Source organism: Campylobacter sp. JMF_11 EL3, from assembly GCF_027736965.1.
Lineage (GTDB): Bacteria > Campylobacterota > Campylobacteria > Campylobacterales > Campylobacteraceae > Campylobacter_B.
Genome location: NZ_JAOVTJ010000001.1, coordinates 632,037 through 689,707 on the forward strand (window position 1 = coordinate 632,037; position 57,671 = coordinate 689,707).

The 57,671-nt window shown below is 41.1% G+C and carries 57 protein-coding genes (2 of these 57 cut by a window edge); 21 read left to right on the forward strand and 36 right to left on the reverse strand.

Annotated elements, in window-relative coordinates; genetic code table 11:
* The 5 genes in view from leuS to yajC are tightly spaced (at most 9 nt apart) and all read right to left on the reverse strand, a layout consistent with a single transcriptional unit that may run on beyond the window.
* On the reverse strand, positions 1-1,734 hold the 5' portion of the coding sequence (leuS, locus tag OFN67_RS03215) for a leucine--tRNA ligase (protein ID WP_270868134.1). 699 nt of this gene lie to the left of the window's left edge; only the first 1,734 of its 2,433 coding nucleotides appear in the window; its start codon is at positions 1,732-1,734; its stop codon lies off the left edge, out of view.
* A gap of 8 nt (positions 1,735-1,742) precedes the next feature.
* A complete protein-coding gene (locus OFN67_RS03220; protein WP_270859281.1) occupies positions 1,743-2,084 on the reverse strand; it encodes a DUF6394 family protein in 342 nt (113 codons plus the stop codon).
* A gap of 9 nt (positions 2,085-2,093) precedes the next feature.
* A complete protein-coding gene (gene secF / locus OFN67_RS03225) occupies positions 2,094-3,062 on the reverse strand; it encodes a protein translocase subunit SecF (RefSeq protein WP_270868135.1) in 969 nt (322 codons plus the stop codon).
* Complete coding sequence (secD, locus tag OFN67_RS03230; RefSeq protein WP_270868136.1) at positions 3,049-4,650, reverse strand: protein translocase subunit SecD; 1,602 nt, start codon at positions 4,648-4,650, stop codon at positions 3,049-3,051. The genes secF and secD overlap by 14 nt, the downstream gene beginning before the upstream one ends.
* Positions 4,643-4,912, reverse strand: coding sequence for a preprotein translocase subunit YajC (gene yajC, locus OFN67_RS03235; RefSeq protein ID WP_270862572.1), 270 nt, complete (start codon positions 4,910-4,912; stop codon positions 4,643-4,645). Before yajC ends, secD begins: the two co-directional genes overlap by 8 nt.
* Here yajC and OFN67_RS03240 point away from each other — a divergent pair.
* Genes OFN67_RS03240 through OFN67_RS03280 form a run of 9 tightly spaced genes read left to right on the forward strand, consistent with a single transcriptional unit; the run spans position 4,885 to position 15,491 of the window.
* Complete coding sequence (locus OFN67_RS03240; RefSeq protein WP_270868137.1) at positions 4,885-6,222, forward strand: apolipoprotein N-acyltransferase; 1,338 nt, start codon at positions 4,885-4,887, stop codon at positions 6,220-6,222. The two genes, yajC and OFN67_RS03240, sit on opposite strands and share 28 nt — an antisense overlap.
* Positions 6,223-6,281: 59 nt before the next feature.
* Positions 6,282-7,001: a UMP kinase gene (gene pyrH / locus OFN67_RS03245; RefSeq protein ID WP_270859276.1), complete on the forward strand. Its 720-nt coding sequence runs from the start codon at positions 6,282-6,284 to the stop codon at positions 6,999-7,001.
* Positions 7,002-7,014: 13 nt separating this feature from the next.
* A complete protein-coding gene (locus tag OFN67_RS03250) occupies positions 7,015-7,233 on the forward strand; it encodes a DNA-directed RNA polymerase subunit omega (protein ID WP_270859275.1) in 219 nt (72 codons plus the stop codon).
* Positions 7,211-9,403, forward strand: a complete 2,193-nt coding sequence (locus OFN67_RS03255; protein WP_270868138.1) for a RelA/SpoT family protein — start codon at positions 7,211-7,213, stop codon at positions 9,401-9,403. The genes OFN67_RS03250 and OFN67_RS03255 overlap by 23 nt, the downstream gene beginning before the upstream one ends.
* Positions 9,404-9,418: 15 nt before the next feature.
* Positions 9,419-10,624, forward strand: coding sequence for a tyrosine--tRNA ligase (gene tyrS, locus OFN67_RS03260; RefSeq protein ID WP_270859273.1), 1,206 nt, complete (start codon positions 9,419-9,421; stop codon positions 10,622-10,624).
* Positions 10,624-11,712, forward strand: coding sequence for a nitronate monooxygenase (locus OFN67_RS03265; RefSeq protein ID WP_270868139.1), 1,089 nt, complete (start codon positions 10,624-10,626; stop codon positions 11,710-11,712). Before tyrS ends, OFN67_RS03265 begins: the two co-directional genes overlap by 1 nt.
* Positions 11,696-13,174, forward strand: a complete 1,479-nt coding sequence (locus OFN67_RS03270; protein WP_270868140.1) for an N-acetylmuramoyl-L-alanine amidase — start codon at positions 11,696-11,698, stop codon at positions 13,172-13,174. Before OFN67_RS03265 ends, OFN67_RS03270 begins: the two co-directional genes overlap by 17 nt.
* Positions 13,174-15,135 (forward strand): FAD-dependent 5-carboxymethylaminomethyl-2-thiouridine(34) oxidoreductase MnmC, encoded by a 1,962-nt coding sequence (gene mnmC / locus OFN67_RS03275; RefSeq protein WP_270868141.1) that lies wholly within the window; start codon positions 13,174-13,176, stop codon positions 15,133-15,135. The genes OFN67_RS03270 and mnmC overlap by 1 nt, the downstream gene beginning before the upstream one ends.
* Complete coding sequence (locus tag OFN67_RS03280) at positions 15,132-15,491, forward strand: hypothetical protein (RefSeq protein WP_270868142.1); 360 nt, start codon at positions 15,132-15,134, stop codon at positions 15,489-15,491. The genes mnmC and OFN67_RS03280 overlap by 4 nt, the downstream gene beginning before the upstream one ends.
* A gap of 286 nt (positions 15,492-15,777) precedes the next feature.
* On the opposite strand, the gene OFN67_RS03285 is transcribed toward OFN67_RS03280, so the two are convergent.
* The 5 genes from OFN67_RS03285 to OFN67_RS03305 form a co-directional block, all read right to left on the reverse strand.
* Positions 15,778-16,503 (reverse strand): hypothetical protein, encoded by a 726-nt coding sequence (locus tag OFN67_RS03285; RefSeq protein WP_270868143.1) that lies wholly within the window; start codon positions 16,501-16,503, stop codon positions 15,778-15,780.
* A gap of 17 nt (positions 16,504-16,520) precedes the next feature.
* Positions 16,521-17,249 carry a hypothetical protein gene (locus OFN67_RS03290; protein ID WP_270868144.1) on the reverse strand — a complete coding sequence of 243 codons (729 nt, stop codon included), beginning with the start codon at positions 17,247-17,249 and terminating at the stop codon, positions 16,521-16,523.
* An 11-nt stretch (positions 17,250-17,260) separates the two neighbouring features.
* Positions 17,261-17,395: a hypothetical protein gene (locus OFN67_RS03295; protein WP_270868145.1), complete on the reverse strand. Its 135-nt coding sequence runs from the start codon at positions 17,393-17,395 to the stop codon at positions 17,261-17,263.
* A 221-nt stretch (positions 17,396-17,616) separates the two neighbouring features.
* A complete protein-coding gene (locus OFN67_RS03300) occupies positions 17,617-19,284 on the reverse strand; it encodes a formate--tetrahydrofolate ligase (protein ID WP_270868146.1) in 1,668 nt (555 codons plus the stop codon).
* Positions 19,285-19,306: 22 nt separating this feature from the next.
* The gene (locus tag OFN67_RS03305; RefSeq protein WP_270868147.1) at positions 19,307-20,065 is read right to left on the reverse strand and encodes an exodeoxyribonuclease III; all 759 of its coding nucleotides are present in this window, start codon (positions 20,063-20,065) and stop codon (positions 19,307-19,309) included.
* A gap of 70 nt (positions 20,066-20,135) precedes the next feature.
* Here OFN67_RS03305 and OFN67_RS03310 point away from each other — a divergent pair, with 70 nt between their 5' ends.
* Positions 20,136-20,501 (forward strand): diacylglycerol kinase, encoded by a 366-nt coding sequence (locus OFN67_RS03310; RefSeq protein WP_270873955.1) that lies wholly within the window; start codon positions 20,136-20,138, stop codon positions 20,499-20,501.
* 386 nt (positions 20,502-20,887) lie between these two features.
* On the opposite strand, the gene OFN67_RS03315 is transcribed toward OFN67_RS03310, so the two are convergent.
* The 3 genes from OFN67_RS03315 to OFN67_RS03325 form a co-directional block, all read right to left on the reverse strand.
* Positions 20,888-21,730, reverse strand: a complete 843-nt coding sequence (locus OFN67_RS03315) for a hypothetical protein (RefSeq protein ID WP_270873956.1) — start codon at positions 21,728-21,730, stop codon at positions 20,888-20,890.
* Positions 21,731-21,842: 112 nt separating this feature from the next.
* Positions 21,843-22,010 (reverse strand): hypothetical protein, encoded by a 168-nt coding sequence (locus OFN67_RS03320; RefSeq protein WP_270873957.1) that lies wholly within the window; start codon positions 22,008-22,010, stop codon positions 21,843-21,845.
* The gene (locus OFN67_RS03325) at positions 22,010-22,627 is read right to left on the reverse strand and encodes an MBL fold metallo-hydrolase (RefSeq protein WP_270873958.1); all 618 of its coding nucleotides are present in this window, start codon (positions 22,625-22,627) and stop codon (positions 22,010-22,012) included. Before OFN67_RS03325 ends, OFN67_RS03320 begins: the two co-directional genes overlap by 1 nt.
* 133 nt (positions 22,628-22,760) lie before the next feature.
* On the opposite strand from OFN67_RS03325, the gene aqpZ reads away from it, so the two are divergent.
* Entirely contained in the window at positions 22,761-23,435 is a 675-nt protein-coding gene (gene aqpZ / locus OFN67_RS03330) for an aquaporin Z (RefSeq protein WP_270873959.1), read from the forward strand.
* Between the two features lie 607 nt (positions 23,436-24,042).
* Here the strand turns inward: aqpZ and OFN67_RS03335 are convergent.
* The 5 genes from OFN67_RS03335 to OFN67_RS03355 all read right to left on the reverse strand — a co-directional run bounded on the left by OFN67_RS03335 (position 24,043) and on the right by OFN67_RS03355 (position 28,869).
* Positions 24,043-24,756, reverse strand: a complete 714-nt coding sequence (locus OFN67_RS03335) for a metallophosphoesterase (protein WP_270868152.1) — start codon at positions 24,754-24,756, stop codon at positions 24,043-24,045.
* A 100-nt stretch (positions 24,757-24,856) separates the two neighbouring features.
* Positions 24,857-26,137, reverse strand: coding sequence for a dihydroorotase (locus tag OFN67_RS03340; protein WP_270868153.1), 1,281 nt, complete (start codon positions 26,135-26,137; stop codon positions 24,857-24,859).
* Entirely contained in the window at positions 26,137-27,063 is a 927-nt protein-coding gene (locus OFN67_RS03345; protein WP_270862557.1) for an aspartate carbamoyltransferase catalytic subunit, read from the reverse strand. The genes OFN67_RS03340 and OFN67_RS03345 overlap by 1 nt, the downstream gene beginning before the upstream one ends.
* A gap of 51 nt (positions 27,064-27,114) precedes the next feature.
* Positions 27,115-27,762 (reverse strand): hypothetical protein, encoded by a 648-nt coding sequence (locus OFN67_RS03350; RefSeq protein WP_270868154.1) that lies wholly within the window; start codon positions 27,760-27,762, stop codon positions 27,115-27,117.
* Positions 27,763-27,771: 9 nt separating this feature from the next.
* A complete protein-coding gene (locus tag OFN67_RS03355) occupies positions 27,772-28,869 on the reverse strand; it encodes a CinA family protein (protein ID WP_270868155.1) in 1,098 nt (365 codons plus the stop codon).
* Positions 28,870-28,988: 119 nt separating this feature from the next.
* Between OFN67_RS03355 and ileS the strand changes: the two genes are divergently transcribed.
* The 8 genes from ileS to OFN67_RS03395 all read left to right on the forward strand — a co-directional run bounded on the left by ileS (position 28,989) and on the right by OFN67_RS03395 (position 37,946).
* Positions 28,989-31,751 carry an isoleucine--tRNA ligase gene (ileS, locus tag OFN67_RS03360; protein WP_270873960.1) on the forward strand — a complete coding sequence of 921 codons (2,763 nt, stop codon included), beginning with the start codon at positions 28,989-28,991 and terminating at the stop codon, positions 31,749-31,751.
* A 99-nt stretch (positions 31,752-31,850) separates the two neighbouring features.
* Entirely contained in the window at positions 31,851-33,209 is a 1,359-nt protein-coding gene (gatA, locus tag OFN67_RS03365) for an Asp-tRNA(Asn)/Glu-tRNA(Gln) amidotransferase subunit GatA (protein WP_270873961.1), read from the forward strand.
* A 1-nt stretch (position 33,210) separates the two neighbouring features.
* The gene (gene guaB / locus OFN67_RS03370; RefSeq protein ID WP_270868158.1) at positions 33,211-34,662 is read left to right on the forward strand and encodes an IMP dehydrogenase; all 1,452 of its coding nucleotides are present in this window, start codon (positions 33,211-33,213) and stop codon (positions 34,660-34,662) included.
* Positions 34,659-35,765: a homoserine O-acetyltransferase MetX gene (metX, locus tag OFN67_RS03375; protein WP_270862552.1), complete on the forward strand. Its 1,107-nt coding sequence runs from the start codon at positions 34,659-34,661 to the stop codon at positions 35,763-35,765. Before guaB ends, metX begins: the two co-directional genes overlap by 4 nt.
* Positions 35,755-35,949, forward strand: a complete 195-nt coding sequence (gene xseB / locus OFN67_RS03380; RefSeq protein ID WP_270868159.1) for an exodeoxyribonuclease VII small subunit — start codon at positions 35,755-35,757, stop codon at positions 35,947-35,949. The genes metX and xseB overlap by 11 nt, the downstream gene beginning before the upstream one ends.
* Positions 35,942-36,766: a carbon-nitrogen hydrolase family protein gene (locus tag OFN67_RS03385; RefSeq protein WP_270868160.1), complete on the forward strand. Its 825-nt coding sequence runs from the start codon at positions 35,942-35,944 to the stop codon at positions 36,764-36,766. Before xseB ends, OFN67_RS03385 begins: the two co-directional genes overlap by 8 nt.
* Entirely contained in the window at positions 36,763-37,422 is a 660-nt protein-coding gene (locus tag OFN67_RS03390; protein WP_270868161.1) for a HesA/MoeB/ThiF family protein, read from the forward strand. Before OFN67_RS03385 ends, OFN67_RS03390 begins: the two co-directional genes overlap by 4 nt.
* A gap of 8 nt (positions 37,423-37,430) precedes the next feature.
* Positions 37,431-37,946: a phosphotransferase-like protein gene (locus tag OFN67_RS03395; RefSeq protein ID WP_270868162.1), complete on the forward strand. Its 516-nt coding sequence runs from the start codon at positions 37,431-37,433 to the stop codon at positions 37,944-37,946.
* A gap of 33 nt (positions 37,947-37,979) precedes the next feature.
* Here OFN67_RS03395 and ribD read toward each other — a convergent pair whose 3' ends face one another.
* From ribD to bamA, 10 genes are all read right to left on the reverse strand, one after another.
* Positions 37,980-39,140 carry a bifunctional diaminohydroxyphosphoribosylaminopyrimidine deaminase/5-amino-6-(5-phosphoribosylamino)uracil reductase RibD gene (gene ribD / locus OFN67_RS03400; protein WP_270868163.1) on the reverse strand — a complete coding sequence of 387 codons (1,161 nt, stop codon included), beginning with the start codon at positions 39,138-39,140 and terminating at the stop codon, positions 37,980-37,982.
* A gap of 8 nt (positions 39,141-39,148) precedes the next feature.
* Entirely contained in the window at positions 39,149-40,444 is a 1,296-nt protein-coding gene (locus tag OFN67_RS03405; protein WP_270860163.1) for an MATE family Na+-driven efflux transporter, read from the reverse strand.
* A 22-nt stretch (positions 40,445-40,466) separates the two neighbouring features.
* Positions 40,467-40,886 (reverse strand): ribosome maturation factor RimP, encoded by a 420-nt coding sequence (gene rimP / locus OFN67_RS03410; RefSeq protein ID WP_270859240.1) that lies wholly within the window; start codon positions 40,884-40,886, stop codon positions 40,467-40,469.
* The gene (rbfA, locus tag OFN67_RS03415; protein ID WP_270859239.1) at positions 40,879-41,244 is read right to left on the reverse strand and encodes a 30S ribosome-binding factor RbfA; all 366 of its coding nucleotides are present in this window, start codon (positions 41,242-41,244) and stop codon (positions 40,879-40,881) included. The genes rimP and rbfA overlap by 8 nt, the downstream gene beginning before the upstream one ends.
* A gap of 9 nt (positions 41,245-41,253) precedes the next feature.
* Positions 41,254-43,926: a translation initiation factor IF-2 gene (infB, locus tag OFN67_RS03420; protein ID WP_270868164.1), complete on the reverse strand. Its 2,673-nt coding sequence runs from the start codon at positions 43,924-43,926 to the stop codon at positions 41,254-41,256.
* Positions 43,927-44,158: 232 nt separating this feature from the next.
* Complete coding sequence (thrB, locus tag OFN67_RS03425) at positions 44,159-45,040, reverse strand: homoserine kinase (RefSeq protein ID WP_270862543.1); 882 nt, start codon at positions 45,038-45,040, stop codon at positions 44,159-44,161.
* A gap of 8 nt (positions 45,041-45,048) precedes the next feature.
* Positions 45,049-45,459, reverse strand: coding sequence for a glycoprotease (locus tag OFN67_RS03430; protein ID WP_270866613.1), 411 nt, complete (start codon positions 45,457-45,459; stop codon positions 45,049-45,051).
* 51 nt (positions 45,460-45,510) lie between these two features.
* On the reverse strand, positions 45,511-46,395 hold the full coding sequence (gene lpxC, locus OFN67_RS03435) for a UDP-3-O-acyl-N-acetylglucosamine deacetylase (RefSeq protein ID WP_270868166.1): 885 nt from the start codon (positions 46,393-46,395) through the stop codon (positions 45,511-45,513).
* Between the two features lie 48 nt (positions 46,396-46,443).
* Positions 46,444-47,823 (reverse strand): M23 family metallopeptidase, encoded by a 1,380-nt coding sequence (locus tag OFN67_RS03440; protein WP_270868167.1) that lies wholly within the window; start codon positions 47,821-47,823, stop codon positions 46,444-46,446.
* Positions 47,824-47,954: 131 nt separating this feature from the next.
* On the reverse strand, positions 47,955-50,204 hold the full coding sequence (gene bamA, locus OFN67_RS03445; protein ID WP_270868168.1) for an outer membrane protein assembly factor BamA: 2,250 nt from the start codon (positions 50,202-50,204) through the stop codon (positions 47,955-47,957).
* Between the two features lie 79 nt (positions 50,205-50,283).
* Between bamA and OFN67_RS03450 the strand changes: the two genes are divergently transcribed.
* On the forward strand, positions 50,284-51,114 hold the full coding sequence (locus OFN67_RS03450) for a prephenate dehydrogenase (protein ID WP_270865337.1): 831 nt from the start codon (positions 50,284-50,286) through the stop codon (positions 51,112-51,114).
* A gap of 214 nt (positions 51,115-51,328) precedes the next feature.
* On the opposite strand, the gene OFN67_RS03455 is transcribed toward OFN67_RS03450, so the two are convergent.
* The 6 genes from OFN67_RS03455 to accD form a co-directional block, all read right to left on the reverse strand.
* Positions 51,329-52,048 carry a hypothetical protein gene (locus tag OFN67_RS03455; protein WP_270868169.1) on the reverse strand — a complete coding sequence of 240 codons (720 nt, stop codon included), beginning with the start codon at positions 52,046-52,048 and terminating at the stop codon, positions 51,329-51,331.
* A gap of 85 nt (positions 52,049-52,133) precedes the next feature.
* On the reverse strand, positions 52,134-53,060 hold the full coding sequence (locus OFN67_RS03460; protein ID WP_270868170.1) for a tRNA dihydrouridine synthase: 927 nt from the start codon (positions 53,058-53,060) through the stop codon (positions 52,134-52,136).
* 63 nt (positions 53,061-53,123) lie between these two features.
* Complete coding sequence (locus tag OFN67_RS03465; RefSeq protein ID WP_270866610.1) at positions 53,124-54,125, reverse strand: LapA family protein; 1,002 nt, start codon at positions 54,123-54,125, stop codon at positions 53,124-53,126.
* 2 nt (positions 54,126-54,127) lie between these two features.
* On the reverse strand, positions 54,128-54,484 hold the full coding sequence (gene dksA, locus OFN67_RS03470) for an RNA polymerase-binding protein DksA (RefSeq protein WP_270859227.1): 357 nt from the start codon (positions 54,482-54,484) through the stop codon (positions 54,128-54,130).
* Positions 54,485-54,491: 7 nt separating this feature from the next.
* Positions 54,492-54,944: a 23S rRNA (pseudouridine(1915)-N(3))-methyltransferase RlmH gene (locus OFN67_RS03475; protein ID WP_270862535.1), complete on the reverse strand. Its 453-nt coding sequence runs from the start codon at positions 54,942-54,944 to the stop codon at positions 54,492-54,494.
* Positions 54,944-55,849 carry an acetyl-CoA carboxylase, carboxyltransferase subunit beta gene (accD, locus tag OFN67_RS03480; protein ID WP_270866609.1) on the reverse strand — a complete coding sequence of 302 codons (906 nt, stop codon included), beginning with the start codon at positions 55,847-55,849 and terminating at the stop codon, positions 54,944-54,946. Before accD ends, OFN67_RS03475 begins: the two co-directional genes overlap by 1 nt.
* An 87-nt stretch (positions 55,850-55,936) precedes the next feature.
* Here accD and recO point away from each other — a divergent pair, with 87 nt between their 5' ends.
* Complete coding sequence (gene recO, locus OFN67_RS03485; protein ID WP_270868171.1) at positions 55,937-56,551, forward strand: recombination protein RecO; 615 nt, start codon at positions 55,937-55,939, stop codon at positions 56,549-56,551.
* 7 nt (positions 56,552-56,558) lie between these two features.
* Here recO and OFN67_RS03490 read toward each other — a convergent pair whose 3' ends face one another.
* The gene (locus tag OFN67_RS03490) at positions 56,559-57,287 is read right to left on the reverse strand and encodes a tetratricopeptide repeat protein (protein WP_270868172.1); all 729 of its coding nucleotides are present in this window, start codon (positions 57,285-57,287) and stop codon (positions 56,559-56,561) included.
* A gap of 47 nt (positions 57,288-57,334) precedes the next feature.
* Positions 57,335-57,671, reverse strand: partial view of an OmpA family protein gene (locus OFN67_RS03495; RefSeq protein ID WP_270859222.1) — the 3' end only. The gene runs 443 nt beyond the window's last position; only the last 337 of its 780 coding nucleotides appear in the window; its start codon lies off the right edge, out of view; it ends in the stop codon at positions 57,335-57,337.

Below are 57,671 nucleotides of genomic sequence, written 5' to 3' on the forward strand. Positions count from 1 at the left end.
TGCGCCATCTTTTAGCACCATGCCTTGTGTCAAAAGTCTAGCAAACGGCTCGCTATCGCGCAAATAACCCAAATCGCGCAATGCTTTTTGGAAAAATCTAGCGTAAAGCAGGTGTAAAATCGCATGCTCGATACCACCGATGTATTGATCTACTCTCATCCAGTAATTCACGCTCTGCTCGTCAAATGCCTTGCTTGTCCAAGTTTTCTCATCGCTTGCATATCGCGCGAAATACCAGCTACTCTCGAAAAATGTATCAAGCGTATCGGTCTCGCGAACGGCCTTTCCGCCACATTTCGGGCATATACAGTGCTTCCAAGTAGGGTGTTTATCAAGCGGATTGCCAAGTCCTGTGATTTGCACATCATCAGGCAACGCAACTGGCAAATTTTCGATTTTTTCGCCAACTAAACCGCATTTTTCGCAGTGAATCATCGGAATCGGCGCGCCCCAGTAGCGCTGGCGTGAAACGCCCCAGTCGCGAAGTTTGAAATTTACCACGCGAGAGCCTAAATTTCGCTCTTCAAAAATTTGCAGAATTTTCTCATTTGCCTCTTTGTATTTTAGGCCATTTAAAATTTCAGAATTTGCGTAAATTCCTGTTTTTTCGACATGTGGCAGGGTTTCGTTTTCGAAAATATTTATAATTTCAAGTCCAAATTTACTCGCAAACTCAAAATCCCTCTCATCGCCTGCTGGCACAGCCATAACCGCGCCATCGCCGTAATCAGCCAAGACAAAATTTGCTATCCACACTGGGATTTTTTTGCCAGTTAGCGGGTGTAGGACATTTACGCCTAGATACGCTCCGTCTTTATCGGCGATTTGTCGCTCTCTTGGGCTTTGATTTAGGATCGCGCGGACCTTTTGCTCTACATCTTTTGGAAGTAAATTTTTCTCCAAAAGCTTCGCAATAACCGCGTGTTCAGGCGCAAGAGCCGAGTAGCTCATACCATAAATCGTATCAGGGCGAGTCGTAAATACATCAAATCCGTCGATTCCGTCTAGCATCTCACGGCTTTCATCGTCAAATTTAAAGCGAAATTTCAAACCCTCACTTCGCCCAATCCAGTTTTCTTGCATGGTTAGGACTTGATTTGGCCATTTTCCCTCCAAATCCTTCAAGCAATCAAGCAGTTCCTGTGCATAATCTGTGATTTTTAGGTAGTAGCCTTGCATTTGTTTTTGCACTACTTCATTGCCACAGCGCCAGCATTTGCCGTCTTCGACCTGCTCGTTTGCAAGCACGGTGCCGTCGTGTTCGCACCAGTTTAGTAGTGAGCTTTTGCGATAAATCAGCCCCTTTTCATACATTTTGATGAAAAATTCCTGCTCCCATTTTGTATAAAGTGGATCAGAAGTGGCTAGCAATCTGCGCTTTGAAAAGCTAAAACCAAGCCTGTCTAGCTCGTTTTTCATATAATCAATATTTTCGTAAGTCCATTTTTTGGGGTGAATTTTATGCTTAATCGCTGCATTTTCTGCTGGCATACCAAAGCTATCAAAGCCGATTGGTTGGAGCACATTGTATCCTTGCAAGCGGTAGTAGCGTGAGAGCGCGTCGCCGATAGCGTAGTTTCGCACATGACCCATGTGGATACGGCCACTTGGGTATGGAAACATCGAAAGAATATATTTTTTAGGTAAGCTATAATCGTCCTTTGGCTCTGCTTCGCCCTCATCGTTCCAAATTTTTTGCCATTTTAACTCTATCTCTTTGCTATTATAAGCCATTATTACTCCTAAAATTCATCTTTTGATTTGGCTGATTCTACGGTGATTAGCACTAATGAGAAAATCACAGCAATCAGCGCGCCGATACAAAGCGCGGTTATGACAGAGAGATCGCCTGGATGAACTATCATAAGCACAAACGCTGGAATTAGGTGCAAATCAGCCACAAGCGAGCTTGCGAAAAGCTCGGCTGAGAGCATATTGCGCACACCGACTTTAAGTAGCGTTGAGACTGCATTAATACTAGCAGCGATAAAGAGCAAAAGCTCGTGTCTTTCGTAGATAAATCCAGCGATTGTAGTCGCACTCATCAAAGCAAAAAATATGTATGTTACTCTTCCCCAGTTCATTTTCTATCCTTATACAGTGCCTTTTTCATACATTGCGCGCATTTTTTCTTTTTCTTTGGCGCGTCGTTGTTTATCAGCCAAAAACGCGCGGTATTTTTCCACATCGAATCCGAATAAAATCAAAAGCGGTGCAGCGATGAAAACCGAGCTAAATGTTCCAGCCACGACGCCAACAAGCATAACAAGGCTAAATCCATGTATCATAGCTCCACCCCAAACGAACAAAATCACAATTACAAGCAAGGTCGTAAATGATGTCAAAAATGTCCTTGAAAGCGTAGCTGAGATTGATTCGTTGATAACCTCGGTTAGCTTAATGGATTTGCTAGTGCGCACACCCTCTCTAATCCTATCGAAAACGACGATAGTATCGTTTAGTGAATAACCCATAATCGTAAGAAGTGCGGCTAAAATTTCAAGGTTAAAATCGATTTTAAATAGTATCAGCGCACCACATGCGATGATGACATCGTGCAGATCCGAAATCACCGCCGCAATCGCAAATCTCCACTCAAAGCGGATTGTGATATAAACCAAAATCAGCGCAAACGATACGCAAAGCGCCATAATTCCCTTTGTGCGTAGCTCGCTACCGACCTTTGGACCCACCACATCGACCTTGCGAACCTCGAAATTCCCACTTCCTTTTAAAATTTCTTGCGCTGCTAAGGCTGGATTATCGCCCAGCGAATCGCTACTGCCAGAGTATCTAATAGTAACTTCTTCTTCGCTTCCAAACTCAGTTACATTTATATTTCCCAAATTTGCCGCTTCAAAGCGAGTTCGAATTTCATCAAGCGGGGCTTTTGTATCGTATTTGACCTGAATTAGCGTTCCACCGCTAAAATCTATACCATAGTTAAAGCCCTTAATCAAAAATAGCCCAATCGAGCCAATTATCAAAATCGCAGATATCACAAATGCGATATGTCTAAATTTCATAAAATCATAAATTTTATCACTATCAAATACCTGCATTTTGCGCCTTTCTGACTTTGTAACCTAGCCAAAATTTCGTATTTTTGCTCTTTTCCATTTTGCCCATTACCACCTCAAACATACCATGAGTGCCCAAAATCGCAGTAATCATCGACGCGATGATACCTATACTCATAGTTACCGCAAAACCCTTAACAGGGCCTGTGCCATACGCATACAAGGCAGCCGAAGTAATCAGCGTAGTGATATTTGCATCTACAATCGCACTCATAGCGTTTTCGTAGCCTTTGGTGATACTTTGGCTAATGGAGCCACCAGCTTTTAGCACTTCCCTTATGCGCTCATTTATGATGACATTAGCATCGACTGCCATACCCACGGTAAGCACAATTCCAGCCATACCAGGCAAGGTCAGTGTCGCTCCAAACAGCGCCATAAACGCTATCAAAAATAAAATATTTACAACTAACGCGATATCTGCAAACACACCCGCCATACCATAATATAAAACCATAAAAATCAAAATTACAATCGCCGCGAAAGTTAGGGCTTTCACGCTTTGATCTATGCTATCTTGACCTAGGCTTGGTCCGATACTGCGTGATTCGCTCACGCTAACAGGAGCCAAAAGCGCACCAGAGCGCAGTGCAATCGCCACATCGTGTGCTTCTTGCACGCTAAATCCGCCACTGATTTGTCCGCTTCCGCCACCGATTCGCTCGTTAATGCGTGGAGCTGAATAGACCTTGCCGTCAAGCACAATCGCAAGGCGTCTGCCGACATTTTCGCCTGTAAAATCGCCGAAAATTTGCGCGCCTTGTGAATTAAGCGTGAAATTTATGATTGGCTGATTTGTATTTTGATCAAAAGCCACCCTAGCATCGACTAGCATTGCTCCGTCTAAAACCGGAATTTCGTTGATTAGGTATTTATACTCTGGATTTTTCGCATCAGGGTAAATTACATCGCCGTAGCTTTTGGCCTCATCTTCGCTCATTGTTAAGGCTCTGTCTTGGCGAATCTCATCAAGTGCCATGAGCTGTAAATGCGCTGCTTTGGCAATCAAATCTTTGGCTCGTTGCTCCTCTTCTGAGCTCTTAATTCCAGGAAGCTCGACTAGGATATAGCTCTCGCCCTGTTTGGCGACTGTTGGCTCAGCAAGGCCGAATTGATCCAAGCGGTTGCGTATGGTATCCACAGCCTGAGCAATCGCGTATTCTTTGGTGCTAGCGATCTCCTCTGGTGTCAGGCTTACGCGGTATTTCTCGCCAGTTTTGGCGATTTCAAGCCCACTAGCAGCAGAGTGAAGCAAAGCGTCAAATTTAGGCGCTTCATCGGGGTCTAAAATTTCAAATTCGAAAAAATCGCTATCAAGCTTCAAGCCGTCCATTAGCAAATCATCGCGCTTAGCAGCGTAATTTACGCTAGCTGCGATTGATTTGATTTTCGAAGTTATCGCCTCGTCGCTTTGGACTTCGAGCAGCATGTGAAGACCGCCCTGCAAATCAAGTCCGAGGTTGATTTTATCGCCCTTTTCGCTCTGCAAAATCGAAGGCATAGCAAAAATCAAACTAAAAATTGCCGCTACTAAAAAGGCAATCAAACGATATGTAATCTTACTACGCATCTAACCTTCTTGCGATATAAAGTTTGTCTAGTTCGACGATAACATCATCATTAAGCTTAACTGTGATAAAATCCTCACTTGTTTTTACGACTGTGCATTTTAGTCCGCCACTTGTGACGATTTTATCGCCCTTAGCGAGCGCATCAACCATAGCTTTATGCTCTTTTGCTTGTTTTTGTTGCGGTCTGATTAGCAAAAAGTAAAAAATCCCAACAAAGACAATTAGAGGTAATAATGTTCCAAAAAGACTTCCTTGTTCCATCGTTTTCCTTTGTAAAAAATTTAAAAAGAGAGTATTTTACATTAAATAAAATAAATAACGGCTTTTTTCTTGCGCTTGGAGTTTCAAATTTTATATTTGTTGAAATTTTAAGCCAAAATTTAAGTGGAATTTTACCACTTTTGGCTGAATTTTTATCGCCACTAATCGCGATTTTTGCGCTATTTGTCCTTTTAAAAAGCAAAAGGCAAATTTGGTTTTGGTTTGGGTTTTTTATCGGCGCGATTTGGTTTTATTGGATTAGTTTTAGCCTGATTTATTTTGGACTTTCGTTTTTAATCCCAGTTGAAATTTTAGGAATTTGCCTGATTGCGGGGGCGATTTTTCGTATTTTTGCCATTTTTGATGAGCCGATACTGCGCGCGCTCTGTTTGGTGGGGCTGAAATTTATCCACCCATTTGGCTTTGATTGGCTAAATTTCGAGCTTTTGTTTTCACACGGAATTTTCAGAGCCGAAATTTTCGCATTTTGCGCGATTTTGGCTGGAATTTGCATTTTAATAAAATTTAGGCACAAAGCCAAAATTTTGCTTTTTTGCGCTTGCTTGATTTGCGCGTTAGAATTTAAAGAAAAACAAGCCGAATTTTTGCCCCTTAAAATCAAGCTTGAAAATTCGCAAATTTCGCAGTTTGACATCTGGGACGAGGAGAAAATTTTAGACGCGGTTAGAGAAAATTTAGCCAAAATCGACGAGGCGATAGAAAGTGGTTACGAGGCGATAGTATTGCCAGAGAGCGCATTTGCTCTGTATCTAAACCGCGAGGAAGCCTTAAAGGAAATTTTGCTAGAAAAATCGCATAAAATTTCGATTGTAGCCGGTGCCGAGGCGTATGAAGAGTCTAAATTTTACAACAGCGCGTATGTTTTTGAAAACGGAAATTTGCGCAGATTTGACAAACACATTTTGGTGCCTTTTGGCGAGCAAGTGCCCCTGCCTGCGCCAATTAGAGATTTTATAAATAACACATTTTTAGGCGGGGCTAGCGATTTTTCGATTGCGCCAAATTTTAGCTTTTATAAAATCAAAGAAATCCCCGTAAAAAGCGCGATTTGCTACGAGGCGACAAGGGGCGAGTTTTACAGCGATGACCCAAAATTTGTCGTGGCGATTTCAAACAACGGCTGGTTTATCCCTAGCTACGAACCGCACCTGCAACGCCTGATAATCCGCTATTACGCCACGCTAAGCGGGGCAAGTGTGTATCACGCCATAAACGGTAGCCCTAGCGAGATAATCACGCCTAAAAAACTATGGGTGAATAAATTTTTGGCATTATTTAAAACGGCGTAAAAAGCTATTTTTAAACGAGTTTTAGATAACATAATCAAATTTTTTCAAGGAGCATTAAAATGGCAAAATTTAATCGTGTGCTCGTTAAATTTTCAGGCGAGGCACTGGCTGGAAAAGATGGTTTTGGAATAGATAGCGAAATTTTAAAATTTATAGCCAGAGAGATTAAACAGCTCGTCGATAACGGTATCGAGGTAGGTATCGTAATCGGTGGCGGAAACATAATCCGTGGCGTAAGCGCGGCAGCTGGCGGTATCATCAAACGCACAAGTGGCGATCACATGGGCATGCTAGCAACCGTAATCAACGCAATCGCTATGCGCGAGGCACTCGAATACAACGGCATAGATGTGCGCGTGCAAAGCGCGATAAAAATGGAAGCAATCTGCGAAACCTTCATCATCGGCAGAGCTAAAAGACATTTGGAGAAAAAACGGGTCGTAATCTTTGCAGCAGGCACTGGAAATCCGTTTTTTACCACTGATACTGCTGGTACTTTGCGCGCGGTCGAAATCAGCGCAGACGCGATTATCAAAGCGACAAAGGTAAATGGAATTTATGACAAAGATCCGCATAAATTCGATGACGCAGTGCTTTTAAATACCATTACCTACGATCAAGCCTTGCACGATAATATCAAGGTCATGGACGATACCGCAATCGCCCTAGCCAAGGACAACAAGCTTCCAATCATCGTATGCAATATGTTTGAGAGCGGAAATTTACACAAAATCATCAATAACGGCGATTTAAGCCAATGTTCAATCGTAAAAAACTAAAAAAGGAGAATTAATGAGAACAGAACAAATCATAGCAAAAGCGTTAAAAGTCACAGGAGGCGATCGCTACAAGCTATCACTAATGACTACTAAACGCACAGAAGAGCTTGCCGCTGGGGCAACTCCACTTGTAGAAAATATAGATACTCGCAATATGAAATTTGCAGATATTGCGATTTTAGAATTAGCAGAAGGTAAGATTACCCTAGATGGAATCATTGACAAGGATTAGTGACGGCTATTTAGAAAGCCTTATCGAAGATATTGTCGAAACAAAAGAGATTGAGGACGCCAAACGGCTACTTTATAGCCTAAAAGAGCCGACCCCAGTGCTTGTAGATGCGATAAATTTATGCGTTACGCAGCATGAGGGTCAGTTTCGCAAAAGTGGCGAACCATACGCAATCCACCCGATTTTGGTAGCGTGTTTCGTCGCATTTATGGGCGGTGATGACGCTATGGTCATTTCTGCACTTTTGCACGATGTGGTCGAGGATACGGATTTTAGCACCGAGCAAGTCGGGGATAGATTTGGCGAAGATGTCGCAAAAATCGTAGAGGGCATGACAAAAATCGTAAATATCCGCGAGGATAAACTAGCCCCTTCTGGCGATAAAAACGCTAAACTTCGCACCACAGCTCTGACATTTCGCAAAATGCTGATGATCTCTATCGAAGATCAGCGCGTTTTGGTGGTCAAACTCTGCGATAGGCTCCATAACATGCTAACCCTAGAAGCATTGCGCCCAGATAAGCAAAAACGCATAGGCGAAGAGACACTTCTAGTTTATGCGCCAATCGCGCACAGGCTTGGAATTTCATCGATTAAAAATATCTTAGAAGATCTAAGCTTTAAATATGTAATGCCAAAAGAATACGCCACAATCGCAAACTATGTCGAAGAGCATAAACAACAGCTCCAAATAAATTTAAGCAAATTTAGCGAAACGATTAGCGAGTATCTACTTACAAACGGATTTAGCGAAAATAGCTTTGAAATTCAAAAGCGTATGAAGCATTACTATTCAATCTACCTAAAAATGCAAAGAAAGGGCATTTCGATTGAGGAAGTTTTGGATTTGCTAGCTATCCGCATAATCGTGCAAAAGCCGATGGATTGCTACCTAGCACTTGGCGTAATCCATACCAAATTTAACCCCTTGATTTCGCGCTTTAAAGACTATATCGCCCTACCTAAACAAAACGGCTACCAGACGATTCACACTACTGTTTTTAACGACAGCATGATAGTCGAGGTCCAAATCCGCACCACAGAGATGCACAATACAGCCGAGCTTGGCGTGGCTGCGCACTGGAAATACAAATACTCCGGCTCACTAAATCCTAAGCTTGATTGGATTAGCGATATTGGCTTGCAAGAAGCCGATGATTCAAACGCCGATGATTTATACGAATATGCCAAAGATAGCCTATATATCGAGGATATCGCAGTGTATTCGCCAAAGGGCGGAATTTTCACGCTCCCACGAGGTGCGACTGCGCTTGATTACGCTTATGAAATACACTCACAAGTCGGTCTTAAAGCCGTCGAAGCCTTTGTCAATCGCATAAAAGTCCCGCTTCTAACCGAGCTTCAAAACGGCGATATCGTCCATATCATCACAGGAAACAACCCACACTATCGTTGTAGCTGGCTAAATTCTGTCAAAACAGGCAAGGCAAGAGCCACAATCAAGGCATTTTGCAAACAAAAAATTCGCGATGTAAATCAAGAAGTAGCGATTAAAATTTTAAGTGCGATTTTCGCCACGACCGAAGAGAGCGTGATAAACTGGGTAGAAAAAGAAAATTTAATTAAAAAAGTCGGCAAAGCAAGCTATGATTCGGTATTTTTGAAAGATGTCGTAAATGCGCTGAAAAAATACCCGCTCAAAGAGAAGCTTTTTAATATGAAATTCCGCGATAAATACAGCGTCGAAAAGCAAAAATTCGACAATATCGTGGTGTATTCAAACTACAAAATCAACGAAGTAGAGTTTGATTACTGCTGTAATCCTAAGCGCGGGGACGATATCATCGGATTTCGCAACGGACACAATGTCACGGTTCATCACAAGCTTTGCGAAAGAGCGGCAAATTTAATGAAAAGCGATGAAATGATTTTCGTCAAATGGACGCGAAACGCTCCACACAGGTATAAAATCATACTAAATATCGAAAACAAACGGGGCTCACTGGCTGAGTTTTTAACATATTTGGCTAAACTAAGCGTCGATTTAGTTTCAATAAATTTGAACGAAAACAACGAAGCTGTGTCTGATTTTTTCGAAATCATTATAGAATTAAACGAAAATTTAGACCACACTTATATCAAAGACAGATTAAAAAATAGATATAAAATCGCTGATTTTATATCATTAGATGATGTGTATAAAAACTAATAAAAGGGAGAATAAATGGCTGACATTAAAGATATAATGGCAAATTTCAAACGCGGAGTAAGCGAGATAATAGGCGAAGAGCAAATCGAGGCTTTGATTACTAAATTTTACGAGAGTGGCGAAACATTTTTGGTAAAAATCGGCATGGATCCGACTGCGCCAGATCTACACCTAGGACACACTGTCGTGCTAAACAAACTCGCATTTTTGCAACAACACGGCGCAATCGTGCAGTTTTTGATCGGTGATTTCACAGCTCAAATCGGCGATCCAACAGGCAAAAGCGAAACTAGAAAAAAACTTCCTCACCATGTCGTAATGCAAAATGCCAAAACCTACGAAGAGCAAGTTTTTAAAATTTTAGACCCAGAAAAAACAAAGGTAATGTTCAACTCCGAATGGACAAACCGATTAGGCGCTAGCGGTGTAATCGAGCTATCAAGCACATTTAATGTGGCCAGAATGCTAGAAAGAGATGATTTCGAGAAACGCTACAAGGCCGAAATGCCAATTAGCATTAGCGAATTTTTATACCCGCTTTTGCAGGGCTATGATAGCGTATGTATGAAATGCGATATCGAATTTGGCGGCACTGATCAAAAATTTAACCTTCTTATGGGACGCCAACTCCAAAGAGTTTATAATGTAGGCAAAGAACAAGCCGTCGTTATGATGCCACTTCTTGTGGGCACTGACGGGGTAAATAAAATGAGCAAGAGCCTAGGAAACTATATCGGCGTAACAGACGCTCCAAACGATATGTATGGCAAGGTAATGAGTATCAGCGATGATTTGATGTGGGATTGGTATAATCTACTATCACAAAAAAGCAACGAAGATATCGCACTAATCAAACAATTCGTAGCAGACGAAGCTGTGCATCCAAAAGCCGTAAAAGAGGAGCTTGCCACAGAAATCGTTACGAGATTTTATGATGAAGATGTCGCATTAGAGGCAAAAGAGGAATTCGATAGAGTTCATGGCGGAAACGAGCTTCCAGCAGAAATCCCTGAATTTAGCGTTTCAGCCCCAGCGTGGATTGTAAAGGCTCTGCTTATTTGCAAGCTAGCCACTTCTAGCTCAGATGCAAGACGCCTAATCAAATCAAACGCCGTCAGCGTCGATCAGACCAAAATTTCAGACGAGCAACTCCAACTAAGTGCTGGCGAATACACCTTACAAGTAGGAAAGAAAAAATTTGCTAAATTAAAGGTAAGATAATGAGCGTTAAAATCGGCAAATACGAGATCAAACACCCTATTATCCAAGGCGGAATGGGGCTAGGGATTAGCTGGGACAAGCTAGCTGGAAATGTCAGCTTAAATGGCGGTTTGGGCGTGATTAGCTCGGTAGGGACTGGATATTATGACGACCTTAAATTTTCGGAAAAGTGTATCCACGATAGACCATTTTCTTCGCTAAATTTTTATAACAAAAAAGCCCTTACTCAAATCGTAAAAAACGCTCGCGAAATCTGTGGCGACGCACCACTAGCGATGAATATCATGTGCGCGGCTAATGATTATGAGCGCATTGTAAAGGATTCTTGCGAAGCTGGGATAAATATCATCATCAGCGGGGCTGGACTTCCTACGAATTTGCCTGAATTTACCGCCGATTTCCCAGATGTCGCGCTTATGCCTATCGTTTCATCTGCCAAGGCTCTAAAAATCATAGCCAAGCGTTGGAGTGGCAGATACAACCGCCTACCTGACGGCGTCGTGCTAGAAGGCCCACTAAGTGGCGGTCATCAGGGCTTTACCTACGAGCAATGCACCGACCCAGAGTATCAGCTAGAAAAATTAATCCCACAAGTAAGAGCCGAAATCGATAGCTGGGGAGAATTCCCGCTATTTGCAGCAGGTGGAATTTGGGACAAAAACGATATAGATAAAGCCAAAAGTCTTGGTGCAGACGGTGTTCAAATGGGCACTAGATTTATCGGCACATTTGAGTGCGACGCCCACGAGAAATTTAAAGAGGTCTTACTAAAAGCCACAAAAGAAGATATCAAACTTCTAAAATCCCCAGTAGGCTACCCTGCGCGCGGAATTCATACAAATTTGCAAGATATGATTGCCGCTGGAAGCGCACCGAAAATTTCATGCGTTAGCAACTGCGTGGCACCTTGCGAGCGTGGCAAAGGCGCCAAACTCGTCGGATACTGCATAGCAGATCGCCTAAGCGACGCCTATCTTGGCAGACAAGAGAGCGGGCTGTTTTTCACAGGCGCAAATGGTTGGAGATTAAACGAAATCATAAGCGTCAAAGAATTAATGGAAAAACTCGTAAATGGCGAAGATAGTTAAAATTTTATGCGCTATTGTTTTTAGCCTGAGTTTCGCATTTGGCGCGAACGCTAGTAGCGTTTTTGCGAATTTTGACAAAAACTATGTCAGCGCTAGCAAAACCGCGAAAAAAGAGCTTCACAGCGAGCTTAAAAAAATTTATTCCGCCACTTCAAATAAAGATAAAAAAACCAAAATTAGCGTCCTAAAACGGCTAACTTATAGTAGCGAGGTGCTTGGGTATTCAAACTACTCTGTGTATAAATCCGAGCTAGAAAAACTAGGCGCCAAGGCCGATTACAAGCCGGCTATCACGGACGCTAAAAAAACTTTAAGCAAGGCTGATTTAGAGTTTTTAAACTCAGGCAAAATCACGCCAAATACCACCAAAATCGACAAATCAAAACCTTTAATTTTGCAATCAATCAGTAGCGATAAAAACAGCGTCAGGGTTAAATTTAACAGAAATTTAGACCACAGCGAGTATAAAAATTTCGTAATTAACAAAGATAAAGTTTATCGCTATGTCCTAGATTTTAACGCCAAAAACAGCTCGCACACCACGAGATTAACGGGCAGTTTCGTAGATGAAGTTCGCACTTCGCAGTATAACGACAAAATCGCCCGCGTCGTGCTAAATCACAACCAAAAATTTAACCCAAAGATTGAAATTTTTGGCAATGAGTTAATCATCGCCAAAGCGGGGGCTAAAATCGCTATGCCAGCGCAAACTAGCACAAAAGCTACTCAGGTAAATTCAGCCAAAAGCGAGGCGAGCGGGACGAATAAAATTTACAAATCTACAAAAGGCAAACTAATCGTCATAGACCCAGGCCATGGCGGCAAAGATAGTGGCGCTATCGGAAATGGTTTGAAGGAAAAAACTATCGTTCTTGCAACCTCCAAAAAGCTTGGCGCACTGCTTCAAAAACGCGGTTACAAGGTGCTTTATACCAGAAGCAACGATGTATTTATCAACCTCAAATCCCGCACAGCTTTCGCCAACAAAAAAAATGCCGATATGTTTATTTCGGTGCATGCAAACGCCGCGCCAAACGCCAAACAAGCGCCAAATTTCAGTGGCGTGGAGACATTTTTTTTAAGCCCAGCCAAATCAGAGCGTAGCAAAAATGTCGCAGCATTTGAAAACCAAGGCGACATGGAGGATATGAACGCCTTTTCGCAAGAGACATTTTTAAATTTCTTAAATAGAGAAAAAATAATCGCCTCAAACAAGCTTGCAATCGATATCCAAAGCTATATGTTAAATTCCGTCCAAAAAAGTTACAAAAGCAAAGACGGCGGTGTCAGAGAGGGACCGTTTTGGGTGCTAGTGGGGGCTACAATGCCAGCTGTGCTCGTAGAAATGGGCTATATCTCACACCCAAGCGAGGGCAAAAACCTAGGCACCTCTGCATACCAAGACCGCATAGCCCAAGGTATCGCAAACGGCGTAGATGCGTATTTTCAAAAGAATAAGTGATGAAATTTATCAATGATGCACCATTTAGTGAAATTTACGAGGATTTTTATTTTAATTTCAAAAATCCTCTTGGCGAGAGTGAATATGTCTTTATAAGCGCGCTAGATACGGCGTTTGCAAGCAATGCGCCTATCATCGTGGGCGAGCTAGGATTTGGCGTGGGGCGCAACTTTTTGCTCTGCGCAAAAAAAGCACTTAAATTTAACAAACGCCTACACTTTGTCTCAATCGAAAAAAATCCGCTTAGCAAGGACGAATTAGCCCAAATTTGGGCTAAATTTAGCGAACTCTCATCAGTTTCTAAAATTTTAATCAAAAAACTCCCGCCCCTTACCAAGGGAATCCACCGCATAAATTTTGGCAAAAAAATCACGCTTGATCTTTGCATTGGCGAGGCTAGCGAGCTAATCAATGAGCTTGATTTCAAGGCTGATGCGTGGTTTTTAGACGGATTTTCACCTGCAAAAAACGAAACCATTTGGAGCAAAGAGATTTTTGCCGCCCTTACGCCACTTTGCAAAAAGGGCGCGATTTTAGCGACATACACAAGCGCTGGTTGGGTGGCAAAATCACTGCGCGAGGCAGGGTTTTTCGTCGAGAAAACAGACGGATTCGACACCAAACGCCACATGATTAGGGCGAAATTTTTGCGCGAAGATGATGAAGTAGAGAATTTTTATTTTGCCAGAAAGCACCCGCAAATTTTGCCAATACAGTTTTCAAATTTCGCCGATTTATCCGCCACGCACTGTCTATACGACCCTAATTCATACGACCAAGAGCGCGCACCGCAGGCGCAAACCCCCACAGCAATCGTAGTGGGAGCTGGAATTGCCGGGCTTTGCACGGCTTTTAAACTTAAAAAGGCAGGTTTTAGCGTCAGCGTGATAGATAAAAGAAGCGAAGCTGGGCTAAATGGTAGCGGGAATTTCACAGGTGTGTGCGCCCCGCTGATCACCAAAGAGGGCGTGAAGCTTGGGGAGATGCACATACACGCATTTGATTTGGCTCTTAGCTTTTATGCCAAACACGCTCCCAAAAAGCTAGCTAGCCTGCTTGGGGCGCAGGATTTTGCCTATGATAGCGAGCTTTTAGCAAGGTATCAAAGCGCAGGAAACCCCGAAATTTACGAATTTAAAGCGCACTCAAAACCATATCCAAGCATAATGATAAAAAACGCCGTCCTAGCCCACCCGCACAAGCTCTGCAAACATTTCGCCAAAAAACTCGGCGTCAAATTTAACCACGAAATGCTAAATTTCAAAAAGCAAAATGAAAAATTCGAAGTGATTTTAAAAGATCGCGCAAGCCTATTTTGCGATATTTTAGTCCTTTGCGCAGGAAGCGAGAGCGAGGAGTTTTTCGGGCGCGGCGCAGTATCACAAGATGCCAAATTTAACCTAGATCCTAGCGTGCAAATCAGCTCCGTGCGCGGTCAAACCACGCTAATTCGCCCGCTAATCAAAACCAAATTCCCGCTCAGTGCCTCTGGCTACATCTGCCCAGCCGTGGGCAAAAAGCAACTCATCGGCGCGACTTACGATAGGAAGTGCTACCACGACGAAGCAAGGGCAATCGACGATGTCAAAAATCTAGAAAGCGTTGGCGAGTTTTTGAGCAAAAAAGCCAAAATCATCGGCTCTAAGGTCGGATACAGGGGATATAGTGGCGATAGATTTCCGCTAATTGGCCCAGTATGCGAGCCAGAAACTCTGGCGCGAGATTTCAAGGATTTGCCATGGAGCAAAAACAAAAAATCCGCCAGACGCGCCAAATTTATCCCAAATTTATATCTTAACACAGCGCATGGCGCACACGGGCTAAGCACCGCAGTTTTGGGCGCTGAGCTTATATGCGATTATGCACTTTCTCGCCCGCTTTGCGTGCCACGCTCGATCGCAAACGAGCTAATGCCATCGCGCTTTTTGATTCGCAAACTCAAAAAAGGACTAATCAAATGAAAAAACTAATCCTAATAATTCTAATCCTTTTTGCCCTCGGCGCACTCGCACTTTACGGCATTTCGAGGACAAATCCAAATTTGTTTGCCGAGATTAAAATTTTAGCTATTTTGCTAAATACCGCGCTTTTCGCCCTTGCGCTTGTGATAATCGCAATCAAAGAAAAGGACGCCGTGCGCTTTCCGTTTCTCACGGCTGTGGTTTTGGCGCTGTTTTCTGGGCTCATAAACGGCGCGATAATCTTTAAAAACCGCTACTATATCATCGCAACGGCGGTTTTGTTTGTCGTTTTTGTGGTCTATTTGCAGATCAAACACCGCAGATTTTCGAATAAAATTTACAAAACCGAAGAGTAGTTAAATTTTAATTTAGAAATAAATTTTGATAAATTTTAAATTTAGCGAATTTGAAATTTTAAAATTTCCCCATTTCGCTGGCGCAACCCCCAAACCCTGCCCCGAAATTTCGTATTGTAAAAAAAGCGTTTTTGGCGCATGATTTGTCATTGCGAGCGCGCACCGCGCGCGTGGCAATCTACGAGTAAAAAATTTCTACCGCTAAATTTGCTGTCATTGCAAATACGCCTTACTCACAATGACACATTAACAAATTCACAAATTTTGTAAGTTGAGAATTTGTTACTCATCTTTTATCCTTTTCATTAGAATTTTTGTTTATTAAATTTTGTTCTAGGATATTGATTATTTCATAAGTATCTAGCATATTATGGCAAGTTAAGCCCTGAACATCTGTGGATACAGATAAAAATTTGTGCATAAATGAATTATATGGCATAAAATATCTATATACTTTTCCTATTTTTTTATCATTGATATATATGTCGCTTTTATGAATTAAACCTGTATTTTTAGGGCATTTAGCATAATCATTATTGCATTGATGATATATTTCACTATCTTTTAATCGAATATTTTGTAAATCGCTTAGTGCATAATTGTTATCTAAAATTTCAATCTTAAAATTCTTTTTAATATCACACTCGTATCTAAATTTAAGCATTTTAAACCCGTCAAACAAAAATCCATAAGTTAAAAACAGAGTTATTAAAGTAGCTACAAAATAAGTTTTATTTTGAAATAAAAATTTATCATCTTTTGAAATTTCTATTTTTTCATAATTTAATTTATCATCTATTGTATTGATTTTGACTTTATGTTTCTTTGTGATTAGTGCTAAGAAAAACAAAGTCAGAAAAAAGACAAATACAAAAAATCCTAATAGAATAAAAACAATGAAAAATAATAAAGCAAAGAATTTTGCAAATTTATTTATCTGCGAATTTGCGATATATCTTATACATAACGCACAAGCAAAAGCTACTATAAGATTTATGATTAAAACTTCCATTTTTATCCTTAAAAATTTTATTTACTAAAAAATGTTTTTATTAAAGTTGTTTCGCAATCTAAATTTTTATCAGCATAACAATGACTGGCAAAAATACTATTTTCACTAGCATGAACTCCAAAAGCTAAAATTTTAAAAAACCAGCTATTTAAAATACTATCTTTGTATGTGCAATAACTGCCTTTGTTTGTCGCTAAAATATCGTTAGTTTTAAAATTTTTTATTATAAATTTATTGTTAAATTTAATACCAATTATTTTGCCAAAATAACCAATATCAGAATTATTTAATTTTGCACAAAAATCGTTATTATCGCAACTTTCTATGACATAATTGCTAATTTCTTTTATTGTTTTTCTTGCTATACACTTATTTGGCAGATTTTTAATAAAACAATCTACTGAATTATTATCATCTAAATAAAATCTAAAATTCCAATTATTATCGGTTAAATCGATAAAATCAACATAGCCATTAATCAAATTTTTAAAATTCCAATTATAAGCAGCGTATGTATATTCACCAACTTCGCCACCATAATATCCACGCTCTATCGGTTTTTTTAGAATTTCTATACCAGCATATTTTGATACATAGTAGCTATTTATCGCATTAAAAATTATATAATCCCCAAAAAATGCCAAAAACCAAACAAAAACCCAAACAATCTTTTTTCTACCTTTTGGAATTATTAAAGAACAAAAAAATAAAACTACACAAGCAAGTAAAGCTATCGCCATTGCCATTTTTATCTCCCTCACTCACACTTCTTGCTTTGCTCTGCGATTAGGCTAAGCTTTTTAAGTGTGAAATTTGATTTTAGTATGTGAGCTTGTAGCTCTGATTTAGCTTTTCTGCCCTGCGCCTCGTCCCGACCTGCCATGCTTCGCATGCCACCGCGCGCTCGAAATGACAGCAAATTTAGCGCAAGGAATTTTAAAGTCGTAGATTGCCACGCTCGCTACACTCACTCGCAATGAAACTAAATTCGCGCTTTGGTAATTTTCACTCGTAGATTGCTTCGATGACTTCGTTATCTCGCAATGACAATGGCGAACAAATTTGCATAATTTGCAAATTTCGGGGCAGTGTTTTAAAAGCCTCGCTAGCGGGCTATGATAACCCGCTAATTACGCCATCATCGCTGATTTTCATATCCAGCGCGCTAGGGTGTTTGGAAAGTCCTGGCATTAGCATGATTTTGCCAGCCACTGCCACGATAAACTTAGCCCCCGTGCGAATCTGCAAATCTTTGACCCGCAGGCTAAACCCGCACGCGCGACCCAGCGCCTTTTCATCGTCGCTGAAACTATACTGCGTCTTGGCGATACACACATCGTAATTTTCAAGCCCAAGCGCGCGAATTTGCTCCAACGCCCCAAGCGCGGCCTCTTCGAAAACAACCTCTTTTGCGCCGTAAATTTTAGTGGCGATTTTTTCGATTTTTGTTTTTATATCATCAGTTTTATCGTAAGTGTGGTTGATATTTTTTAGGATTTTGCACTCGGCAAGGACTAGTTTTGCTAAATCAACAGCCCCAACTGAGCCTTTGGCGAAATTCTCGCAAAGCGCCATTTTGACACTGCGCGCGGTGCAGTAGTTGCGCACAAACTCGATCTCTTCGTCGCTATCAAAACTAAATTTATTCAGTGCGACAATCGGATTTAGACCGAAATTTTGCAAAATTTCAATATGTCCGCCTAAATTTTCGATTCCCACCATAAGCGCTTCTAAATTTGGCTTAGTGATTTCGTCTTTGGCTGCGCCGCCATTGTATTTGAGCGAGCGAATCGTAGCCACCAAAACCACCGCATCAGGGGCGATACCTGCGCGCGGACATTTGATATCGAGGAATTTTTGCGCGCCAAGCTCAGAGCCAAATCCAGCCTCAGTTACAACAAAATCAGCTAGGCTCATCGCCGTTTTTGTAGCGATTATCGAATTGCACCCATGAGCGATATTGGCAAACGGTCCCCCATGCACGAAAGTAGGCGTATGCTCGATACTTTGGAATAAATTTGGCTTAATCGCCTCTTTTAAAAGCACGCTCACAGCCTGCTCGCAACCCAAATCCCGCACGAAAATCGGCTTATCATCTTCATCGTAAGCCACCATGATATTTGCGATATTTTCCTTCAAATCTGCCAAATTTTTCGACAAACACAAAATCGCCATAATCTCGCTAGCAGCGGTGATATTAAAGCCGTCTTTGCGCTCTACACCGTCAAATTTACCGCCTTGGCCCACGGTGATTTGGCGCAGTGCGCGATCGTTCATATCCATGCAACGCTTCCAAAGCACGGTTTTGATTTTTAGCGGATTTCCTTGATAAATCGAGTTGTCGATAATTGCGCTGATTAGGTTGTTTGCGCTAGTAATGGCGTGAAAATCGCCCGTGAAATGCAAATTTAGCTCCTCCATGGGTGCTAGTTGCGAGTATCCACCACCTGCTGCGCCACCTTTTATGCCAAATACTGGACCCAAAGAGGGCTCACGAAGCGCCAAAGCCACGCTTTTGCCTAGTGATTTTATCGCGTCAGCTAGACCAATTGAGGTCGTGGTTTTGCCCTCGCCATAAGGCGTAGGACTAATGGCTGTAACTAAAATCAGCTTTGCGCCCTGTGCGCCTTTTTCGCCGTGTATGCTATACTCGCGCCCCGGAATTTTTGCCTTATAAAACCCATAAGGCTCGATTTCATCTTTTTTCAGACCTAGTTTTTTGCCGATTTTTGTGATTTTTTTAAGCTTTGCATTGTGCGTAATTTCGATATCGCTTAACATTTTTTCCCCTTAAATTTAAATTTTACAAATCAATCTCAATGCCGATTGGGCAGTGGTCGCTACCTGTGATATCAGCGCGGATAAAGGCGTCTTTGAGGCGCGAACGCAAATTTTGCGAGATGAAAAAATAATCAATCCGCCAGCCGACATTTTTAGCGCGCGCATTGAAGCGGTAACTCCACCACGAATAAGCATTTTTTTCATCGCCATGAATTTCGCGGAAAGTATCGATAAATCCGTGATTTATCACCTCATCGATCCACGCTCGCTCGATAGGCAAAAAGCCAGAAATTTTTGAATTTGCCTTTGGATTTGCTAAATCAATTTCCCTGTGAGCGGTATTGACATCGCCACAAAATATCACGCCCAAACCCTGCGCGACCAACTCGTCGATATAGCGCAAAAAATCGGCGTAAAATTTCATCTTATACGCGAGGCGCTCATCGTCCTTTTGGCCGTTTGGGAAGTAGATATTTAGTAGCACCACATCGCCAAATCTATGCTCCAAAACCCGCCCCTCATCGTCGCTAGCGAAGTTGCATTTGCTAACCTTGCTAGCAAATTTAGCTAGGCTTGCCACGCCAGAATACCCAGCGCGCGCGGCTGGGTTCGTATCAATCTGCGAAAATCCCAGTTCATAAAGCTCTTTTGGGATATTTTCTGCGCTCGCTTTTATCTCTTGCAAGCCCAAAAAATCAGGTTTCTCATCATCAAGCCACGCAAATGCGCCCTTGCCAAGCACGGCTCTAAGCCCATTTACATTCCAGCTCATTAGCTTCATTTTTACCCTTTAATTATCAAAATTTGGCTATGATTATGCCTAAATTTAACTAAAATTTAAAAGGAAAAAAATGAGAAATCAGCCAAAATACAAATTTTTCGCAAACTGGGGCTATGCTTTGGCGGGGCTAGCTGAAATTTGGCGTAGTGAGCGGAGTTTTCGGCTAGAAATTTTTGTTTTTGCGCCACTTTTGGTTTCGCTATTTTTTTGGAATTTTGGCTTGGTTTGGAATTTGGCTTTGGTTTTTGGCGCGGTTTTTACGCTGGTTGTCGAGTGCATAAACTCATCAATAGAGCGCGTGGTTGATCTAGCTCACCCTAATTTTCACCCGCTTGCAGGGGCTGCCAAAGATACCGCCAGCACCGCTGTAATGCTCACTCTAAGCCTAAATTTCGCCCTGTGGGTATGTGCGATTTGCGGTAAATTTTTTAGCTAAACACTGCCCCGAAATTTTAAAATTTAAAATTTTTACGCCTAATTTGTCATTGCGAGAATTTTGCGTTAGCAAAATTCGTGGCAATCTACGACTTTAAAATTCCTTACGCTAAATTTGCTGTCATTGCGAGAAAACGAAGTTTTCGAAGCAATCCAGGGAAATTTAAAATTAAAATTCAACCTAAATTTAGCATTGAATTATTTTTTGAATTTAACCTGCGCCGTGAAATTCTCTGTTTTACCCCAAAGATAATAAGAAAGCAGTTTAACTGCAAAGTTTTCATCTGTTAAATTTAGTTCTGGTGTTCCCATTTTTTATCCTTTTTATTAAAATGTTTGTTTTTATTCTTAAATTTTTGATTATTAAGTTTAAATTTGTTAGGTTTTTCAACCGCCTTTTAGAACAGCTAAAACATTATCTTTAATAGCCTGTTCTATATTTGCCATAGTATTTCCACAGTTATCAAAACTGCCATCTAATTTTGATAAATTTCTTTTTTGAATTCTGCGTTCTTTTATGTGAGTGTCATACAGACCTTTTTCATGTTCAGTTAGTTTTCTATTGTCAATAAGTAGTATAGATAAATATGCAACATGATTATTGTTAAATAAAAATTTATCTAAATATAAATAGCCACCACCTATATTCTGCCATATTATAGGCATTTTAAATCCGACTATATCATTTTTTAAATCAAACATTAGATAATCCACAGGATTATCAATTTTTTTAGCATTTGTTATTTCAATATAAGTTTTGTTTTCATCGAAATTTTTAGTTAAATATTCATACCAATTCGAGCTATTAAAGGCATCGGTTATATAATATCCGATTTTATCTATTGCTTCATTAGTATATCCATATTTATGATTATTTTTTAAGATTTTTCTATATTCTTTTGCAATAAGTAATTTTTTCTTAAAATACTCCCCGATTGCCCTTTTATACAACTCTTCCTTATCTAAAATCCTATTTTCAGATAAACAATAACCTTGTTGATATTTTTCAAATTCATCTTTGCTTACTATTTCAAAGCCATCTTTTGTAGCATAATTTGGAACTACACTTACAAACTTATTTACAAATTCAAAAGCATTTTCTTTTTTGTGTTCTAGTATTGTTTTTACTATAAATTTAGTTATATCTTTTTTGTGTTGTATCGTTTCATAAGTTACAAATCCAAACAAACAAAGTATTGCAATAATCCAAATTTTATGTTTTCTTGTCATATTTTTCCTTCAAAATTTAAAATAAAAATTTATAAATTTAAATTCGGTCAGTATCGTTTATCCACGATACGAAATTCTGTTTTTAAATTTGCGATTTTGCAAATTTGTTATTTTACTTTTGGCGATTGACTTCGCCTACGGCTCGTCCAAAACAAGCGAAGCGCTTTTTGCGAAGCAAAAATGTTTCTGTGAAATGCCCCTTCGCTTCGCTCGGGTCGCTACGCTCATTTTTGCTTCGCTCGTTACACTCGCTCGCAATGACAATCTGTGCAAATTTCACTAAAACCTCGCCCTTTCTGCCCTGACGCTCGTGGGCTCTCCATGCCCCGAGTATAAAATCACCTCATCTGGCAGAGGAAAAATCTTGCCCTCTATGCTAGCTTTTAGCGCGCTATAATCCCCGCCCGGCAAATCCGTGCGCCCAAAGCCCGCGCGAAAAATCAAATCCCCACAAAACGCCAAATTTTGCCCCGCACTATAAAACACCACGCTATCGCTCGTATGCCCTGGCGTATAAATCACAGCTAGCTCGCACGCCCCGCTAGCTAGCGCGATTTTATCGCCATCTTTTAGGGGCGTGAAATCCTCTATGATTATCTCTTCGCCCATGAAATTCGATAGATTATAGTCTGGCTCGCCCAGATACACGCCTGCGTTTTCGTGCGCGAGTATCGGCGCACCCAAAGCCCGCGAGAGCTCGCTAGCTGCGCCAATGTGATCGAAATGTCCGTGTGTGAGCAAAATTTTTTCGATTTTGAAATTTCTCTCTTTTATAATCCCCAAAAGCTTGTCCGCTTGCGCCCCAGGGTCGATTACAAACCCTGCCCCACTCGCCTCGTCAATAAAAAAATAGCAATTCTCGCTGATATAACCTGCCACTTCCACGCATAAAACCATGTTTTCTCCTTGAATTTCTCCAAATTTTACGGATTTAAATTTAACCAGCCATTAAATTTAGCCAAAAATTATCCTTGATTTACCAAAATGCAGTAAAATACGCGCTTTTGCAAATTTTTTCAAAGGAGAGCTTATGAAAAAGCTTTTAGCCGAGTTTCTTGGCACATTTTGGCTAGTATTTGGCGGTTGCGGAAGCGCGATTTTCGCCGCATACAACATCGGATTTGTCGGCGTTTCAATCGCCTTTGGTTTGACCGTGCTAAGCGGTGCTTACGCATTTGGACACATTAGTGGCGGACATTTTAACCCAGCAGTTTCAGTGGGCTTGCTATGTGGCGGCAGATTTAAGGCTAGCGAGCTGGCTGGCTATGTCATCGCGCAAGTGCTAGGCGCGATAGCAGCAGGCGGTGCGCTATATCTAATCGCAAGCGGACAGGCTGGATTTGACATCAGCGCAGGGTTTGCGACCAACGGATACGGCGAGCACTCACCAAACGGATATTCAATGCTAAGCGCGCTAATCGCAGAAATCGTGCTAACTGCATTTTTCCTAATCGTCATCATGGGCGCGACAGATAGGCGCGCGCCAAGTGGCTTCGCACCGATTGCGATTGGACTAGCCCTCACACTAATCCACCTAATCTCAATCCCAGTTACAAACACCTCAGTAAATCCTGCCCGATCAACTGGCGTGGCACTTTTCCAAGGTGGCTGGGCAATTAGCGAGCTATGGCTGTTTTGGGTAGCGCCAATCATCGGTGGCGCAATCGGCGGAATTATCTACAAAACTTTTTTGGAAAAAGAGTAGAATTTCGCCAAATTTGGCGTAAATTTCGCCTCGCCCCTTGTGAATTTTCGCAAGGGGCTTTTTAAATTCTTTAAATTCTTAAATTTCCGCTTCGCAACTCCCAAACACTGCCCCGAAATTTTACAAAGAAATGCGAAGCATTTCCGTAAAATAAAACCAGCTAAATTTAGAAAAACGAAGTTTTTCTAAATTTAGCCACCTTGTAAAGCGTCGTCGGGGGTTGGGGGTTTGTAAGGGGGAAGGGGCGCGACCTCGCAATTCAAGCCCCCTTCCCCCTTACGAGAAAAGCAAAATTTAGCCTAAAATTTAAAAAATAATTCAATGCTAAATTTAAGTATAATTTTGAATTTAAATTTCTCTGGATTGCTTCGCTTTCTGCGAAAGCTCGCAATGACAGCAAATTTAGCGCAAGGAATTTTAAATTCGCAGATTGCTTCGTCGCTGTAAAACAGCTCCTCGCAATGACAAATTAGGCAAAATTTACGCTTGATTTGTCATTGCGAGATTTACGAAGTAAATCGAAGCAATCTACGAGTTTAAAATTTCGGGGCAGTGTTTGGGAGTTGCGAAGCGGAAATTTAAAAATCAAAATTTTAAAAAGCAAATTTTAAAAATCAATACAATCTTGGATAAAAAGTCGCTTGGAGGGGAATTCCATAGCGCAAAGGCGGGCGTTTTTATAACCGCGCTTTTTAAAAACACAGCCCAAATCGATATTTGCGCTGTAATCATTGATAAATGGCTCATCTTGTGGCGTGTGGCCATAGACATTGAAAATGCCCGCATTATCGGTGTAATCGTCGCGTCCGCTCAACACATGCGCCTCGAAATCGTCCTTTACCGCCACGAAGTCGCGAAATTTCCACATATTTCCCACAGCCGAGTGCGACACCACGAGAGAGCGGGAATTTTCGTCGAAAATATCGTATTGCAAAAATACGGGCAGGTTTTGCAAATACTCTAAATGCTCGTTTAAAAGCACGCTAAATTCAGGCGCAAAATACGATTTCATCGTATCGCTACCGCCACTTTTGGCAATCCAGTTGATATCATCACTTGCGCCAATTATGATTTCGCGGTCTCTCACGCACCTTTGCGCGCTGGATTTTGCTAGCAAAAATCTGCGCTCGTGGTTTCCGCGCACGCAGTCATAGCCGTGTGAGCGCACAAACTCGATGACTTTGGCGCTATGAGGGCCACGATCGCACAAATCGCCCACGAAGCAAATTTTGCTATCAAATTTCGCTGGCAAGCGCGCAATCAGCGCCATTAAACTCTCATAGCAACCATGCACATCGCCGATAATGTAGATATTTTGCATAAATTTACCTTTGAATTTTTAAAAGAATTATATTAGAATTTTTAAAATTTAAAATTTAAAAAAGGTCAAATTTAACCCAAATTTGGGTTAAATTTGAAATTTACGCTACCACATTTGGGAAGTCAAACACTACTTTTCCGCTTTTTATGGTCAGCACACACGCACCTTTTAGCTCTTTGCCAAAAAGTGGGGAGTTTTGTGATTTTGACTTGTTGAGTTTCGCGTCGTAAGTGTATCTTAGTTCAGGGTCGATTATAGCGATATCGGCTAGCTTTCCGACAGCGATTTCGCCTTTGTTTGAGAATTTTAAAATTTGGGCTGGATTATACGAGGTGAGAGCTACCATTTTTTCATAATCAATCACGCCATCATCAACTAATTTTAGCGTCAAAGGCACGAGCGTTTGAAGCCCTAAAATCCCAAACGGAGCCTTGTCAAATTCGACAAATTTATCGTCCCAGCTATGCGGTGCGTGATCTGTGGCGATGACATCTATTAGTCCGCTTTTTAGCCCTGCTCGCATAGCCTCTACATCGGCATTTGTGCGAAGTGGCGGAGACATTTTAAAATTCGTATCATATCCCATAAGTTCGCTCTCATCATAAGTGAAGTGGTGTGGCGTAACTTCACAAGTTACATTAATGCCCTCTTTTTTGGCTTGATCGATGAGTTTTAGCGACCAGGCTGAGCTGACATGCGCCACATGCAGGTGTCCGCCAGTTTTTTTAGCAAGCAAAATATCGCGCGAAACCATAATCTCCTCTTTTTCGCTCGCCATGCCTTTAAGCCCTAATAGCGCGCTTACCCTGCCCTCGTTCATCACTCCACCATGACAAAGTGAGCAATCCTCGCTGTGATTTATGACAAAAGAGCCAAAATGCGCCGAGTATTCGAGGGCTTGTCGCATGACTGAGCTATCTGTAACAGGAAGTCCATCATCGCTAAATGCCACGCACCCAGCCTCGATCATATCGCCCATTTCGACGATTTTCGCCCCCTTGCAATCCTGCGAAATCGCTCCGATTGGAAGCAGGTCGATTAGCCCCCTATCGCGCGCTTTTTTAATCATTGCCTTTGTGATTGCGGAATTATCATTTACTGGGTTTGTATTTGCCATAGGCATAGCGGTCGTTACGCCCCCTGCTACGGCTGTTTCGCTACCTGTGATGACATCATCTTTATACTCAAAGCCCGGATCTCTAAAATGCACATGCATATCAATTAGCCCCGGCATGACGAGCTTGCCAGTCGCGTCGATGATTTTATCTGCGCTTGGCTCATCTTTTGTAAGTGCTGAAATTTGGTCATTTTCTATTAAAACATTTATCTTTTCGCTTCTGTCGTGGTTAATAACGGTGCCATTTTTGATTAAAATTTTCATTATAAGCTCCTATTTAAATTTATTGTATGAAGCACTGCCATACGCATGGCTGCACCGTTTTCGACCTGATCGAGAATGCAGGTAAATCGCGGATCGTCCGCGACATCTGAGTTGATCTCTACGCCACGATTTATCGGGCCTGGGTGCATGATAATCACACCCTCTTTGGCTACTTGCATACGCTTAGCAGTTAATCCAAAAAATTTACTATACTCCCTCACACTTGGGAAGCTTGGCTCACCGTCTTGGCGCTCTAATTGAATTCTTAGCATTATTATCACATCTGCGCCCTCGATTGCTTCCTCGACGCTTTTGCAAATCCTGCACCCAAACGCCTCGCAGTCTCTTAGCATCATCGGAGGACCAAAAAGTCTGACATTTATACCTAGTTTTTTCATCGCCCACGCATCAGATCTAGCCACGCGAGAGCGAAAAATATCGCCGATGATAGCGACTTCTAATCCTTCAAATTTGCCCTTAGCTTCATGGATTGTGAGCAAATCCAAAAGCGCTTGTGTCGGGTGCTCGTTTAGTCCGTCTCCTGCATTTACAATCGAGGCGTCGCAGTTAGAGGCGATAAATTTCGCAGCACCGCTACTTGCGTGGCGCACGACAAAAATATCACTGCGCATGGCTTGCATATTTTTTATCGTATCGATTAGAGTTTCGCCCTTTTTGGTGCTACTTGAACCTGCGCTGAAATTTATGGCGTCCGCACCAAGGCGCTTGGCGGCGATTTCAAAGGAAATGCGCGTTCTAGTGGAGTTTTCAAAAAAAGCATTAATCACGGTTTTTCCACGCAAAGAGTCTGATTTTTTGATATCTGAGCGGTTTAGGGCTTTGAAATCCTTCGCCAAAGCGATGAAATCGTAAATATCGTCTGCGCTTAAATCTTGCGTGCTAAGCAGATGCTTTAATTTATACATTTTGCCTCCTAAAATGATTAAAATTTTCGCTGTATTTTACGCAAATTTGACTTAAATTTTTAAATCCTCGCTCTGCGAATTTTCATAATGTTTTTCAATTTTTTTGCCATTATTAATCATATCGCCAAAGATATTTAAAATCTGTCCGAAACTTGAATTTGCATCCTTTGCTAAATCCATTAAATCCTTTTCGATCCCGCCTAATGAGCCGTTTAAATCGCGCACGATCTTCTCGCCTTTTTTGGCTAAATCCTCAAATTTATCTGCATTTTTTTTCGCAAATTCATCAATGATTTTCGGCGCTTCCTTGCTTAATCTTTCCAAATTTTCGCCCAAAATTTTAGCCGTTGCGGCAAATTCATCAATCGTTTCGTTGATATCTTTTGAAATTTTGCCCTCAGGCTTTGGCACTAGCTCGATTTCAACCTTTGGTTTAGCGTTTTGGCTCAAATTTGCCTCTGGCACAGGCTCGCTTGAAGCGACGCTTCCTGGCGCAGGTTTAGGCGTACTTTCGCTCGCACTAGCTGATAAATTTTTATCCAAATTTATCTGTATTTTTGGCTCATTTTTCTCAACCATTTTTTGAGATTTTTTTTCGATCTCTTTTTCGATATCTAGGCCGTTTTGGCTAGATTTGTCGCTGTCGCTACACGCACTAAAAACAAGCGCGCAAGCAAGCAAAATTCCACATTTTTTCATACTCTCTCCTTAGTTTAAAAATAAATCACTTCTTAATTTCAAAAGCAAGCAAACTGCGATATTTGCGGCCTCTTCGCGGATATAGTTGCGATCTCCGTTTAGGTGAAATTTGCCAATTATCTGTCGCCCACCAAGCTCTTTTGCCCCGATAAAGACCGTTCCTACGGGCTTTTCATCGCTTCCACCCCCAGGTCCAGCTATCCCGCTAATGGCTAGGGCAAAATTCGCCCCCGAACTCTCCAATGCCCCGCCAAGCATACCTGCGACGCATTGCTCGCTCACTGCGCCGTAATCTTGCAAAACCTCATCGCTCACATCTAGCCACGCGCGCTTTATCTCGTTTGCATAGCTTACCACTGAGCCGTCAAAAATATCACTCACACCGGCTATTTCGCCAAATTTAGCCGCCAAAAGTCCAGCCGTGCAACTCTCTGCAAATGTGATTTTCGCCCCGATTTCTCGCAATTTCTCCACGGCGTGAGAGATGAAATTTTTAGGTGCGATAAATGAGTTTGCGTAGTATTTGCTCACGCTATCTAAAAATTTATCCAGCGCGCCAAATTTCTGCTCGCTAGCGCGCACAAAGAGCAAAAACGAGCTGTATTCGCTGATGATAAATGAAATTTTATAGCTTAACGCTAGGCTTTCAAGTCTAGCTTTTGCGCTCGCATAGTCTGTGTCAAATAGATAAAATCCCTCACCCTCGTTTAGGGGATCTTGCAAAATTTGGGGCAGTTTTTGCAAGGGCTCTGCTTTTAGCACATTTACAAGGCAACCCTTAATATCTAGCAAAAAACTATCCTTTACCACAAATTTAGCTGCTGAGGGGGCTAGCGTGCCACAATCTTTAAGCTCCAAAGTATCAAGCGTGAGCGTGGAAAGGATTTTCCCTGCGATTGCATAAGCCACTTTTGTCGCAAAAATCGTGATATAATCGTATTTGCCGAGCATTTTTTCTATCAAAAATGGCAAATTTTTATCGTTTTCATTTATAAATTTAATATCATCAATCACGCCGAAAACCTGCTCGTATTCGCGCAAAATATAGCTAAAAAATGGCGGATTGTAGCGGATAGCTTCGCCAATGATTAAAATCACATTTTTCATAAATTTCGACCTTTAAATTTTTGCCATTATAGCATAAAAAATTCTTGCATTTTCAGTCCTTTTTAAAAGCCTTTTTGCTACACTTACCAAATTTTTTAAAACACAATTAAAGGTTTTTTATGGATTACAAAGAAACACTTTTTCTCCCTACTACGGACTTCCCTATGCGAGGCTCTCTCCCAGCGAACGAACCAGCGCGATTTTCTAGCTGGTATAACGAGCGAGCAATTTATGAAAAAATGAAAGCCAAACGCAAAAACGCGGGCATTAGCTTTAATATCCACGACGGCCCACCTTATGCCAACGGACACCTGCATATCGGCCATGCGCTGAATAAATTTTTAAAAGACATTATCACAAAAACCCACTATTTTTTCGGTGAAAATATCCGCTATGTCCCGGGCTGGGACTGCCACGGCTTGCCGATTGAGCAACAAGTGGAAATCAAAATGGGCGACGCGAAAAAATCAGCTACCAAGCACGAAATCCGCGAGCTTTGTCGCGCACATGCGAAAGAATTTATCGATATCCAAAGAGATGAATTTAAAAGCCTTGGCGTAATTGGGGATTGGGAAAATCCATATTTGACGCTGAAATTTAACTTTGAAGCTGAAATTTACAAAACCCTTTGCAATATCGCTAAAAAGGGAATTTTAATCGAGCGCAGTAAGCCTGTGTTTTGGAGCTGGGCGGCAAAAAGCGCGCTAGCGGAGGCAGAGGTCGAGTATAAGGACAAAGAGGATTATTCGATTTATGTGGCTTTTGATTTGAGCGATGAAGCAAACGCCAAAATCGGCGCAAAAGGCGCAAAAGCCGTGATTTGGACGACTACGCCTTGGACACTTCCAGCAAACGGCGCAATCAGCCTAAATCCAAACGAAGCCTATGTCCTAACAGCCGAAAATTTCATACTTGCAAAACCGCTTTTAGAAAATTTAATCGGCGCAGGTATCACAAATGGCGAAATTTTAAAAGAATTTAGCTCAAAAGAACTAGAAAATTTATACGCAATCAACCCGCTAAATGATAGAAGCTCAAAATTTATCCTAGGCGAACATGTCTTAATGGACGGCGGAACAGGCCTAGTTCATACCGCCCCAGGACACGGCGAGGACGATTATTTCGTGGGCTTAAAATACGGTATAGAGGTGCTAATGCCAGTCGATGAGGCAGGGTGTTTTGATGAAACACTGCGCGCGAAGGGGCTATTTAGGGCTGGCGTCGTAGATGAAATGGTCGGCATGCACATTTTCAAAGCAAATGAAAAAATCGTCGAAATTCTTGGCGATGCAGTGGTAAAAGTCGGCAAATTTACCCACTCATACCCACACTGCTGGCGCACGCACAAACCAGTAATTTACCGCGCTACAAAGCAATGGTTCATCGCTATGGATAAAGAATTTAGCGGCGGAAAAACACTGCGTCAGATTGCGCTTAGCGAAATCAAAAAGATCAAATTCTACCCAGCCACTGGCGAAAATCGCCTCACAGCGATGATTGAAAACCGCCCTGATTGGTGTATTTCAAGGCAGAGAGATTGGGGTGTGCCGATTGCATTTTTTCGTGATAAAGCGACAAAAGAGCCGATTTTCGATGAAAAAATAATGGATTATTTATACGAAATTTTTAAAGCCAAAGGCGCTGATGCGTGGTGGGATAGCGAAATTTGCGATCTTTTACCACAAGGCTCTGGCTACAACCCTGAAAATTTAGAGAAAGTTACCGATATTTTAGATGTTTGGTTCGATAGTGGCTCTACTTGGAACGCTGTGCTAAAAAGCGGCGAATACGACGCAGGCGCGTTTCCAGCCGATATGTATTTAGAAGGCTCGGATCAGCACAGAGGCTGGTTTCAAAGCTCACTTTTGCTAAGTTGCGCTGTAAATGAGTTCGCTCCGTATAAAAGCGTCCTAACTCACGGCTTCACCGTCGATGAAAAGGGTCAAAAAATGAGCAAATCCGTGGGCAACATCGTCCTTCCACAAAAAGTCGCCAAAGAATACGGCGTGGAGATTATGAGATTATGGGTTGCGCTGAGTGATTATTCCACAGATTTGAAAATCAGCGAAAATATCCTAAAACAAGTCAGCGAACAATACCGCAAAATTCGCAATACAATTCGCTTTTTGCTAGCAAATGTTAGCGATTTAGAAGAGCTTGAAACCTCAAATTTCACAACCCTTGATAAGTGGATTTTAACCCGCGCAGTAAGGACTTTTGGCGCGGTTGAAGAGAGTTTTAGAGAGTATGATTTCTCAAAAGGATTTAACCAACTTCTAAATTTCCTAAGCGCAGATTTAAGCGGAATCTACCTTGATATCATCAAAGACCGCCTTTACTGCGATCATATCGACGAGCCAAGACGCAGAAGTGCGCAAAGTGCGCTAGTGCTAATCACCAGAGCGCTACTGCCTCTGATTGCGCCTACGCTAACTTACACAATCGATGAAGTAATGCAATACGCGCCAAGTATCGTTAAAAACGGCAAAGAAGACGCTTTTGATTTGGTTTATGCGCCGATTGAATTTAGCGATTTTGTCGAATATGATGAAATTTTAGAGCAATCAAGAGAGAAATTTTTCGAAATCATCGACGCGCTCAAAAAAGACAAAATCATCAAATCGACCCTAGAACTCGCTTTGCAAACTAGCTCAAATGAAATTTTATCTTACGATATTTTGGGCGTGAGCGATTGGTTTATGGTAAGCGATGTAACCTCGCTAGATGGCAACAGCGACAATGCTTTGGCAGAATTTCGCATAGGCGATGAAATTTTCCGCCTTGTAAAATCTGATAAATTTAAATGCCCAAGGTGCTGGAAATTTAGCGCAAAAGAGCAAGACTGCCTATGCCAAAGATGTACAAAGGTGCTAAATGCTTAGTTCGCCTCAACATTTTAGTATAGTAGTTCTCACAATCGCGCTAATCTTTGTCTGCATAGGCGTGGGGATAAAATTTGTAATAAAATTTAAGGATAAAAAATGATAAGTTTAAAAGAGGCTTTGAAACTGAGCCCTAGCGAAATTTTGGCACTTCGCGCAGATTTAAAAAGCCAAATCATAGCCAATAAAAACCTTGGCGCGTATGTCGAGCAACTCAGTGGTGAGGAATTAAACGAAAGTGGCGCAGGTGTGCCAATCGCGATTAAAGATAATATTCAAGTCAAAGGTTGGAGCGTAACGGCTGGATCAAAAATCCTGCAAGGCTACATTGCGCCTTATGACGCAACCGTAATCAAAAAGCTAAAAGAGGCAAATTTAGCTCCATTTGGTCGCACCAATATGGACGAATTCGCCATGGGAAGCACTACTGAGAGTTCGTATTATGGCAAAACTCTAAATCCACTCGATCACACTCGCGTCCCAGGCGGAAGCAGTGGCGGAAGTGCCGCTGCTGTGGGAGCAGGTCTAGCCATCGCAGCCCTTGGTAGCGATACAGGTGGCTCTATCCGCCAGCCTGCTGCGTTTTGTGGTTGCGTGGGATTTAAGCCAAGCTATGGCAGGGTTAGCCGCTATGGTCTGGGTGCGTATTCATCTAGCCTAGATCAAATCGGACCAATCACGCAGAATGTCGAGGACGCGGCGATTTTATACGATATCATCGCTGGACACGACACTATGGATAGCACGAGCTACGCTGGCGAGTTTATCAGCACGGCTGATAAATTAAATAGCGAGCGCAAACTTACGATCGCAGTTATCGAAAACTACCTAAACGAGGCTAGCGACGAGATTAAAACTGCGCTAAATTTGGCAATCGAGAAGTTAAAAAGCTTCGGACACAAGATAATTTATAAAAATTTGCTAAATTCCAAATACGACATTGCGACTTACTATATCATCGCCACAGCCGAAGCTAGCGCAAATTTAAGCAGATATGACGGCGTGCGATACGGAAATCGCGCAAAGGCGTCAAATTTAAACGAACTTTACGCAAACACCCGTGGCGAGGGATTTGGCGACGAGGTCAAACGCAGAATGCTTCTAGGAACATTTGTGCTAAGTAGCGGTTACTACGACGCTTACTACATAAAAGCGCAAAAAGCCAGAGCCTTTATCAAGGCTGAATATGAGGAAATTTTAAAAGAGGCTGATTTGATTTTTATGCCGATTGCGCCTGATGTGGCGTATAAATTTGGCGAGTTAAACGACCCGCTAAAAGCTTATCTTAGCGATATTTACACAATCGGCGTAAATTTAGCAGGGCTTCCAGCGATTTCCGTGCCAGTAGCTAGAAATTCACAAAATTTAAATATCAGCGCACAACTAATAGGACGCGCTTATGACGAACAAACGGTGCTTGATGGCGGGTTAAATTTAGAAACAATCATAAGGGGTTAAGATGAAAATTTTGAAAAAAGCTTTGACATTTGAAGATGTTTTACTGGTGCCACAATACTCTGAAATTTTACCAAAAGATGTAGATTTAAAGACAAAATTTACCAAAAATATCACTCTAAATACGCCACTTGTGAGTGCTGCTATGGATACGGTTACCGAGTATCGCACAGCTATCATGATGGCTCGCCTTGGTGGGATTGGCGTAATCCACAAAAACATGGATATCGAAAGCCAAGCCAAAATGGTTAAAAGAGTGAAAAAAAGCGAGAGTGGCGTCATCATCGATCCGATTTTTATCAAAGCCACAGCTAGCGTGCAAGATGCGCTAAATTTGATGGCTGAATACCACATTAGCGGAATTCCAGTCGTCGATGATGAGCATAAATTAATCGGAATTTTAACTAATCGCGATTTGAGATTTGAAAGCGATACCTCAGCGCGCGTTGGCGATAAAATGACCCCAATGCCACTAATCACCCTTAAAAAGGGCTCGACGCTAGATGACGCTGAGAAAGTTTTCCGCAGCACCAAGGTAGAAAAACTTCCGATTGTTGATGAAAACAACCATTTAGAGGGCTTAGTTACCATTAAAGATATCAAAAAACGCATCGAATATCCACTAGCGAACAAAGACGCTTATGGCAGACTTCGCGTAGCAGCCGCCATTGGCGTAGGTCAGATTGATCGTGCAAAAGCCCTTGTCGAAGCAGGCGTAGATGCGATTGTAATGGATTCTGCTCACGGACATACCAAAGGTATCATAAACACCCTAAAAGAGCTTAAAAAACAGCTAAATGTCGATGTCGTAGTAGGAAATGTCGCAAACCCAGAGGCTATCAAAGATATCGCCGAAGCTGGCGCAGACGCGATAAAAGTCGGTATCGGACCAGGCTCAATCTGCACCACTAGAATCGTCGCAGGTGTGGGCGTGCCACAATTTACCGCAATTGTAGATTGCGCAAACGAAGCGGCTAAATTTGGCGTTCCAATCATCGCAGACGGCGGTATCAAATACTCAGGCGAAATCGCCAAAGCCCTAGCAGCAGGCGCTAGCTCAGTAATGATGGGAAGTGTGCTAGCTGGGTGCTATGAAACCCCTGGCGAGCTAATCACCTTCCAAGGTCGCCAGTATAAGACATACCGCGGTATGGGCTCAATCGGCGCTATGCAAAAAGGAAGCTCTGATAGATATTTCCAAGAAGGCACCGCCAAAGAAAAACTCGTCCCAGAAGGCATCGAAGGACGCGTCCCTTATGCTGGTATGCTAAAAGATGTAATCTTCCAGCTAGTAGGCGGTCTAAGAAGCGCTATGGGTTATTGCGGAAGCAAGGATATCCCTACCTTGCAAGAAAAAGCTGAATTTGTCGAAATCACAAGCGCAGGACTTAAAGAGAGCCATGTCCATGATGTCATCATCACGCAAGAAGCGCCAAACTACCGAGTTAATCAGTGAAAATCCAAACCAAAACCCACTATTTTGACGAACCGCTCTATTTAGAGAGCGGTCGTGTTTTTTCTAAATTTCACCTAGCTTACGAAACTTACGGCGAGCTAAATTCTGATAAATCAAATGTCATTGTCATCACACACGCTCTAACCGGTAGCGCACACGCTGCTGGCAGATACGAAAATGAAAGCAAGGCTGGCTGGTGGGACAGCCTAATCGGCGATGGCAAGGCAGTGGATACGAGCAAATTTTTCGTCATCTGCATAAATATCCTCTCATCGCCCTTTGGCTCGACCTGCCCGCTAGATATCGACGATAGCACTGGTAAGGAGTATCGCACACGCTTTCCCGTGCTTGTAATCTCAGATGTCGTAAAGGCGCAGGTTAGATTGCTAAGCGAGCTTGGGATTTCGCGCGTAAAAGCCGTAATCGGCGGGAGTTTAGGCGGTATGCAGGCTCTGTGCTACGCAATCGAATACCCAAATTTCGCCGAAAATATTTTCGCACTAGCTACCACTTATGCGACGCAGCCTTGGGCGATAGCATTTAATAAAATCGCAATCAGCGCGATTAAGAGCGATCCAAATTTCAAAGGCGGGTATTACGACAAAGATGAAATCGCCAAATCAGGCCTAAATGGCATGGCGGTAGGTCGCATGGCTGGGCATATTAGCTTTTTAAGCCCTGCTTCGATGAACGAAAAATTTGGGCGAAATTATGTAGAAACTGACGGACTTTACGAGCTTGACGGCAGATTTCAAGTGGATCGCTACCTAGACTACAATGGGGTAAATTTCTCTCATCGCTTCGATCCGCTATGCTACCTTTATATCGCAAAAATGATGAATCTTTTCGATTGCACGAGGCATTATGGCTCGCTAAAAAACGCCATGGCGCAAATTCGTGCGAAACTATTTTTGATTTCGTTTTCTGGCGATATTTTGTTTCCGCCAAATTTAATGGAGGAAATGTATAAATGTATGATTGATCTTGGCGCGAAAGAGCGCGTGTTTTACACGCAAATCGACAGCGATTACGGGCATGACGCGTTTTTGGTCGAGGTGGAAAAATTTGACTATATCATTAAAAGGGTTTTAGATGCAAGATAATTTCGAAGAAAAAATGAAAAAAATAGGCGAGCTATTAGAGAGCTTAAACGATAAAGACATCACGCTAGATCGCTCCGTAGAGCTGTATAAAAGCGGAATTTGCCTGCTAAAAGAGGCGAAGGAAATTTTAGAAAACGCCAAGCTTGAAATCACGCAAATAAACGAAGGTGTGCAAAATGATTAAAATCTGCGCTCTACAACTCGCCACGCTTTCGATGAGCGAAAATCGCATTGATTATTATATGAAAATAGCCCACGACAATGGCGCAAAAATCGTGGTTTTGGGCGAATACACGCTCAATTCGTTTTTCACCGAGCTAAAACACATGCCAAGCTCAATCACGCAAAAACAAAGCGAACACAAAATGGAGCTAATGCAAAATTTAGCCAAAAAATACGATTTACACATCATCGCGCCTATAATTCGCCAAAGCATTAGCGAGGCTGGCGAAATCGCATGGATCAAATCCTGCGCGCATTTTAGCCCCTCTGGCGTGAAATTTTACGATCAAACTATGCTGATAAACTACTCACACTGGAACGAGGACGAGTTTTTCCTAAACGCCAAAATTCACGAAAATGGCAAATTTGAGCCACTGATTTTTGAGGTAGAGGGTGTGAAATTTGGCGTTTGTTTTGGGTTTGAAGCGCATTTTGATATGGTGTGGCAGCGCTTCGACCACGAAAGCGTAGATTGCGTGCTAATCCCCACAGCTTCGACATTTGAGTCAAATTTGCGCTGGGCAGAACTGCTTAAAATGCGAGCTTTCACGCACTCGGCGTATATCGTGCGCACAAACCGCATAGGCGAGGCAAAATTCGGCGATATGGACTTTAAATTTTATGGTGGCAGTTTCCTAGCGAATCCTTACGGCGAGATTATCAACGAATTAAAGGGCGAAGAGGGCGCACTAATGTGCGAAATAGACCCAGCAATCGTGCGCGAAGCTACGGAATTTTGGGGCTTTAAGGCAAATTTGAAAAACAAAGGCTTTGCGTGAAATTTTTCCATAGACAAATCCAGCTTTGGGGCGAGGATACCCAAAACTCCATAGCGCAAAAATCCGTCCTAATCATCGGCTCTGGCGGGCTTGGAAGCTCATTTGCGTATGCGCTAGGAGCCAGCGGGATCGGGCGGATTGACATTGTCGATTTCGACACAGTGTCGCTTCATAATATCCACAGGCAAATTTTATTTTCGCTAGAAGATGAGGGACGATACAAGGCCGATATTTTTAAAGAGCGCGTGCAGGCTCGATACGATGGCGTGCGTGTGAATACGCACAAAATGAAAGCTGATGAATTTTTTGCTAGTTGCACGGATAAATTTGACCTGATTTTAGATGCAACCGACAATCTCGCCACGCGCGCGCAAATTGATGAGTTTGCCAAGCAAACTGCCACGCCATGGGTGTTTAGCTCGGTCGATAGCTTTCAGGTGCAGGTCTGCTTCGTAAGCGAGGCGAATTTCAAATTTTTCCCAAGCTTAAACGCCACGCCAGCTGGAATTGCTGCGCCGATTGTGATGTTTGCAGCGAGTTTTGCGGCAAATTTAGCTTTGCGCTATTTGGCGGGTTTGAGCGTGAAAAAAGACACGCTTTATTATCTAAATTTTTTCTCGGGCGAATTTGAAACCAAAAAAATCGCTCTTGTTTAAGGCAAAAAATGGTTATACTCATAATGGGCGCTTCGCATACGGGAAAAACGCTTTTGGCACAAAGATTGTTGGAAAAGTATAAATTTCCGTATTTTTCAATCGATCACCTAAAAATGGGGCTAATTCGCTCAAAAAATACAAATCTTACGCCAAATGACGATGAAGCACTAACGCCCTATCTATGGCAAATCGTGCGTGAAATAATCAAAACTGCGATTGAAAACGGGCAAAATTTAATCATCGAAGGTTGTTATGTGCCGTTTTCTTGGCGGAGCGATTTTAGTGAAAAATATTTGCGCCAAATTCGTTTTATAGCCCTAGCGATGAGCGATAAATTTATCGATGAAAATTTTGATAAAATCAAAAAACATAGCTGTGATATAGAAAATAGGCTTGATGATACGACCTGCACAAAAGAAAATTTAAAAGCGGATAATCAAAATTTTATAAAAGGCTTTTTAAACAACGGCGAGAAAATCGTTTTGATTGATGATGATTATGAAAAAACTATAAGTAAGCTTTAAATTTAAAATTTAGGCTAAATTTGAAACCTAAATTTAGTTTATTATACGGATTTCTAACTCATACCAGCCAAATTCATCATTATCAAATTTGCTTGTGAAAAGTGGCTTAAATTTCAAATCGCTCCCAAAATTTTCGCCCATTTTAAGCTCGTTTGAGCGGAAAAACAGAAATAAATTTACGCTTTTAGCGATTTCATTTAGCAAATTTTGCCCACCTTCAATCATTACTAACCCCGAATTTAAGGCAGTTTGCAAATCATTTGTGATAGCTACTTTGCGGCCCTCAACGCTAAAAAGCGGAATAGTTTTGTCAAACTCGCTTTGCCTAGAATAGATAAAAATATCTGGGTTTTTCCCGTTCGCAATCAGCCTAGTATCGAGCTTCGGGCGATCTGTGCGCACGGTATTTCCGCCGATAAGCAAAGCGTCGCAAACGCTTCTTAAATAGTGCGAAAATGTGCGAGATTTGGCGTTTGAAATTTCGCCCCTAATCACGCCGTTTGCAGAAAATGCGAGTTTAAAAAAGCTAAAATTTCCGCCATTTTGCCACGCTAAAAACGGCTTTAAAAGCGCGTCGCACTCGTCTTTCAAAACGCCAAATTCCACTTCCACGCCACTTTGTGCTAAGATTTCGCCGCCGCCACTAGCTTTTTCGTTTAAATCCGCAGAGCCGATTACGACTTTTTTAAAGCCTAAATTTTTAAGCAAATTCGCACATGATGGCGTTTTGCCGATGTGGGCGCAGGGTTCGAGAGTAACAAAAGCGGTTGCATTTTTAAGTAAATTGCCGTGATTTTGCGTGATAAATTCATAAACGAAATTTGCGTTTAGATTTTTAAACTCTAAAATTTGATTTGCAAAGTGCGATTTTGCGGATACTGCACCGAAATTTTCAAAAAAATCGCCGTAGATTAAATTTTGTGGATTTTTGCAAATTTCGCTTAAATTTAGCCCAAATTTGGCTTCGTAAATTTGCAAAAAATCGCTTAAAAATCTTTCGCTAAGCTCACAAAGTGCCACAAAAACGGCGTTTGCTTCGGCGTGAAGCAGTCCAGCTTTTTTATGAGAATTTATGCTTAAAATTTTGCCGTGCGTATCGGCTACCACGCACCCCACAGCAGGATTTGGAAAGGTTAAAATTTGATATTTCCACGCTTCATTTAGAGCCAAGCGCATATAAAATTCGTTAGTCATTTTTTTACCTAATTATAATTTGTTAATAAATGCTTCTTAGAATACTGATATAAATATATATCTATAATCAGGCTAACAATCAAGCCAAAACCAAAAAGCAAGATTATAAAATCCATTGAAACTAAAAAAATTCCTTTTGTTACCAAAATATATGCCACTCCGTAATAGATAAAATTTACTATTAAACATTCGTAAAAAATGTAATTTGTTTTACCTACTGAAATTAAAATGGATTGAATAAGCACACAAAAAACATAACAAATATAGAAAGGTAAGCTTTTATATATAATATTTAAAATAATATCTACTTCGTTTGCTTTAATAATATATTCGAACATAAATTTCCACAATGGAATGCTAATCAACCATAATAAAATAATTAATATTGCTAAAATAATATAATTCCAAATTCTTTTATAGCCGTTATAATACTCTCTTTTTATCATTTCACCCATTGACATCACAGGAATAAGAAGCCAACCCCAAATGAAATTATTAGCCAACCAAAAATTTCCCATTTGCGAAACCTGTCCGACCATTTTCATAACCACTGCAATATAAACCAAATTTGCAATAAATACTTGCATTCCAGAAAATATTCCTGTTTTAAACCAATCTTTTATTGCTTCTTTATTTATTCCAGTCCAAGATTTAATTAAATTTTCTCTGTATAAAAGGAAAATTGATACAATAGAGATAATAAAATTAACTAAAATATTTGTAATGGCAACGCCAGTTGCACCATTATTTGGAATTAATAAAATATTACCAATAGACAACATAATGACTTTTATAATTAGTAATGTTACGAAATATTCATATTTTCCTTTTACTACAAAAATGATATATATATATGAACTAATAAATCCTATAATAAAACCAAATGTTTCTAATTTCAAATAATCTATGCTTTCTTTTGGAGCATTCATATATGAAATTAAATTTGTTGCATAAAAATATATAACACCAGAAATACAAAGATATAAAATAAAAGCTATTATAAAAGTCGTATTTATTCTACTAGACATCTCGATATTATCTTTTGCCTTATTAAATACAAAATACATAGGCACTGTCAAAAAAGCCAAAATTGTTTCATTGAAAAGATCAAACCACTCTATTTGACTAGCAATACTAAATTCATTTCCACCTATACTACTAATAAGCCTATCGATTACTAATTGATTAATGCTGGGAATAAAAGAAAAAATCATTAACGATAAAAATAAAAAATATTCTTTCTTTGTAAATGCTTGCTCTAATATTTGCTTTTTTATACTTTTACCAAACAAAATATTATCCATTATTTTATTTTATAACAAAGCTCTACCACTCAATATAAGTTTTCGCCTTTTTTATATCGCTAAATTTAATGCAAATTTCTCCGTCAGTAGTATCTAAGTATAAATTTTCATCTTCGAATTTAAGGATTTTTCCGCAAATTTTATCTTTTTCGCTCGTGGTTATTTTGACTAACTCGCCCACGCTTTTGCTAAAATGCTCTATTTTGCTTAGTTTGCGCTCCAACCCAGGACTCGATACTTCTAAAAAATACTCCCCGCTAACAGGCGGTTCGACATCGAAAATCGGAGATAAAATGCGACTTAGTTTTTCGCAGTCTTCTAAGCTCACGCCACCAGTTTTAGTCACAAAAACTCTATAAATCGTTTTGCCGTTTTCGCTAGCTGTTTCGCAATCGTAAAATTCCAGCCCACACTCGCTGGCAAGAGCGTTTAAATCAACCATTTTTATTTAAATCCTTACTAATTTTTTCAAACAAATCGTCCATTTTGTTTTGGTATTCGAGCCTATCGTCGAATTTAAAGTGAAGCGCAGGTGAGCGAAACCAGCCCTCAGCTTCCATGCAGTGGTTTTGGATAAAGCGACTTACTTTTTTGAGTTTTGCCAAGATTAGCTCTTGCTCCCTTTCATCTAAGCCCATTTTATCAAGATATACAAAGGCGTCGTAGCGTCCTCTTTTGCACTCGACATCGGTTACGCAAAGCCCGTGCAAAAACTCATCATCAAGCTGCGATAAAGCCTGCGGAATCAGCTCTTTTAGGACACTTGCGGTTCGTAGTCGTCTTACTTCGTGAGCGTTCATAAATCACCTTTATAGCGTGGCTTGTTCTTCTTTTTCTTTGAAGCTTTCGATGAAATCTCCAACGCGCATATCGTTGTATCCGTCGATACCGACACCACACTCGAAGCCCTTAGCGACCTCTTTTGCGTCATCTTTAAAGCGTTTAAGTGAGCTTATGTTTCCTTCGAAAACCACCACGCCATCGCGGATTACGCGGATTTTAGCTCCCCTTTGAATCGAGCCTTCTGTAACCATACAACCTGCGATTTGTCCGATTTTTGGCACATTGATGACTTGGCGAATTTCAGCTTGACCAAGGTCTTCTTCTCTGATAATCGGGCTCATTAATCCGCCTAAAATCGCCTTGACATCGTCAAGCAAGTTATAAATGACATTGTAAGTTTTTATCTCTACACCGCGTTCTTTGGCTTTTTCTTTGACTTCACCAGTAGGTCTGATATTAAAGCCTAAAATCACGCAGTTTTCACTCGCACTTGCCAAACCTACATCGTTTTGCGTGATACCGCCTACGCCTGAGTGGATAATATTTACCTTAACTTCGTCGTTGCGAAGTTTTTCTAAACTTGCCTTAATAGCTTCAAGAGAGCCAACCACATCGGCTTTTACGATAACAGGAAGCGACTTTAACTCGCCTTCTGCGATTTTTGCGCTTAGCTCGTCGATTGTAACTTTTGTAGATTTTGATAGCTCTTTTTGGCGTTGATGCTCGTAAATTCGGCTTGCATACTCTCTTGCTTCTTTATCGCTTCCAACGCCAATTAGCGTTTCCCCGGCTTCTGGGACTTCGCTAAGACCGATGATAACGCCACACTCGCCAGGAGCAATCGAGCTTAGCTTTTTGCCTTTATCATCATTTAGAGCTCTAACCTTTCCATACGCCACACCCGCAACTACCGTGTCGCCGACTTTTAGTGTGCCGTTTTGCACGATGACGGTAGCAACCGGACCACGACCCTTTTGAAGCGAACTTTCGATAATGGTTGCTTTTGCTTGGCGAGTTTTATCGGCTTTTAATTCAAGCAAATCGGCTTGAAGCAAGACGATTTCAAGCAAATCTTCAATTCCCATACCTGTTTTAGCTGAAATCGGCACAAATTCATAGCTTCCACCCCACTCGGTCGGCATTATATCAAGCTCAGATAGACCTGTTTTTACCAAATCAGGATTTGCGTTTTCTTTATCCATTTTATTGATAGCGATGATTATCGGCACGCCTGCTGCTTTGGCGTGATTTACGGCTTCTTTTGTTTGTGGTTTTACGCCGTCATCTGCCGCAACCACGATGATAACAATGTCGGTAACTTCGGCACCGCGCGCGCGCATAGATGTAAATGCTTCGTGTCCCGGGGTATCGATAAATGTGATATTTCGTCCGTTTTTCTCGACCATATACGCACCCACATGTTGGGTGATACCACCTGCTTCGCCGCTTACGACGCGTGAATTTCTAATGAAATCAAGCAAACTAGTCTTTCCGTGATCGACATGCCCCATAATGGTAATCACAGGCGCTCTTGTGGTTAAATTTTCTTCTACAACCTCATCTTCGTAAGCCTTGACATAGTCGAATTCTTCGGCTTCATTTACGATATTTACCTCAATGCCAAATTCTTCTGCCAAAATCTCAATCGCATCTTCGTCCAAAAAGTCATTTTTAGTCGTCATCATACCAAGCAAAAATAGCTTTGAAATGATTTCGCTAGGCTGTTTTTTGATTTTTTCGGCAAATTCATAAACACGAATTTCTTTTGGGATATTTACAGAAGTTACGCTCTGCTCGTCATCTTTTTTGACGACTTTTTTATGTTTTTTGCGACTTCCACGGCTAATGCCCGTATCGTTCCCGTAAAACTGTGTTTGCGAACCTTTGTAGATATTTGGTTGATTTTTGGTTTTTGTTTTGTTTTCGACTTGGATAGGCTTGACGGTCAAATCAGGCAAAACTACCATATCTTCATCATCATCGATGACTATGTCGGCTAGTTCGTGATCACTAACCAAATCGATTTTTTGAGTATCTTCTTTTTTAGAAACGGCGATTTTTTTCTTTTCGGCTTTTTTCTTTTTCAAATTTAACTCAGCGTTTGAGAAAATCGCCTCCAAGCTAGCACTTACCTTTTCGCGGCTTTCGCTTGGTTTTTCTATCTTTGGTGCTTCGGTGTCTTTTTTCTTTTTGACTATCACCAAACCACGGCGCTTTTGCAAACTCTCGCTAGCTAGGCTCTCGCCACTATTTATTTGAGGGGTTTGCGCTTCGGGCTTGGATTTTGGCTCGGTTTTAACTTCGACTTTTGCTTCGATTTTCGTTTCGCTTTTTGGTTGAGAGTGCGGCTTTTCCTCTTTTGGCTCATGTTTTGGCTCAGGTTTTGGCTCTTTGCTTTGAGAATTTTCAGCCTTTGGCTCTGTTTTTTTGCTCTGAGTTTTTTTAGGCTCATCTTTTTTGGTTTCGCTCTGCTTTTTTGGCTTCGCAGGGGCTTTTTTAGCACTGGATTTTGGCTTTAAAGACTCTGGCAAAATTCCTGTTTGAATATACTCATATATAGCCGCTGCTTCTTCGTTGCTTACCTTGTTTGACGCGGTTTTGACCTTAGTATAGCCCATTTCTTGCGCTTTTTCGATGATGTCTTTGCTTGCGTATCCAAGCTCAGCCGCGATGTCACTGATTTTAACTCCCTCAGCCATTTAAAACCCTCTCCTTAATAATCTCAAAATTTTCATATTTTCTAAATTTTGATAAATATTTAATAATTTTTTCTTTTTGATTTATACATTGATTGCAAATATAAAATTGCCGTTTTGAATTTTCTTTTTTGAAATTTTGCACAAAGGCATTAAGCCCCGCTTTAGCAAATCTACCTCTACAAATAACGCACATTCTTATCGGTTTATTCATAAAATTATATCTTACTTTTTCTTAGCTAATATTAAAGCCGTTATTATCTATATTTAAAATTTCTACCTTGAAATTTTTAAATTTATCCGCCAGCGCATTTTTTATCTTTTGCGCGTCGCTAGCATGGGCTAAATTTAAAAATGTCGAGCCACTACCGCTGAGAGAACTCATAATCGCGCCATTTGCATAAGCCACTTCGCGCACGCTAAACAGCTCAGGTAGCGCGCTCATACGCACCTCCTCGTGCATTTTATCCACACAAGCAAGCCTTAGGCTATCATAATCTTTTTTCATAAAACACGCCGTCAAAAACGCAGCGTGCGAAAGATTGCTCACGCAATCTTTGATAGTAAAACTCTTAGGCAATTTTCCGCGAGATTCGTTTGTAGGCATTGGCGTATCTGGGATAACGACGATAGCCTTGATATCAGCGTCGATCTCGCATTTTTGCGAATAGACATTTTTGCCAGAAGTTATGCTCGAAACAAACCCGCCATAAGTCGCTGGGGCGATATTGTCAGGGTGGTTTTCGTATTCTAGGGCGAGATTTAAAATTTTGCCCCTATCCACGCTAAATCCGCGCATATAATACGCTGCCGCGATTGCTCCGACTATCACAGCCGATGAGCTTCCAAGACCGCGCGAAAATGGGATATTGTTTTGAAATGAAATTTTGAAATTTTGGTTTGGATTTCCGCCTAGTTTGGTGTAAATTTCGCGGAAAATGTTTAAAAACGCATTATTTTTTTTAAGCCACGCCTTTTCGCTTCCATATCCATTTAGCGAGATACAATGAAAGCTATTTTCGCAAATCTCTACTTCGTTAAAAAGCTCTAAACTAAGTCCTAGTGCGTCGAAGCCTGGTCCCAAATTTGCGCTGGTGGCGGGAATTTTTATAATCAAATTTTCTCCTAAACTGCATCAATAATGTAATTTGGTAGTATATCATTGCTTTTATTTAAAGTTGATAAATTTTGCGGTAATTTCATAGGAGCAGGCTCTAATTTTGCCATTTTTATCTCGCCATTTTCGTAAATGTATGAAAATGCCTTATTTGCCCTGATTGGCAAAAATCCATTTAGCTCAAATCCACTGACCGCGTAAAGTGGCAAATTTAGGGCGATACTAAGCGTTTTTAGCATTACAAAGCTAACTTTTATGCCCATAAAAGAGCCGGGAGTATTCGCATAGATAAGCTCTGAAATTTTATACTCTTTTAAAATTTGAGAAAATTTTTCTACCAAAAATTCATCGGCTTTTTGCCCTGGCGCGCTAGAAAATTCTAAAATTTTGTCATTTTTCTCGTAAATACCGACAAGCACGGGCGAAGTGAGTGCTACGACTAAAACGCTGATTTCTTTGATGATTTGCCCTTACGCGAAAGCTTTTTGATACTCTCTTACGATTTGCGCGTTTAGCTCGACTAATTCATAATTTTTAGCGTCGCTAAATACAGCCTCAGTGAGCTTGTGATTTAGATCATGGCTTCCAGCAAATGATGTGTAATCGCCCAAAATAGGCGCTCCACTAAGTGCCAAATCGCCAATAGCGTCTAAAATTTTATGGCGGACAAATTCGTTCTCATAGCGCAAACCTTCTGGGTTTAAAATTTTATTATCATCGATTACGACGGCATTTTCTAGGCTTCCACCAAGCGCAAGACCCATTGAGCGAAGCGCTTGAACATCTTTTAAAAATCCAAATGTTCTAGCCCTAGAAATTTCTTTAATATAAGCCTTTTTGCTAAATTCAAAGACATGGTGCTGTGTGCCGATAATCGGATTTGCAAATTTAATCGTATAATCAAATTTAGGCCTTGCGCTTGGGCTTAGGCAGACGAATTTATCGCCCTCTTTGACCTCGACATCGCGCTTGATGATAATGACTTTTTTATTCGTATCTAGCTCTTTGATTCCAGCCTCGTCCAAAAGCATACAAAAACTCGCCGAGCTTCCGTCCATTACAGGGATTTCGTTCGCATCGACGATAATGCGAATATTGTCGATTCCGTAGCTTGAAATCGCGCTCATTAGGTGCTCTATCGTGGAAACATAGCCCTTTTCGTTGCCCACAACAGTGGCCATTTGGGTATTTACGACATTTTGGGGCGTTGCTTTAAAACTAATTCCAAGGTCGCTTCTATAAAATACTATTCCGCTACCTGCTTCCAAAGGCTCCAATGTAAGTCTGATTGGCTCACCTTTATGCAATCCGATACCGACACTATGGACTTTTTTAGCTATTGTTCTTTGTCTCATTTTTCCCTCATTTCATTAATTTTTGCATTATAGCGAAAAATTTGAAATTTATTTTCCTTTTTCGATAACTTTTTTCGCACTTTCGAGCACATCGCTCACATTATCCTTGATCCACTTCGGATCCATCCACTCCTCCGGCCTTACTTCCACACCCTGAACCACTATACCAAAGTGCAAATGATCGCCAAAGGCAAAGCCAGTGGCGCCAGTTTGGGCTAAGATATCATTTGGTTTGACCTGATTGCCCACGCTAAGGGCTGAATTCGAGCAGTGCGCATACACGCCATAAACTCCAAATCCATAATAAACGCCCAAATTTAGGCCATAAATTCCATTATCTTGCAAGAACACGACCACGCCGTAATTACTCTCTTTGATATCCGCGTTTGCCACGCTAGCAAGATCAAGCCCCATGTGCCAGCTCTCGCTAACTTGCTCGCTGTTTAAGAAAAACAGCCTGTGATCGGCGAAACTCGCTACCGCAGCACCCTTTGCAAGCGGATAAAACGGACGAAGCGAAAACTCGCTTATCATATCCTCATGCACCCTGCTCGTAAATGCGTGCAGATCCTTGGCGTTTTGCTCTCTGAGAGTTTCATTTACAAATTTAAATTTATCCAAATCGCTCATAGAGTTGAAATTTTGCGCATGTTGGCTGGCTAGATCGCTAACCTTGCCTGAGAGAAAATTTTCGCTAAGTTTGATTTGCGAGACCTTGTATTTTTTATCGCTGTAAAAGTAGCGAATCTGCGACGAGCTGACATTTCCAGCCTTGTCGGTTGCTACGATTTCGGCGCGAAATTCATCTTCGTTTGCCGGCCATGCTACAAGCGAAGCGTAATAGCCTTCTTTGACAAACGGCGTAGCTTTGAAAATTTTGCCGTAATTTGTGCGGATAAAAACCTCATCTAGCATTTCATCGCTAGCGCTGAAAACAACCACAGCCGAGCCACCTTTGGTGATTTTATACGAATTTGCGACCAAATTTATCAAAGGTTTTTTGTTGTCGATGATTATATTTACGACTTTATCGGTTTTGTTGCCTTTGGTGAAATTCCACGCGCTAATATCGCCAGCTTCGATGTGTAGTTTGTATTTTTTATCTTTATTTAGGATTAAATTTTTTGGAAATTCAACTGCAATTTCTAGCTCTTTTTGGCTTATGCCATACTCTTCATCTTTTAGCGGAGTTAAATTTTCCCCGTCATTTAGGCTTACTTTTATTGATTTTACGCCAGTATCATCTGAAATTTTAACCTTCAAAGGCGAGATTAAATTCCAGTAAATTTCATCTGCAATTTCGATTTTAGGGGGATTTTGTTCAAATTTAGGCGAGGTTAAAAAATGAAAAACTCCATAAGCTATCGCCAAAGTTAGTATTAAAAAAATGAAAATTTTAGGATTTATTCTGCTTCGATTTCTATACATAAATTACCTTGATTTTAAATTAAAGCCTGATTTTACTGAGTTTTTGTAAATCGTAAGTAAAGGATTAGTTAAATTTCATTAAGGTTAAATTTTGGGTAAAAGTGAAATTTACCCAAAATTTACGCCAAATTTTAGTTAAATCTAGCTCCAATGCTAAATTCGAAACTATTTGTCTTATCGTGTGGTTTTTCGTTAAGCGGTTTTGTGAAATACAACTGCAACGGCCCCATTGGTGTGAGCCACTCGATACCAGCACCTGCGCTATATCGCTCTTCCTCGTTCCAGTCATTGTCACCTATCATACCATAATCGAAAAATGTTACAAGGCGCATTTTCATACGATCGATTAGCGGGAAGCTTAGCTCGACCGAGTTATTGAAGCTTTGCATACCGCCTGTTTCGACATAACGGCAGCTGCCATCGGCTACGCAAATTTCTTTACGCGGAATCGATCTAGAATTATATCCTCTCACCGTCCTAATACCGCCTAGGAATAGTTTTTCGTTGATTGGAAGCGGATCGCCTCTATCCCACACATATCCAGCCGCAGCTTTGTAGCGGAAAATCAAATCGTAATCGATATAATCACGCAATCCAAAGTAGTAATTAAAGCTTCCTTTGGCTTTGGTAAATTCGATATCTCCGCCAAGTCCAGCGTATTCTAAGCTAGCAGTCGCAATGATACCGCTTCGTGGCAGATAGTAATCATCTGTGCTATTGTATGTAAGTGCTGGTGTAATCGAGCTTTTTATGCTTTCGTGGTTACGATAACCAGCGGCTGCGTAGTATTCGTTTAGCCCTTCGATTTCTGTCTTTTCTAGGTAGTATGTCAGACTTGCGCTTAAATTTCGTCCTAGCTTTCTGCCAAGCGTCAAAGCAAATCCGTAAGATTTCTCCTCGTAATCGTCCCAGTCATAATCATTAGCAAAAACCATACCACCCAGGCTGTATTCTGAATCGAAAATTCTAGGATTTGTAAGGCTTACTCTACCGCTTAATTTATCATCTGATTTTTCTACCGATACTGAGCCGCTTAGTCCTGTTCCAAAGACATTTCTATCGCTAATTCCACCGCTTAGTAGCAATCCATCATCGCTACCATATCCGATACCGCCTGTAATCGAGCCGGTTGGGGTTTCTTGGACTACGACTTCTAAATCTAGTTGATCGTCGCTTACCCTAGTTTCTTTGATTTCGACATTTTCGAAATATCCCGTGCGTTTAAGAGCCGCGATAGAATCAGCATAATCGGTTCTGCTAAACAAATTTCCCTCAGTTAGATACATTTCGCGTCTAACGACTTTATCTTCTGTTTTGTCGTTTCCAGAGATTGTTACATTTCTGATATAAACTTTATTTTCAGGTATGATTTTATAAGTTATGCCTATGGTTTTAGCCTCTCTGTCTTGATCTGTTTGTGGGACGACCTTGACATAAGCATATCCTTGATCAGCGACTAAGGTTTCGATTTTTTGGATATCGCGACGCATCCAGTCTGAATTCATCGTATCGCCCTTTTCGAGTTTTAGATCGCTTATGACCTTTTCTTTATCCATAGTTACATTTTCTGGGCAGTCGATATCTATACTGCTGACCTTATAACGCTCGCCCTCTGTTACATAATATGTCAAATCCGCGGTGTAATCGCCAGTATCGGCATTTACGATTGGGGCAGATACCCTAGCGTCGAGGTAGCCTTTTTTGTAATATTCTTCTTGGATTCTATTTGCGTCGTTTGGCAACTCGTTAGCTTTTAGCTGTCCGTCGTTAAAGCCCCATAGCCAGCCAAATACTTCGCGTTGTTTGTTTGAAACAGCTGGTTCGATATCATCATAATCTAGCTTTTTAGCGCCGACTAAATTTACCTTTTCGATAATGATGTTTTCGCCTCTATTGACATCAACTATGACATGCACGGCGTTTCCTTCGCTATCAAGCGGTTTTGGGGTAACTTCGACAACAGTGTCAAAAAAGCCCTTTACTTCGTAAAATTGCTTGATTCTAGCGGCAGCGTTTTTTGCCAAAACCTCATCATAGACCTGTCCCGGGCGAAGTCCGATTAAATTTTTGATAGCGTCTTGGTCGTTTGTAACGACATTTTTGATATCGACTTTGGCCACGCTTGGTTTTTCTTTTACGCTAATTGTTACATTTCCGCCCTGTTCGCTGATATACACATCTTCGAAATAGCCCTGAGCAAAGAGATTTGAGATCGCTCGGTTTGTGTTTTCGCCAGTGATTTGATCGCCTATTTGTAGGCCAGAAATAGCAGCTGCAACTTGCGGAGATAGGTGTTTTAAACCCTCGAATTTAATAGTTTGGATTTGCGCTGCGCAAGCAATAGAAACCCCACCTAATAATAAAAACAAACTTTTTCTCATAAAATTTTACCTAGAAATGAAAATAATTGCGTATAATAGCATATTAAAATTAATCAAAAAGAATTTACAAAGGAAAATTATGAAAATAGGCATTATAGGCTTAGGTTTGATAGGTGGCTCGCTCGGGCTTTGTATGAAAAAATCAAAGATTATTAGCACGGTTAGCGGATACGATATTTCTAGGGAAAACGAAAAAGAGGCTTTGGAGCTGGGGCTGGTGCATGAAATTTTAAGTATCGAGGAGATGAAGCAAAAATGCGATGTGATTTTTCTCGCAATCCCAGTCGAGGCGATTATCACGACGCTAGCCCAGCTAAAAGACGCGCGCAAGGAAACCACAATCATCGATTTAGGAAGCACGAAATTTAAAATTTTGCAAAGTTGCCCGCCAGAAATTAGAGGAAATTTCATCGCCGCTCACCCTATGGCAGGCACGGAAAACTCAGGTCCGAGTGCTGCGTTTTCGGAGCTACTAAACGGCGCAGTAGTCGTCATCTGCGACGATAACAACGCCGATGAAATACATGTCAAACGCGCGGTTGAAATTTTTTCGTTTGCGGGTATGAAGATTGTCTTTATGGATGCGCTCAGCCACGACCACCATGTGGGGCTCATCTCGCACCTGCCACACGCGATTAGCTACTCGCTCGTAAATAGCGTCTTAAAAGAGGAAAATCGCCGAAATATCATAAATTTAGCCGGCGGAAGCTTCACTGGCATGGCAAGAATCGCCAAATCAAGCCCTGAAATGTGGGTCGATATCTTCAAACAAAACAAAGAAAATTTGTTAAAATCGATAGAGTCTTTCAAAAAAGAGCTTCAAATTTGCACCGATATGATCGAAAACGAAAAGTGGAGCGAGCTAGATAGCTGGATGCACAGCGCAAGGACACTGCGCGAGATTTTGTAAATTTGCCTGATTTGTCGCGCAAGCAATCTGCGAGTTTGAAATTTATCTAAATTTTACTAGATTGCAACGCTAGGCTCGCAATGACGCGGTTGTGATATTTTGATTATTTTTCCTCACTGCAATGGTTAATTAAAGGATTAAAAATGATGAAATTTGATAAAAATATAAAATTCGGCGGGCAAGGACGCCCACCCTATGGTGCTACCCGTTGAACTCATAGTTCTCTCCTTGTGTTATAAAAATTTTTATCAAAAATTCCAAAGCTTGATTTAGCATTTGAAATATTTAATTTCACATTTTCTAAAAAGTATTTTTGAAATTCTTTAAATTCTTTGTCGCTACAAATCATAATATTCATCACTTTTCCATTTTTACTATAAATGGTAAGACAATCATAAACGCTATCATTGATTTTGCCACCATTTATTGTATGGGTTATGATTTTTGGAATTGCATAAAATACAGAGATAAGCGTAAAAATAAAAAACAAAATAATCGGTTCATTAAACGCAAAAATCGCATAAATATATGTTGAGATTATAATAAAAAGTAAAATTTTAGCAATAAATGGAATTTCTTCGTTTCCGTCTCTAAAATCAATACTAAATTTAACATTTTTAATCTCTTTTACTTGTATAAAATCAAAAGATTTATCATTTTTAATTTGGCTTATCATTTCGTTTTGCAAAATAAAGTAATTTTTGCCCAAAAATTTCATAATGTAAGGAATTGCTACCATAAGAGACAAAATCGTAAAACCATTGACTTTTTCTGGTTTTGTGATACACAAAATAACAAAAGCTAAAATCATCAAAAATATACCAATTAAATTTACTTGTGGCTTGTAATCTTTTATAATAATCGGATTTTCGTCATAATTTCGCAAATTTGATTTTTTAATATTTGGTTTATTTTCTAAATTTTCGTTTTCCAAATTTAATCCTTTTTATAAAATCTCGGTCAGTATCGTTGATACTGAATTTTTAAATTTACAATTTTAAACCATAAAAAACCAAAATTTAAAAAAACTCTAAAATTTTATCTCGCATTAAATTTGCATTTTCTATGTGATTTATCTCTTCGCGAAATGCGCTAGCGTTTGCGTAGCCCTTGGAGTATTCGTGCAGGTGTTTGCGGAAAATCGCCACGCCGTGCGCCCCATAGTGCGCTATCATCTGCGCAAAATGCTCCAAAATAATCTCTTTTTTTAGCTCTGCGCTCGCACTTTGCCCCTGCTTAATCTCGGCGAAAACCCACGGGTGCCCGATACTTGCCCTGCCTATCATAAGCCCGTCTGCGCCTGTCGTGCTTCGCACAAATTCGGCATTTTGCGAGCTAATGTCGCCGTTAGCGATGAGTGGGATCTGCACGGCACCTTTTGCGCGCGCAATCGCCTCATAATCGACCTGCGCGCTGTATCCACCAGCCCTCGTGCGCCCATGCACCGCGATGAAATCAGCCCCGCCTCGCTCCACCGCGCGCGCGATATTTTCGATATCAACGCTAGCAAAGCCAAGCCTAACTTTCGCGCTTACGAATTTTTTATTTGAGTGGGTTTTGATGATTTCTAAAATTCGGGCTATCTTGTCCAAATCCAGCAAAAGCGCCGAGCCTGAGTTTTGCTTCACGACCTTTGGCACAGGGCAGCCGCAGTTGAGATCAATCCCGCAAAATCCGTCAAATTTATTCAAAATCAAAACCGCCTTTTTTATCACTTCCTCATCGCTTCCGGCGATTTGAACGAAAAAGGGCTCTTCTGCTTCGTTTTTTTCTAGCATTTTTAGGGTTTTGTCGTTTTCAAACACCAGCGCATTTGCGCTAATCATCTCGCTTATCGTCGCGTCAGCGCCGAATTTTTTCACCACACCGCGCAGTGGCGGATCTGAAAACCCAGCCAAAGGCGCCAAAAAAAGCGGTTTTGTCTCGAAAAATTTATTTAAATTCATTGATTGTATAAAAATGGTGCGAATTTGCAAATTTACAAAATTTACAAATTCGCACCCCGAAATTTAGAATATCAGCGAAGCTGGCACTGATTTGCCATTGTCGCGTAAAAATAGCAAAATTTGGAATTTATCGAATTCATCGCCGTCGCTCATGTGAAGTTGCTCTCTTAGCTCATCAATCATACCAAGCTCATATAGCGCATACAAATACGCCTCTGTCGCGCTTGAATTTTGGTTTTTGAGCCTTTCAAAAAAGGTTCTGTATTGCTCCGGATTTAGGTGGTCTTTGAGCTTTTTGGCAAAATAAATGAAGTCTTTGTCGCTGAATTTATCGCTATTTATGAGATTAAACAGCTCCTCGCTACTGACCTCAAACTCGCTCTCATCAGCAGCTCTTTCTACGATACGCTTGATATCGTCGGTGTCTTGGAATTCTTTATAGGTTTTAATCGCGCTATAATCGCCCTTATCGACTAAAATTTTATATGCTTTTTTGGTAATTTGATCGTTATAAACGCCCTTTGTTTTTAAAATTTCGCGCGCATAATCAGGCTCAGCGTCAAGGCGGTTTAGCTCGTTTTGCAAAAACATACCGTTTGATTTAGGGAGTTTGTATTTTTTCAGATCCACGACCTCGCCGTTTTTTACCTTTTCGACGACATCAACTATCTCTTTTAGGCTTTCGTTTTTGATATCAAGCTCGCTACTATCATACCATGGAGATAAAATTTTAGTTATATCGCTTGGATCTTTGAAAAACTCTGTTTTGAAGTTTCTATTTGTTTCAAGCCCTAATAAAACCTCTTTTGTCATCTCGTCATACGAGCTTACATCTTTTTGTATAGCGCGGTTTTTGCGATAAACCATAAAACCATAAAAGCCCAAATGACAAAGCGCTAGTATCATATACAAAGCTAATGGTAGCACCACCCACACAGCCACAGGCAGTGTGAGAGAGTATCCAAGCACGCTTAGGGTGTAGCTCGCGCTTTCTTGCGTGAAAATCACAGCCGCGATGATACCGATATATATCACTGAATATACAAAAAATTGTTTTGCCTTCATCATTATCTCCTTTGTGCTTTTTCGGCAAGTTCTTTGCAAGAAATACATAGTCTTGATTCTGGGCGGACTTTTAGCCTTTCTGGGCTGATTGGCTCGCCACACTCCAAACACTCGCCATAAGTGCCGTTTTCAATGCGTTCTAGCGCAGAGACTATTTTATTTAGGCTCTCTCTTTGTTTTAGCCCAATCGAATACTCAATCGTCAAATCCGTATCCATGCTAGCTACATCAATCTCATCTGTCGCGCCGTGCTCTCTAAGCTCCTCGATATCTTTTGTCGCGCTGTTGATATTAGCGCTTAGCTCGGCTTTTCTTTCTTCTAAAAGTTTTTTGTAAATTTTCAACTCACTTTTTTTCATTTTACCCTCACTTATGATATGGATGATTTGCATTTATACAAAGCGCACGAAAAATTTGCTCAAAGAGCATAAGCTTTGCAATTTTATGTGCCAAAGTTAGCTTTGTTAGGCTGATGATTTTATCGCATTTGCCCTTAAAATCATCGCTTAGCCCGTAAGCACCGCCTATGAAAAATGAAACCAAATTTTTCCCGTCTAAAATTTTAGCAAATTCCATACTATCAAGCTCTTCGCCCCTCTCGTCAAGGGCGATATTATAACCTTTTAATCTAGGCATATAAACCTCGTCATACGCCCTAAGTGCGCTGGCTCTATCGATCGTCTGAGCCTTTGCGATACTAGCGTTAAAGAAAATTTCATCTTTTATGCTAGCAAATTTAGCCGACATTTTGCGATATTCGTTTAGCTCGCTCGCAAATTCGTCGGTGCCTTTTTGTATAGAATTAACGATAATCTGCACTATTCGTCTTCTTCGCCGTGCGTATCAAATAGCCCCTCATCGCTACTATCATCGAGTTGGACTGGGGTATTTGTTAGCATATTTACCATATCGCTTAGATACTGACGCATTTGCGCTCTTGGCACGATAGCGTCGATTAATCCATGTTCTAGCAAAAATTCTGAGCGTTGGAAACCCTCTGGCAAATCTGCTCCGATTGTTTGTTTGATGACCCTTTGACCAGCAAAGCCAATCAATGCACCCGGTTCAGCGATAATAATATCGCCTAGCCACGCAAACGACGCACTAACTCCGCCCATCGTAGGATCTGTCAAAACAGAGATAAATGGGATTTTGTTTTCGCTTAAAATTTTAAGCGCAGCCGAAGTTTTGCTCATTTGCATTAGCGAATATGTGCTTTCTTGCATTCTAGCTCCACCGCTAGCTGATACGATAATCAAGGCTTGCTTTTTATCAAGCGCGCGTTTGACGGCTCGCACGATTTTTTCGCCCTCTACCGAGCCAAGACTTCCGCCCATGAAATTAAAATCAAAAACGACTAATTGCACAGGTTGTTTTGAAATTTTGGCCTCACCAGCGACGACAGCACTCGTTCTGCCTGTCTTTTCCTGCCCCTCGCTTATGCGTTTTTTGTATGATTTTTTATCAACAAATTTAAGCGGATCAACGGGTTCGAGGGTTTTATCACACTCTACAAACGAACCCTCATCACAAATTAGCGCGATTCGCTCATCTGCGCTAAAACGCATGTGATAGTTACATTTAGGGCAGACATGGTGGTTTTGTTCCACCTCCTTAAAATACATCAAAGAAGCACAACCAGGACACTTAACCCAATGCGCAGGTGCCTCAGAAGCTTCTGGTTGGGCTCTACGAATCTTTGAAAACAAATCTCCAAAATTCATAATATTCCTTTAATTTTGCAAAATTAAACTCTCAATTTTAACCTATTTTTCTTTATTTAAATTTAAAATTTCGCTAGAATATCACCCATGCAAGGATTTATATTAAAAGTCACAAAAATCAAAGACGAAGATTGTATAGTAGATGTGCTATGCGCTGACGCCTTGGTGCGCGCATATCGCTTTTATGGTGCCAGGCACCCAAATATCACACAAGGATACAAAATAGATTTCGAGCTAGTCTCAAACCAAAATTTCCTCCCGCGCCTAAGCAATGTCATGCACCTAGGATACGGCTGGCTCGCAAATAGAGAAAAACTCATTTTTTGGCAGCAATTCATCAGGCTACTAGGCGCGCATTTAAAGGACGCAAACGAGCTTGATAAATTTTACTATGAGCTTTTAAATTCCGCTGCTTCGCACTTTGGCCGCCAAAATCCACGCCGAATAATTATCGAAAGTTACGCCAAAATTTTAGAATTCGAGGGCAGACTTCACAGCGAGCCATTTTGTTTTTTATGCGACGAAGAAATTAGCGGCGCAGTATCACTCACACGCGGATTTTTGCCAGCTCACGAGCATTGTTTGCACCAAAAAGGCTTTAACTGGGGCGAAATTTTGGAATTTTTGCAAAGTCAAAATTCGCTAAATTTAGAAGATGACGCAGTTGAAAGGCTGTATGCTATCACGCTTCAAGGCTTTTAAATTTAGGCTATTTGCTTAGCTTTTTATACTCCGAGCATGAAATTTTATCGCCCATAGCGCAGGCTCTGGCGTAGTAGTTTTTCGCCCCCTCGATATCGCTTTGACCTTGGAAAATAATGGCTAAATTTCGGCACGAAGTCGCGACATCTAGCTTGCAAAGCCTATCTGTGTAAAAAATCGCCGATTGGATATTTTCAGGCGTGCCTTGGGCTTTAAAATACAAATTCACCAAGGTTTCGCAAGAATCTTTGTTGCCGTTTTTGCAGTCATTATCCAGCCTTGCCACGGCTTTTGTGTTTTCTAGCGTCACAAGGGCATTTTCGCAGTATTCGTCCTCGCCGTTTTTGCACAAAAACGCGCGAATTTCACTTAATCTTTTTTTGTTTTTATTCGAAGCAGAGTGCAATCTCTCAGCCCCTTTGCACGAAAGGACATTTTTTTGCTTACAGCCGTTTTCGTATAAATTCAAGGCTGCGTTTTTATCAGCCTTGATTCCAAGACCATTTTCTAGCATTTGCGCGTAAGCTACGCAGGCATTATCGTGCTTTTTATCGCACGCTTTTTTAAAGAACAAAACCGCGCCCTCATCGTCTTTGGCAGTGCTTTGCCCCATATAAAGCAAAAGTCCCACCTCATAGCACGCCTGCACATCACCCTTTTCGCAAGCGATAAATTTAGTGTCTTCAATAGCAAATAAATTTGAGAAAAATAAAAAGATTAAAATTAGTTTTTTCAAACTAACCCCTTTGAAGTGAAATTTGGGCTAAGATTAGCCCAAATTTGTTAATAAATAGTTTTGATTACGACGCGTCTGTTTGGTTTGAGGCACTCTTTTAGTGCGGCACCTTTTTCGCCCGGGCAGAATTTAACCTGATCTGCCTCGCCCATGCCGATAGCTTGGATTTTGCTAGCTGGGATTCCATTTGCGATAAGCTCGTTTTTGACCATATTTGCGCGTTGTTGCGATAGAGTTTTGTTATAAGCGTCGCTTCCTAGCGGATCGGTGTAACCATAGACCTTGACGCTTCTTACCATATTTACATCGATATCTTTGGCGACAGCTGCGATTTTTTCGTGGCCCTCGGCTTTGAGATTGTCTTTGTCGAAGTCAAACAAAAAG

What these genes read in the sequence shown, in the direction of transcription:
- OFN67_RS03300 (WP_270868146.1), bottom strand. Translation starts at nt 19,284, where the DNA reads ATGTTAAGCGATATCGAAATTACGCACAATGCAAAGCTTAAAAAAATC.
- dksA (WP_270859227.1), bottom strand. Translation starts at nt 54,484, where the DNA reads ATGAAAAAAAGTGAGTTGAAAATTTACAAAAAACTTTTAGAAGAAAGA.
- OFN67_RS03290 (WP_270868144.1), bottom strand. Translation starts at nt 17,249, where the DNA reads ATGGCAATGGCGATAGCTTTACTTGCTTGTGTAGTTTTATTTTTTTGT.
- aqpZ (WP_270873959.1), top strand. Translation starts at nt 22,761, where the DNA reads ATGAAAAAGCTTTTAGCCGAGTTTCTTGGCACATTTTGGCTAGTATTT.
- OFN67_RS03255 (WP_270868138.1), top strand. Translation starts at nt 7,211, where the DNA reads ATGGAATCATTGACAAGGATTAGTGACGGCTATTTAGAAAGCCTTATC.
- OFN67_RS03295 (WP_270868145.1), bottom strand. Translation starts at nt 17,395, where the DNA reads ATGCGAAGCATGGCAGGTCGGGACGAGGCGCAGGGCAGAAAAGCTAAA.
- ribD (WP_270868163.1), bottom strand. Translation starts at nt 39,140, where the DNA reads ATGACTAACGAATTTTATATGCGCTTGGCTCTAAATGAAGCGTGGAAA.
- OFN67_RS03315 (WP_270873956.1), bottom strand. Translation starts at nt 21,730, where the DNA reads ATGACAAGAAAACATAAAATTTGGATTATTGCAATACTTTGTTTGTTT.
- guaB (WP_270868158.1), top strand. Translation starts at nt 33,211, where the DNA reads ATGAAAATTTTGAAAAAAGCTTTGACATTTGAAGATGTTTTACTGGTG.
- rimP (WP_270859240.1), bottom strand. Translation starts at nt 40,886, where the DNA reads ATGGTTGATTTAAACGCTCTTGCCAGCGAGTGTGGGCTGGAATTTTAC.
- ileS (WP_270873960.1), top strand. Translation starts at nt 28,989, where the DNA reads ATGGATTACAAAGAAACACTTTTTCTCCCTACTACGGACTTCCCTATG.
- tyrS (WP_270859273.1), top strand. Translation starts at nt 9,419, where the DNA reads ATGGCTGACATTAAAGATATAATGGCAAATTTCAAACGCGGAGTAAGC.
- infB (WP_270868164.1), bottom strand. Translation starts at nt 43,926, where the DNA reads ATGGCTGAGGGAGTTAAAATCAGTGACATCGCGGCTGAGCTTGGATAC.
- OFN67_RS03405 (WP_270860163.1), bottom strand. Translation starts at nt 40,444, where the DNA reads ATGGATAATATTTTGTTTGGTAAAAGTATAAAAAAGCAAATATTAGAG.
- OFN67_RS03450 (WP_270865337.1), top strand. Translation starts at nt 50,284, where the DNA reads ATGAAAATAGGCATTATAGGCTTAGGTTTGATAGGTGGCTCGCTCGGG.
- OFN67_RS03340 (WP_270868153.1), bottom strand. Translation starts at nt 26,137, where the DNA reads ATGAAAATTTTAATCAAAAATGGCACCGTTATTAACCACGACAGAAGC.
- mnmC (WP_270868141.1), top strand. Translation starts at nt 13,174, where the DNA reads ATGAAATTTATCAATGATGCACCATTTAGTGAAATTTACGAGGATTTT.
- xseB (WP_270868159.1), top strand. Translation starts at nt 35,755, where the DNA reads ATGCAAGATAATTTCGAAGAAAAAATGAAAAAAATAGGCGAGCTATTA.
- OFN67_RS03355 (WP_270868155.1), bottom strand. Translation starts at nt 28,869, where the DNA reads ATGAAAAATGTGATTTTAATCATTGGCGAAGCTATCCGCTACAATCCG.
- OFN67_RS03220 (WP_270859281.1), bottom strand. Translation starts at nt 2,084, where the DNA reads ATGAACTGGGGAAGAGTAACATACATATTTTTTGCTTTGATGAGTGCG.
- OFN67_RS03310 (WP_270873955.1), top strand. Translation starts at nt 20,136, where the DNA reads ATGAGAAATCAGCCAAAATACAAATTTTTCGCAAACTGGGGCTATGCT.
- OFN67_RS03285 (WP_270868143.1), bottom strand. Translation starts at nt 16,503, where the DNA reads ATGGAAGTTTTAATCATAAATCTTATAGTAGCTTTTGCTTGTGCGTTA.
- pyrH (WP_270859276.1), top strand. Translation starts at nt 6,282, where the DNA reads ATGGCAAAATTTAATCGTGTGCTCGTTAAATTTTCAGGCGAGGCACTG.
- OFN67_RS03345 (WP_270862557.1), bottom strand. Translation starts at nt 27,063, where the DNA reads ATGTATAAATTAAAGCATCTGCTTAGCACGCAAGATTTAAGCGCAGAC.
- OFN67_RS03440 (WP_270868167.1), bottom strand. Translation starts at nt 47,823, where the DNA reads ATGTATAGAAATCGAAGCAGAATAAATCCTAAAATTTTCATTTTTTTA.
- recO (WP_270868171.1), top strand. Translation starts at nt 55,937, where the DNA reads ATGCAAGGATTTATATTAAAAGTCACAAAAATCAAAGACGAAGATTGT.
- OFN67_RS03395 (WP_270868162.1), top strand. Translation starts at nt 37,431, where the DNA reads ATGGTTATACTCATAATGGGCGCTTCGCATACGGGAAAAACGCTTTTG.
- OFN67_RS03335 (WP_270868152.1), bottom strand. Translation starts at nt 24,756, where the DNA reads ATGCAAAATATCTACATTATCGGCGATGTGCATGGTTGCTATGAGAGT.
- lpxC (WP_270868166.1), bottom strand. Translation starts at nt 46,395, where the DNA reads ATGAGACAAAGAACAATAGCTAAAAAAGTCCATAGTGTCGGTATCGGA.
- rbfA (WP_270859239.1), bottom strand. Translation starts at nt 41,244, where the DNA reads ATGAACGCTCACGAAGTAAGACGACTACGAACCGCAAGTGTCCTAAAA.
- secF (WP_270868135.1), bottom strand. Translation starts at nt 3,062, where the DNA reads ATGCAGGTATTTGATAGTGATAAAATTTATGATTTTATGAAATTTAGA.
- accD (WP_270866609.1), bottom strand. Translation starts at nt 55,849, where the DNA reads ATGAATTTTGGAGATTTGTTTTCAAAGATTCGTAGAGCCCAACCAGAA.
- bamA (WP_270868168.1), bottom strand. Translation starts at nt 50,204, where the DNA reads ATGAGAAAAAGTTTGTTTTTATTATTAGGTGGGGTTTCTATTGCTTGC.
- yajC (WP_270862572.1), bottom strand. Translation starts at nt 4,912, where the DNA reads ATGGAACAAGGAAGTCTTTTTGGAACATTATTACCTCTAATTGTCTTT.
- OFN67_RS03305 (WP_270868147.1), bottom strand. Translation starts at nt 20,065, where the DNA reads ATGAAGCTAATGAGCTGGAATGTAAATGGGCTTAGAGCCGTGCTTGGC.
- OFN67_RS03270 (WP_270868140.1), top strand. Translation starts at nt 11,696, where the DNA reads ATGGCGAAGATAGTTAAAATTTTATGCGCTATTGTTTTTAGCCTGAGT.
- OFN67_RS03280 (WP_270868142.1), top strand. Translation starts at nt 15,132, where the DNA reads ATGAAAAAACTAATCCTAATAATTCTAATCCTTTTTGCCCTCGGCGCA.
- secD (WP_270868136.1), bottom strand. Translation starts at nt 4,650, where the DNA reads ATGCGTAGTAAGATTACATATCGTTTGATTGCCTTTTTAGTAGCGGCA.
- OFN67_RS03350 (WP_270868154.1), bottom strand. Translation starts at nt 27,762, where the DNA reads ATGAAAAAATGTGGAATTTTGCTTGCTTGCGCGCTTGTTTTTAGTGCG.
- OFN67_RS03460 (WP_270868170.1), bottom strand. Translation starts at nt 53,060, where the DNA reads ATGAATTTAAATAAATTTTTCGAGACAAAACCGCTTTTTTTGGCGCCT.
- gatA (WP_270873961.1), top strand. Translation starts at nt 31,851, where the DNA reads ATGATAAGTTTAAAAGAGGCTTTGAAACTGAGCCCTAGCGAAATTTTG.
- OFN67_RS03465 (WP_270866610.1), bottom strand. Translation starts at nt 54,125, where the DNA reads ATGAAGGCAAAACAATTTTTTGTATATTCAGTGATATATATCGGTATC.
- OFN67_RS03265 (WP_270868139.1), top strand. Translation starts at nt 10,624, where the DNA reads ATGAGCGTTAAAATCGGCAAATACGAGATCAAACACCCTATTATCCAA.
- OFN67_RS03325 (WP_270873958.1), bottom strand. Translation starts at nt 22,627, where the DNA reads ATGGTTTTATGCGTGGAAGTGGCAGGTTATATCAGCGAGAATTGCTAT.
- OFN67_RS03240 (WP_270868137.1), top strand. Translation starts at nt 4,885, where the DNA reads ATGTTCCAAAAAGACTTCCTTGTTCCATCGTTTTCCTTTGTAAAAAAT.
- OFN67_RS03250 (WP_270859275.1), top strand. Translation starts at nt 7,015, where the DNA reads ATGAGAACAGAACAAATCATAGCAAAAGCGTTAAAAGTCACAGGAGGC.
- OFN67_RS03385 (WP_270868160.1), top strand. Translation starts at nt 35,942, where the DNA reads ATGATTAAAATCTGCGCTCTACAACTCGCCACGCTTTCGATGAGCGAA.